Annotated in this window: 54 protein-coding genes and 1 pseudogene (2 of these 55 cut by a window edge); 30 read left to right on the top strand and 25 right to left on the bottom strand. The window is 62.7% G+C overall.

Annotated elements, in window-relative coordinates:
* The 3 genes from J2857_RS06370 to J2857_RS06360 form a co-directional block, all read left to right on the top strand.
* Positions 1-566, top strand: the 3' portion of a protein-coding gene (locus tag J2857_RS06370; RefSeq protein ID WP_210009151.1) for an amidohydrolase family protein. 514 nt of this gene lie to the left of the window's left edge; only the last 566 of its 1080 coding nucleotides appear in the window; its start codon lies off the left edge, out of view; the stop codon is at positions 564-566.
* Positions 567-569: 3 nt separating this feature from the next.
* Positions 570-1709 carry an amidohydrolase family protein gene (locus J2857_RS06365; protein ID WP_210009150.1) on the top strand — a complete coding sequence of 380 codons (1140 nt, stop codon included), beginning with the start codon at positions 570-572 and terminating at the stop codon, positions 1707-1709.
* A 61-nt stretch (positions 1710-1770) separates the two neighbouring features.
* Positions 1771-2184, top strand: a complete 414-nt coding sequence (locus J2857_RS06360) for a Rieske (2Fe-2S) protein (protein WP_210009149.1) — start codon at positions 1771-1773, stop codon at positions 2182-2184.
* 169 nt (positions 2185-2353) lie between these two features.
* Here the strand turns inward: J2857_RS06360 and J2857_RS06355 are convergent, their stop codons facing one another.
* Positions 2354-3532 (bottom strand): thiolase family protein, encoded by a 1179-nt coding sequence (locus J2857_RS06355; protein WP_210009148.1) that lies wholly within the window; start codon positions 3530-3532, stop codon positions 2354-2356.
* 11 nt (positions 3533-3543) lie between these two features.
* Positions 3544-4833 (bottom strand): beta-ketoacyl-ACP synthase II, encoded by a 1290-nt coding sequence (gene fabF, locus J2857_RS06350; RefSeq protein WP_210009147.1) that lies wholly within the window; start codon positions 4831-4833, stop codon positions 3544-3546.
* 89 nt (positions 4834-4922) lie between these two features.
* Here fabF and J2857_RS06345 point away from each other — a divergent pair, with 89 nt between their 5' ends.
* The 7 genes from J2857_RS06345 (at position 4923) to J2857_RS06315 (ending at position 11772) form a co-directional block, all read left to right on the top strand.
* Entirely contained in the window at positions 4923-5495 is a 573-nt protein-coding gene (locus J2857_RS06345; RefSeq protein ID WP_210009146.1) for a TetR/AcrR family transcriptional regulator, read from the top strand.
* Between the two features lie 147 nt (positions 5496-5642).
* A complete protein-coding gene (locus tag J2857_RS06340; protein ID WP_210009144.1) occupies positions 5643-7247 on the top strand; it encodes an ABC transporter substrate-binding protein in 1605 nt (534 codons plus the stop codon).
* A gap of 40 nt (positions 7248-7287) precedes the next feature.
* The gene (locus J2857_RS06335) at positions 7288-8277 is read left to right on the top strand and encodes an ABC transporter permease (protein ID WP_210009142.1); all 990 of its coding nucleotides are present in this window, start codon (positions 7288-7290) and stop codon (positions 8275-8277) included.
* Positions 8278-8287: 10 nt separating this feature from the next.
* On the top strand, positions 8288-9118 hold the full coding sequence (locus J2857_RS06330) for an ABC transporter permease (RefSeq protein WP_210009140.1): 831 nt from the start codon (positions 8288-8290) through the stop codon (positions 9116-9118).
* A complete protein-coding gene (locus J2857_RS06325) occupies positions 9115-9897 on the top strand; it encodes an ABC transporter ATP-binding protein (RefSeq protein ID WP_210009138.1) in 783 nt (260 codons plus the stop codon). Before J2857_RS06330 ends, J2857_RS06325 begins: the two co-directional genes overlap by 4 nt.
* A complete protein-coding gene (locus J2857_RS06320; RefSeq protein WP_210009136.1) occupies positions 9894-10691 on the top strand; it encodes an ABC transporter ATP-binding protein in 798 nt (265 codons plus the stop codon). Before J2857_RS06325 ends, J2857_RS06320 begins: the two co-directional genes overlap by 4 nt.
* The gene (locus J2857_RS06315; protein WP_210009134.1) at positions 10681-11772 is read left to right on the top strand and encodes a pyridoxal-phosphate-dependent aminotransferase family protein; all 1092 of its coding nucleotides are present in this window, start codon (positions 10681-10683) and stop codon (positions 11770-11772) included. The genes J2857_RS06320 and J2857_RS06315 overlap by 11 nt, the downstream gene beginning before the upstream one ends.
* Here J2857_RS06315 and J2857_RS06310 read toward each other — a convergent pair whose 3' ends face one another.
* Together J2857_RS06310 and J2857_RS06305 are read right to left on the bottom strand one after the other, a co-directional pair.
* Complete coding sequence (locus tag J2857_RS06310) at positions 11773-13329, bottom strand: VOC family protein (RefSeq protein WP_210009132.1); 1557 nt, start codon at positions 13327-13329, stop codon at positions 11773-11775.
* Positions 13326-13784, bottom strand: coding sequence for a hypothetical protein (locus tag J2857_RS06305; protein ID WP_210009130.1), 459 nt, complete (start codon positions 13782-13784; stop codon positions 13326-13328). Before J2857_RS06305 ends, J2857_RS06310 begins: the two co-directional genes overlap by 4 nt.
* A gap of 36 nt (positions 13785-13820) precedes the next feature.
* Here J2857_RS06305 and J2857_RS06300 point away from each other — a divergent pair, with 36 nt between their 5' ends.
* From J2857_RS06300 to J2857_RS06290, 3 genes are read left to right on the top strand one after another with little or no spacing between them, the layout of a single operon-like run.
* Positions 13821-14099: a hypothetical protein gene (locus tag J2857_RS06300; RefSeq protein WP_210009127.1), complete on the top strand. Its 279-nt coding sequence runs from the start codon at positions 13821-13823 to the stop codon at positions 14097-14099.
* A gap of 20 nt (positions 14100-14119) precedes the next feature.
* The gene (locus tag J2857_RS06295) at positions 14120-15973 is read left to right on the top strand and encodes an ABC transporter ATP-binding protein (protein ID WP_210009126.1); all 1854 of its coding nucleotides are present in this window, start codon (positions 14120-14122) and stop codon (positions 15971-15973) included.
* Positions 15974-15983: 10 nt separating this feature from the next.
* The gene (locus J2857_RS06290) at positions 15984-17882 is read left to right on the top strand and encodes an ABC transporter ATP-binding protein (protein ID WP_210009124.1); all 1899 of its coding nucleotides are present in this window, start codon (positions 15984-15986) and stop codon (positions 17880-17882) included.
* Between the two features lie 140 nt (positions 17883-18022).
* Here the strand turns inward: J2857_RS06290 and mmsB are convergent, their stop codons facing one another.
* The 6 genes from mmsB to araD1 all read right to left on the bottom strand — a co-directional run bounded on the left by mmsB (position 18023) and on the right by araD1 (position 25750).
* On the bottom strand, positions 18023-19213 hold the full coding sequence (mmsB, locus tag J2857_RS06285) for a multiple monosaccharide ABC transporter permease (protein WP_210009122.1): 1191 nt from the start codon (positions 19211-19213) through the stop codon (positions 18023-18025).
* Positions 19213-20772: a multiple monosaccharide ABC transporter ATP-binding protein gene (gene mmsA / locus J2857_RS06280; RefSeq protein ID WP_210009121.1), complete on the bottom strand. Its 1560-nt coding sequence runs from the start codon at positions 20770-20772 to the stop codon at positions 19213-19215. Before mmsA ends, mmsB begins: the two co-directional genes overlap by 1 nt.
* A 56-nt stretch (positions 20773-20828) precedes the next feature.
* A complete protein-coding gene (gene chvE / locus J2857_RS06275) occupies positions 20829-21860 on the bottom strand; it encodes a multiple monosaccharide ABC transporter substrate-binding protein (protein ID WP_245363145.1) in 1032 nt (343 codons plus the stop codon).
* Positions 21861-21976: 116 nt separating this feature from the next.
* Complete coding sequence (locus tag J2857_RS06270) at positions 21977-23821, bottom strand: IlvD/Edd family dehydratase (protein WP_245363143.1); 1845 nt, start codon at positions 23819-23821, stop codon at positions 21977-21979.
* A 2-nt stretch (positions 23822-23823) separates the two neighbouring features.
* On the bottom strand, positions 23824-24750 hold the full coding sequence (locus tag J2857_RS06265; RefSeq protein ID WP_210009120.1) for a Gfo/Idh/MocA family protein: 927 nt from the start codon (positions 24748-24750) through the stop codon (positions 23824-23826).
* A gap of 7 nt (positions 24751-24757) precedes the next feature.
* Positions 24758-25750, bottom strand: coding sequence for an AraD1 family protein (gene araD1, locus J2857_RS06260; RefSeq protein ID WP_210010059.1), 993 nt, complete (start codon positions 25748-25750; stop codon positions 24758-24760).
* Positions 25751-26078: 328 nt separating this feature from the next.
* Here araD1 and ytfQ point away from each other — a divergent pair, with 328 nt between their 5' ends.
* The 5 genes from ytfQ (at position 26079) to J2857_RS06235 (ending at position 31448) form a co-directional block, all read left to right on the top strand.
* A complete protein-coding gene (gene ytfQ, locus J2857_RS06255; RefSeq protein WP_210009119.1) occupies positions 26079-27038 on the top strand; it encodes a galactofuranose ABC transporter, galactofuranose-binding protein YtfQ in 960 nt (319 codons plus the stop codon).
* Between the two features lie 110 nt (positions 27039-27148).
* Positions 27149-28675: a sugar ABC transporter ATP-binding protein gene (locus J2857_RS06250; RefSeq protein WP_210009118.1), complete on the top strand. Its 1527-nt coding sequence runs from the start codon at positions 27149-27151 to the stop codon at positions 28673-28675.
* The gene (locus J2857_RS06245; RefSeq protein ID WP_210009117.1) at positions 28672-29721 is read left to right on the top strand and encodes an ABC transporter permease; all 1050 of its coding nucleotides are present in this window, start codon (positions 28672-28674) and stop codon (positions 29719-29721) included. Before J2857_RS06250 ends, J2857_RS06245 begins: the two co-directional genes overlap by 4 nt.
* Entirely contained in the window at positions 29718-30704 is a 987-nt protein-coding gene (gene yjfF / locus J2857_RS06240) for a galactofuranose ABC transporter, permease protein YjfF (RefSeq protein ID WP_210009116.1), read from the top strand. The genes J2857_RS06245 and yjfF overlap by 4 nt, the downstream gene beginning before the upstream one ends.
* Positions 30705-31448 (top strand): FadR/GntR family transcriptional regulator, encoded by a 744-nt coding sequence (locus J2857_RS06235; protein ID WP_210009115.1) that lies wholly within the window; start codon positions 30705-30707, stop codon positions 31446-31448. It begins immediately after the preceding gene.
* A 6-nt stretch (positions 31449-31454) separates the two neighbouring features.
* Here J2857_RS06235 and J2857_RS06230 read toward each other — a convergent pair whose 3' ends face one another.
* The 5 genes from J2857_RS06230 to J2857_RS06210 form a co-directional block, all read right to left on the bottom strand.
* Positions 31455-32603, bottom strand: a complete 1149-nt coding sequence (locus tag J2857_RS06230; protein ID WP_210009113.1) for a M20 family metallopeptidase — start codon at positions 32601-32603, stop codon at positions 31455-31457.
* Positions 32604-32815: 212 nt separating this feature from the next.
* Positions 32816-33676: a shikimate dehydrogenase gene (locus J2857_RS06225; protein WP_210009112.1), complete on the bottom strand. Its 861-nt coding sequence runs from the start codon at positions 33674-33676 to the stop codon at positions 32816-32818.
* A gap of 64 nt (positions 33677-33740) precedes the next feature.
* Positions 33741-34754 (bottom strand): TRAP transporter substrate-binding protein, encoded by a 1014-nt coding sequence (locus J2857_RS06220; RefSeq protein ID WP_210009110.1) that lies wholly within the window; start codon positions 34752-34754, stop codon positions 33741-33743.
* 70 nt (positions 34755-34824) lie between these two features.
* Positions 34825-36105, bottom strand: coding sequence for a TRAP transporter large permease (locus J2857_RS06215; RefSeq protein ID WP_210009108.1), 1281 nt, complete (start codon positions 36103-36105; stop codon positions 34825-34827).
* A gap of 10 nt (positions 36106-36115) precedes the next feature.
* A complete protein-coding gene (locus tag J2857_RS06210; RefSeq protein ID WP_210009106.1) occupies positions 36116-36679 on the bottom strand; it encodes a TRAP transporter small permease in 564 nt (187 codons plus the stop codon).
* Between the two features lie 296 nt (positions 36680-36975).
* Here J2857_RS06210 and J2857_RS06205 point away from each other — a divergent pair, with 296 nt between their 5' ends.
* A complete protein-coding gene (locus tag J2857_RS06205; protein WP_210009105.1) occupies positions 36976-37614 on the top strand; it encodes a TetR family transcriptional regulator in 639 nt (212 codons plus the stop codon).
* Here J2857_RS06205 and maiA read toward each other — a convergent pair.
* The 3 genes from maiA to hmgA all read right to left on the bottom strand — a co-directional run bounded on the left by maiA (position 37611) and on the right by hmgA (position 40728).
* On the bottom strand, positions 37611-38261 hold the full coding sequence (gene maiA, locus J2857_RS06200; protein ID WP_245363031.1) for a maleylacetoacetate isomerase: 651 nt from the start codon (positions 38259-38261) through the stop codon (positions 37611-37613). The genes J2857_RS06205 and maiA overlap by 4 nt on opposite strands.
* Complete coding sequence (locus J2857_RS06195) at positions 38261-39277, bottom strand: fumarylacetoacetate hydrolase family protein (RefSeq protein WP_210009104.1); 1017 nt, start codon at positions 39275-39277, stop codon at positions 38261-38263. Before J2857_RS06195 ends, maiA begins: the two co-directional genes overlap by 1 nt.
* 86 nt (positions 39278-39363) lie before the next feature.
* A complete protein-coding gene (hmgA, locus tag J2857_RS06190) occupies positions 39364-40728 on the bottom strand; it encodes a homogentisate 1,2-dioxygenase (protein ID WP_210009103.1) in 1365 nt (454 codons plus the stop codon).
* A 79-nt stretch (positions 40729-40807) separates the two neighbouring features.
* On the opposite strand from hmgA, the gene J2857_RS06185 reads away from it, so the two are divergent.
* Complete coding sequence (locus J2857_RS06185; RefSeq protein WP_210009102.1) at positions 40808-41284, top strand: MarR family winged helix-turn-helix transcriptional regulator; 477 nt, start codon at positions 40808-40810, stop codon at positions 41282-41284.
* Here J2857_RS06185 and J2857_RS06180 read toward each other — a convergent pair.
* Positions 41281-41760, bottom strand: a complete 480-nt coding sequence (locus tag J2857_RS06180) for an Lrp/AsnC family transcriptional regulator (RefSeq protein ID WP_046625897.1) — start codon at positions 41758-41760, stop codon at positions 41281-41283. The two genes, J2857_RS06185 and J2857_RS06180, sit on opposite strands and share 4 nt — an antisense overlap.
* Positions 41761-41884: 124 nt before the next feature.
* Between J2857_RS06180 and hppD the strand changes: the two genes are divergently transcribed.
* Positions 41885-43000: a 4-hydroxyphenylpyruvate dioxygenase gene (gene hppD / locus J2857_RS06175; protein WP_210009101.1), complete on the top strand. Its 1116-nt coding sequence runs from the start codon at positions 41885-41887 to the stop codon at positions 42998-43000.
* 73 nt (positions 43001-43073) lie between these two features.
* Here hppD and J2857_RS06170 read toward each other — a convergent pair whose 3' ends face one another.
* From J2857_RS06170 to J2857_RS06160, 3 genes are all read right to left on the bottom strand, one after another.
* Positions 43074-44024 carry an isoaspartyl peptidase/L-asparaginase family protein gene (locus J2857_RS06170; RefSeq protein ID WP_210009100.1) on the bottom strand — a complete coding sequence of 317 codons (951 nt, stop codon included), beginning with the start codon at positions 44022-44024 and terminating at the stop codon, positions 43074-43076.
* Positions 44025-44111: 87 nt separating this feature from the next.
* Complete coding sequence (locus J2857_RS06165) at positions 44112-45704, bottom strand: ABC transporter substrate-binding protein (RefSeq protein ID WP_210009099.1); 1593 nt, start codon at positions 45702-45704, stop codon at positions 44112-44114.
* Positions 45701-46267 (bottom strand): MarR family winged helix-turn-helix transcriptional regulator, encoded by a 567-nt coding sequence (locus J2857_RS06160; RefSeq protein WP_245363030.1) that lies wholly within the window; start codon positions 46265-46267, stop codon positions 45701-45703. The genes J2857_RS06165 and J2857_RS06160 overlap by 4 nt, the downstream gene beginning before the upstream one ends.
* Before the next feature lie 196 nt (positions 46268-46463).
* On the opposite strand from J2857_RS06160, the gene J2857_RS06155 reads away from it, so the two are divergent.
* The 5 genes from J2857_RS06155 to J2857_RS06135 all read left to right on the top strand — a co-directional run bounded on the left by J2857_RS06155 (position 46464) and on the right by J2857_RS06135 (position 51703).
* A complete protein-coding gene (locus tag J2857_RS06155) occupies positions 46464-47165 on the top strand; it encodes a creatininase family protein (protein ID WP_210009098.1) in 702 nt (233 codons plus the stop codon).
* 76 nt (positions 47166-47241) lie between these two features.
* The gene (locus J2857_RS06150; RefSeq protein ID WP_210009097.1) at positions 47242-48213 is read left to right on the top strand and encodes an ABC transporter permease; all 972 of its coding nucleotides are present in this window, start codon (positions 47242-47244) and stop codon (positions 48211-48213) included.
* The gene (locus J2857_RS06145) at positions 48213-49088 is read left to right on the top strand and encodes an ABC transporter permease (RefSeq protein ID WP_037083410.1); all 876 of its coding nucleotides are present in this window, start codon (positions 48213-48215) and stop codon (positions 49086-49088) included. Before J2857_RS06150 ends, J2857_RS06145 begins: the two co-directional genes overlap by 1 nt.
* Positions 49085-50800 carry a dipeptide ABC transporter ATP-binding protein gene (locus J2857_RS06140; protein WP_210009096.1) on the top strand — a complete coding sequence of 572 codons (1716 nt, stop codon included), beginning with the start codon at positions 49085-49087 and terminating at the stop codon, positions 50798-50800. Before J2857_RS06145 ends, J2857_RS06140 begins: the two co-directional genes overlap by 4 nt.
* Before the next feature lie 18 nt (positions 50801-50818).
* Positions 50819-51703, top strand: coding sequence for a polysaccharide deacetylase family protein (locus J2857_RS06135; protein ID WP_210009095.1), 885 nt, complete (start codon positions 50819-50821; stop codon positions 51701-51703).
* A 49-nt stretch (positions 51704-51752) separates the two neighbouring features.
* On the opposite strand, the gene J2857_RS06130 is transcribed toward J2857_RS06135, so the two are convergent.
* Positions 51753-52070, bottom strand: coding sequence for a hypothetical protein (locus J2857_RS06130; RefSeq protein WP_210009094.1), 318 nt, complete (start codon positions 52068-52070; stop codon positions 51753-51755).
* A 70-nt stretch (positions 52071-52140) separates the two neighbouring features.
* Positions 52141-53069: pseudogene (locus J2857_RS06125) on the bottom strand (LysR family transcriptional regulator).
* Between the two features lie 87 nt (positions 53070-53156).
* Between J2857_RS06125 and J2857_RS06120 the strand changes: the two are divergent.
* Positions 53157-54062 carry a DMT family transporter gene (locus J2857_RS06120; RefSeq protein ID WP_210009093.1) on the top strand — a complete coding sequence of 302 codons (906 nt, stop codon included), beginning with the start codon at positions 53157-53159 and terminating at the stop codon, positions 54060-54062.
* Between the two features lie 69 nt (positions 54063-54131).
* Here J2857_RS06120 and J2857_RS06115 read toward each other — a convergent pair whose 3' ends face one another.
* Positions 54132-54701 (bottom strand): DUF922 domain-containing Zn-dependent protease, encoded by a 570-nt coding sequence (locus J2857_RS06115; protein WP_210010056.1) that lies wholly within the window; start codon positions 54699-54701, stop codon positions 54132-54134.
* Between the two features lie 224 nt (positions 54702-54925).
* Here J2857_RS06115 and J2857_RS06110 point away from each other — a divergent pair, with 224 nt between their 5' ends.
* From J2857_RS06110 to J2857_RS06100, 3 genes are all read left to right on the top strand, one after another.
* Positions 54926-55243: a hypothetical protein gene (locus J2857_RS06110; RefSeq protein ID WP_210009092.1), complete on the top strand. Its 318-nt coding sequence runs from the start codon at positions 54926-54928 to the stop codon at positions 55241-55243.
* A 68-nt stretch (positions 55244-55311) separates the two neighbouring features.
* A complete protein-coding gene (locus J2857_RS06105; RefSeq protein WP_210009091.1) occupies positions 55312-55947 on the top strand; it encodes a TetR family transcriptional regulator in 636 nt (211 codons plus the stop codon).
* A gap of 95 nt (positions 55948-56042) precedes the next feature.
* Positions 56043-56293, top strand: partial view of a metallophosphoesterase family protein gene (locus tag J2857_RS06100; RefSeq protein ID WP_210009090.1) — the start only. Its footprint extends 592 nt past the window's final position; only the first 251 of its 843 coding nucleotides appear in the window; its start codon is at positions 56043-56045; its stop codon lies off the right edge, out of view.

Raw genomic sequence — 56293 nt, 5'->3', positions numbered from 1 at the left:
TCGGCCGCCGAATCTACTGGCCCGTCTACGAAGCCGCTCAGCGCCATGGCTTTGCGCTCGGCGTGCATGCCGGCAGCGCCTATCGCCACGCGCCGAGCCAGAGCGGTTTCCTCTCCTATCTCGCCGAGGACTACGTCCACCAGGTCCAGGGTTTTGCGGCCCAAGTCGGCAGTTTCGTCGCCGAGGGCGTGCTCGGCAAATTCCCGGACATGAAGATCGTGCTGATCGAATCCGGCGTTTCCTGGCTGCCCGGCCAGATGTGGCGGATGAGCAAGGACTGGCGCGGCGCCCGCATCGAGATTCCCTGGGTCAAGGAACCGCCGTCAGCGCTGGTCCGACGCCAGATCCGCATGACGACGCAGCCCTTTGACGCGCCGCGCGATCCGGCCGAACTGGAACGCATCATCGAGCATCTCGATTGCGACGACATGCTGCTGTTCTCGACCGACTATCCGCATGCGCAATTCGAGGGCGATGCCGCGATCCCGGCCGGTTTCCCGGAACGCCTGATCGACCGGCTGGTTCGGGACAATGCGCTCGCCACCTATCCGCGACTGGAGGACTAAGCCATGGACCATGCCGTTCTGGACAAGGACACCACTCCGGAAAAGGACCCCACTTTGGAAAAAGATAGGGGGGCAGACGCCAGGCTCGGGATCGTCGATTGCGATATCCACCCGGCCTTCGGTTCGCCCGCCGAACTTGCGAAATTCCTGCCCGTTCGCTGGCGTGATCATCTCGCCGACTATGGCCAGCGCAGCGCCAATCCGGTCGTCGGCACCCTGCCCTATCCGCGCATGACGCCCGGCAACGGCATGCGCCGCGACGCCTGGCCGCCGAACGGCGGACCGCCGGCCTCCGACCTTGCCTATCTGCAGGAGCAGCTGCTTGATCCGCTCGGCATCGAATACGGCATCCTGCAGCCCTTGGCGGCCGGTTCGTCGACATTGAACCAGGAACTCGGCGCCGCCATGTGCGCTGCCGTCAACGACTGGCAGCTCGACAAATGGACAGGCCCGGACCCGCGGCTGAAAGCCTCGATCTCCGTCACCCAGGAAGATGTCCCGGCGGCTCTCGCCGAAATCGAGGCGCGTATCGGCGACCGGAGTTTTGCCCAGATCGCCATTCCGCCGCGCACCATCGAGCCGGCGGGCCGCCGCCGCTACTGGCCGATCTACGAGGCCGCCGAACATTACGACATGCCGATCGGCATGCATTCCGCCGCCTACGGCCAGCACACCAATAGCGGCGCCGGTTGGCTGAACTTCTATATCGAGGAGCATTACGCCTTCTCGCACAGCCTGCAGAGCGTCGTCACCAGCATGGTTTTCGAAGGCGTCTTCGAACGATTTCCCAAGCTGAAGCTGGTGGTCGTCGAAGGCGGCTTTGCCTGGGCGGCACCGCTGATGTGGCGGCTCGACAAGCAGTGGGAGCGGATGCGCTCCGAAGTCCCGCATGTGAAGCGGCCGCCGTCCGACTATATCCGCGAGAACGTCTGGTTCACCACCCAGCCGATCGAGGAGCCGGAAAACAACCGCCACCTGCTCGACACGCTGCGGTGGGTCGGCACAGACCGGCTGATGTTCTCGACCGACTACCCGCACTGGGATTTCGACGATCCGCGCTACGCCTTCAAGGTGCCGCTGTCGCCGACCGAGCGCGCGCAGATCTTTCGCGACAACGCAAAGAACGTCTACCGCCTGCCGTGACCCGGAAGGCGAGCAGCAGCTCTTTCGGAAACGCAGTCAACATCGATGGATTGAACAGAGAATGGCCCGTCACGTCATCGCCAAGGTCGACGAAGTCGAAAACGGCAAATCTAAGCTGGTGAAGGTCGCAGGCCGCGACATTGCCCTCTTCAACGTCAAGGGCGAGTTCTTCGCCATCGCCAACCGCTGCCCGCACGAAGGTGCCGATCTCTGCCGCGGCCAGGTGGTCGGGCTTGCGGAAGCCGACGAGCCCGGCAAGGTCCGCATGACCCGGCACGGGGAACTGATCCGCTGCCCCTGGCACGGCTGGGAATTCGACATCCGCACCGGCAAATCCTGGTGCGACCCGGCCCGCACCCGCGTCAAGAGCTTCGACGTGTCCGTCGCCAAGGGCGGAACGCTGACGGAAGGCCCGTATCAGGCCGAAACCTTTCCGGTCTCCATCGATGAGGACTATGTCGTCGTCGAGATCTGAGGGCATCCTCGGGTCCACGCCGTCATCCTCGGGCTCGACCCGAGGATCCACCGACTGGCACTGCGGATGCTGGATCCTCGGGTAGAGCCCGAGGATGACGACCTACAGCGCGAGGCAGCATCAGCCGCCCCAGCCCAGCGGACAATCCCACCGGGCATTTCTGCACCAATCACAGCATTTCCAGCGCCAGCGCGATGCCCTGGCCGCCGCCGATGCAGAGCGTCACGACACCGCGCTTCAGGCCGTCGCGCTGCATCGAATGGAGAAGCCGCGTCGTGAGAATCGCGCCCGTCGCGCCGATCGGATGGCCGTGCGCCACCGCCCCGCCTTCGACATTGGCGATGTCCTCCGGCAGCCCGAGCCCCTTGAGCACTGCGAGCGGCACAGCGGCATAGGCCTCGTTGATCTCGATCCGCTCGATATCGCCGATCGTCCAGCCGGCCCGGTCGAGGGCCTGCTTAACGGCCGGGATGGGTCCGAGCGCGAACATGCCCGGTTCGACGGCCGCGACACCATAGGAGACAAGCCGCGCCATCGGGTGCAGGCCCTTCTCTTCGGCAAAGGCCCGGTCGGCGACGATCATCGCCGCGGCACCGCTGTTGAGGCCCGGCGCATTGCCGGCGGTGATCGTGCCGTCGTCGCGGAAGGCTGGTCTCAGTTTCGCAAGCGCTTCGACCGTCGTATCCGGTCTTGGCGTTTCGTCGGCGGAAAAGCTCTTCACGCCGCCCTTCACCGGAAGGTCGATGCCGACGATTTCGGCTGCGAACCTGCCTTCCGCCTGCGCGACGCTGAACCGCTGCTGCGAGCGCGCCGCCCAGCGATCCTGGTCCGCGCGGCTGATCTGCTGCGAGGTGATCATGTCCTCCGTGTGCCAGCCGGAGTGTTTGTCGGAGAATGCGTCATGCAGGCCGTCGAGCAGCATGCTGTCGAAGATTTCCGCGTGGCCCATGCGATAACCCCAACGGCCGCCGCTCATCAGGTAGGGCGCACGGTCCATGTTCTCCATGCCGCCGGCGATGGCGGCTCTGGCGTGGCCGAGCCAGATATCCTTCGCCGCACTGGCGACCGCCTCGGCACCCGAGCCGCAGACGCGGTTGACGGTAACGGCCGGCACCGAGACCGGCAGGCCGCCATGGATCGCCGCCTGCCGCGCCGGGTTCATCCTGTTGCCGGCCTGCACGACATTGCCCATGGTGACCGAAGCCACCTCGGTGCCGTCGAGGCCGGAGCGCGCGATCGTCTCGCGGATCACCACGGCGCCGAGATCGACGGCGGCAATGCCGGCGAGTGAACCGTTATATTTGCCGATCGCGGTGCGGACCGGCTGGACGATGACGACCTCGGACATGGTGGCTCTCCCTAGTTTGCGTTTTCGTCGAAGCGGCGCAGGATCACGCTGGCATTGACGCCACCGAAACCGAACCCGTTGGATAGCGCGTATTCGACCTTGGCGGGACGCGCCTGCGGACCGATCAGATCGAGCCCTTCGGCCAGCGGATCGGGATCTTCGAGATTGAGGGTCGGCGGCAGGATACCGTCGCGCAGGGCAAGCGCGGTGATGATCGCCTCGAGCCCACCCGCCGCACCGAGCAGATGGCCGGTTGCCGATTTGGTGGACGAGATCGCCGGACCACCCTCGGTGCCGAAAATCGCCTTGATGGCAGCCAGTTCACCCGCATCTCCGACCGGCGTCGATGTGGCATGCGCATTGAGATAACCGATCGCTTCCGGCGGAAGACCCGCCATCTGAAGCGCCCGCCGGATCGCTCTCTGGGCTCCCGAACCGTCGGCCGGACCGGCCGTCAGGTGATAGGCGTCGGCGCTGGTGCCGTAGCCAACCACTTCGACCAGCGGTGTCGCGCCGCGCGCCACCGCGTGTTCGAGCGTTTCGATGACGACGATGCCGGCCCCCTCGCCCATGACGAAACCGTCGCGTGCCGCGTCGAACGGCCGGGACGCCTTTTCCGGCGTATCGTTGAATGCAGTGGAAAGGCCGCGCGCCGCAGCAAAACCGCCAAGCGCCACGCGGTTGACGCAGGCCTCGGTGCCGCCGCAGAGCGCGACGTCGACTTCGCCGCTTCTAATCATCCGCACACCGTCGCCGATCGCCTGCACGCTTGCAGCGCAAGCCGTCACCGGCGCGCCGATCGGCCCCTTGAAACCGTAACGGATGGAGACATGCCCGGCCGCGAGATTGACCAGGAAGGATGGTATGGTGAAAGGTGATAGCCGGCCGGCGCCGCGCGCATCCACCGTGCGCACCGCCTCGGCGATCGTATGAAATCCACCGATGCCCGAGGCGATGATCGTCGCGGTGCGGTCCTGCTTGTCGTCCGTATCGGCCACCCAGCCGGACTGCTCCAGCGCCTGCCGCGAGGCTTCGAGCGCAAAGCCGATGAAACGGTCCATCTTCTTGCGCTCCTTGTGCGGCACCGCAAGGTCGATGTCGAAACCGAACTCATCCTCGTCGATACCCGGCACGACGCCGCCGACCTTGGCATCGATATCCGGCACCATCTCGTCGGACAGCCGGCGCAGGCCGGAACGGCCCTCGATCAGGCGTTTCCAGGTGGCTTCCACGCCGCTCGCAAGCGGCGAGACCATGCCCATGCCGGTGATCACTATTCTGTCGCTCGGTCTTCCCGGCATGTTTCACCTCGATTTAAATTTTGATCATCATTTATCTCCCTTAAATGACGATCAGAATATAAGAGTCAAGATGTTCGAAGGAGTTGACGATGAAGGTAAGCCGCCAGGAAGCCGAGGAGAACCGTGCCCGCGTGGTGTTGAAAGCCGGCGAATTGTTCCGCGAATACGGCTTTGACGGCATCGGCATTGCCGATCTGATGAAGGCGGCAGGCCTGACGCATGGCGGATTTTACGGCCAGTTCAAATCCAAGATGGATCTCGCGGCCGAGGCTTCACGCCAGGCGCTTGCGCTGAACGCCGCCCTCTGGCGGGAGACCATAGGCCGCACCCGTGACAAAGCCCTGAAGGCAATCACCGGCATGTATCTTTCCCGGCCGAACCTGCTCATCAGGGCCAGGGGCTGCACCTTCGCCTCGCTCTGCGCCGATGCCTCCCGACAGGGTGAAGCGGTGCAATCCGTCTTCGCCGAGGGCATCGAAAACCATTTGCAGTTGCTTCAGGAGATCGTCGATGGCAATGACGACGAGGATCGACGCCGCACGTCGATCGTCATTCTGTCCCAGATGGTCGGCGGGCTGACGCTCGCCCGCGCGGCCGGCGATGCGCCGCTGGCAGCGGAGATCCTCGCAGCCCTTCGCGACGAGCTGGAGACCCGGCACTAAACCTTTATGGCGCAATGGAAAATTCACCTACCACTCCTGCGCGTCCAAGAATTTGTTCCCGAATGCCCCGCAGAGGAATTTCCTGCCTGTGCGACCGCGCATTTCGCTGGCAATATGCTGGAAAATGGCTGGATGCAGGAGAGAGCAATGACGATCGCCACCCTATCCCGAAGGACCCTTTTGCAGGCGGGCGGCACCCTGCTCGCCTCGACAGCTTTGCCGACTTTCGCCATTGCTCAAGGTGCCGGCAACCGGCTGATCGCCGCCGCAGATTCCGAACCTAAAAACCTCAACCCGGCGATCGTCGCCTCCAACGGCGTGTTCTTCATCGCAAGCAAGGTGGTCGAGCCGCTCGCCGAAGCCTCGTTCGATGGCAAGGATGGTTTGGCGCCGCGCCTCGCCACCTCCTGGGAAGGTTCTGCCGACGGCAAGTCGGTCACCTTCAAGCTGCGCGAGGGCGTGAAATGGCATGACGGCAAGCCGTTCACCTCGGCCGACGTCGCCTATTCGGCGCTCAACATCTGGAAGCCGCTGCAGAACCTCGGCCGCCTGGTCTTCGCAAACCTCGAAGCCGTCGACACGCCGGACGCAACGACCGCCGTCTTCAAGTTCTCCAAGCCGACACCCTTGCAGCTCATCCGCAACGCCCTGCCGGTTGTCAGCAGTGTCGTGCCGAAACATCTCTATGAAGGCACCGACATCGCCACCAACCCGGCCAATGTGAAGCTGGTCGGCACCGGCCCGTTCAAGCTCACCGAATACAAGCCGGGCGAATATTACCGCCTGACCAGGAATGCAGATTATTGGGGCAAGGGCGAACCGAAGCTTGACGAGATCATCTTCCGCGTCCTGCCGGACCGCGCCGGCGCGGGCGCAGCGCTCGAAGCGGAAGAGATCCAGCTCGCGGCCTTCTCGGCCGTGCCGCTCACCGATCTTGCCCGCATCTCCAAGGTGCCCGGCATTAAAGTCATCTCGAAGGGCTACGAGGCGCTGACCTATCAGCTCGTCATCGAGATCAACCACCGCCGCAAGGAACTCGCCGACCTGAAGGTGCGACAGGCCATCGCCCATGCGATCGACAAAAAATTCGTCGTCGACACGATCTTCCTCGGCTACGCGACAGCCTCGACCGGCCCCGTGCCGAAGAACGCGCCGGAATTTTATGACGCCAGCGTGCCGACCTACGCTTTCGACACCGCCAAGGCGAATGCCCTGCTCGACGAGGCCGGTTACAAGAAGGGCGCCAACGGCACTCGTTTCTCGCTGAAACTGCGCCCGGCGCCCTATTTCAACGAAACGAAACAGTTCGGCGATTACCTGCGCCAGGCGCTTGCGGCAATCGGCATCGACGCGCAACTCATCAACGCCGATTCCGCCGCCCACCAGAAGGCGGTCTACACGGATCACGACTTCGATCTTGCCATCGGCCCGCCGGTTTTCCGTGGCGACCCGGCGATCTCGACGACCATCCTCGTCCGGTCCGGAATCCCGGCCGGTGTGCCCTTCTCCAACCAGGGCGGCTACGAGAACAAGGAGCTCGACGGCATCATCGCCAAGGCTGCGGAAACGGTCGATACCTCGGCCCGCACGGAACTCTACAAGCAGTTCCAGAAGATCGTCGCCACCGACCTGCCGTTGATCAACGTCGCCGAATGGGGCTTCATCACGGTGGCGCGCGACACGGTGCAGAACGTCTCCAACAATCCGCGCTGGGCCGTATCGAACTGGTCGGATACCGCGCTGAAATCGTGATAGGCTCGGCAGACCATCCGATAAAGAGGCGCTTTCCGGCGTGAACCGAGCCATTCGATTGATCCGACGTCGCGCGATCAGCAGCATCCCCGTGCTGCTGATCGTCGTCGTCCTGACCTTCCTCCTGCTCGAATCCGCCTCCGGCGATGCGGTGGATGCCTATCTCCTGTCGATCGGCGGCGGCGACGCGACGGTCGCCCAGTCGCTGCGCCAGGCCTATGGCCTCGACCAGTCGATGCTCGCCCGGCTATGGCTCTATTTTTCCTCGCTAGCAACATTCGATCTCGGTTGGTCGGTCGCCTTCGGAAGGCCGGTTCTCGATCTCATTCTTGAACGACTTCCGAACACGCTGCTCTTGATGGGCAGCGCTACGGCGATCTCCTTCGGCTTCGGTTCCGCGCTCGGGATCATCGCAGGTGCAAAGCCAGAAAGTATAAGAGACAGAGTACTTTCTACGGCTTCCCTCATTCTTTACGCGATCCCCAGCTTCTGGCTCGGCCTGGTGCTCAGCATCGTCTTTGCCGTCCAGCTCCGCTGGCTGCCGACCTCGGGCATCGAGACCATCGCCTCCGGCAAGGCGGGTATTGCCCGCGCCGCAGATATCGCCAGGCATCTCATCCTGCCGGTCGGTGCGCTGGCGCTGATCTATATGGCGCTGTTCCTGCGAGTGATGCGCTCCGGCATGGCAGAAGCCTGGACGCTGGATTTCGTGCTCTTCGCCCGCTCCAAGGGGCTGTCGCGGAGCCGTATCGTGCTGCGCCATGTGGCGCGCAACGCGCTTCTGCCGCTCGTCACCATGCTCGGCCTGCAATCGGCCGCCATGCTCGGCGGCAGCGTCGTCATCGAGAGCATCTTTGCCATTCCCGGTTTCGGACGGCTGGCGCAGGAGGCCGTCAGTGGTCGCGATGCGCCGCTGCTGATGGGCATCATCGTCGTCAGCGCCGTGCTGGTCGTCTGCGTCAATCTCGTCATCGACCTCGTTTATGCCGCACTCGACCCACGCGTCGGTGCCTCGGAGCCCAATTCATGAGAGGGCGTGCATGAGGCTCCTTCGAGATCTGCTCCGGACGCCGGAAGGCGCGATCGGGCTCGGCATTTTGGCGGCTCTGGCGCTCGTCGCGCTGTTTGCGCCTGTGCTGTCGCCGGGTGATCCGCTGCGCATCGCCGGCCGAGCGCTGCTGCCGCCCTTCACCGATCCCGCCTTTCCGCTCGGCACCGACCGGCTCGGCCGCGATGTGCTGGCTGGCATCCTCCATGGAACCCGTACCTCGCTGGCCGTCGGTCTTGCGGCAGCGTTGGCGGCAATTGCCATCGGCCTCTGCGTCGGCTTGACGGCCGGTTTTGCCGGCGGGCTGATCGACGAGGGGCTGATGCGTGTCGTCGATGCCTTCCAGATCGTCCCGAGCTTCCTGCTGGCGCTCGCCTTCGTCAGCGTCATCGGCGCTTCGGTGCCGGTCGTGGTTCTGGCAATCGCGCTCGGTGCCTGGGCCGATCCGGCGCGGCTGACGCGGGCGCAGGTGCTTTCCATCCGCGAGCGGGATTATGTCGCCTCCGCCCGGGTGATCGGCATGCATCCGGCCGAAATCGCCTTCCGGGAGATATTGCCGAACGCTCTGCCGCCGGTTCTGGCGCTCTCCGCCATCATCGTCGCAGCCGCGATCCTGACGGAAGCGGCACTTTCCTTCCTCGGCCTCGGAGATCCGAACGTGGTCACCTGGGGTTCGATGATCGCCGAGGGCCGCAACATCCTGCGCTCCTCGCCGTCGCTGTCGATCTTTCCGGGCATCGCCTTGGTCATCACGGTCATCGGTGTCTACCTGTTCAGCGAAGGCCTCACCAAGGCGTTCGCCGGCCGGAGGCTGGAGCCATGAGCACACTTTGCGAGATCCGTGACCTGACGGTCACCTATCGCGGGCAGAGGATACCGGCGCTGAACCGGATCGACCTCGATATCGTCGCCGGCGAGCGGTTGGCAATCATCGGCGAAAGCGGGTCCGGCAAAAGCACGCTGGCCCGTGCCGTCGCAGGCCTGCTCCCGCTCGGCGCCAAACTGGCAGGTGAAATGCGATGGTCCTCGGGCCAGCCGCCCCTGCCCGGCCGCGATCTTGGTTTCGTTTTCCAGGATCCGTCCTCCAGCCTCAACCCGGTGCTTGATATCGGCGAGCAGGTGGCCGAGGGCGCCCGACGGCATCTTGGTCTTTCATGGAAAACCGCCTATGTCCGCGCGTTAAAAATGCTGGAACGAGTCCGCATTGCGGAGCCGCAAAAGGCGATGCGAGCCTTTCCGCATCAGCTGTCCGGCGGCCAGCGGCAGCGCGTCGCGATTGCCGCAGCACTTGCCGCCAAGCCCGGCATCCTGATTGCCGACGAGGCGACCAGCGCGCTCGATATGGTCGTCCAGGCCGAGATCGTCTCGCTGCTCGACGAACTGGTCCGCGAGGCCGGCATGACGCTCATCTTCATCACCCACGACATCGCGCTGGCCTCGGGTTTTGCGGATCGGGTGGCAATCTTCAAGGATGGCAATCTGGTAGAATCGGGTCTGACCGGAAATGTCCTTGCATCTCCGAGTGAGGCCTACACGAGAACCCTGATCGCCAGCCATCGCGATCTTGCAACGCCACCGCTCATCCGGGAGGCCGCACCGTGACCCTGCTGGCCATCGAGAACCTCTCGAAGCGTTTTTCCTCCGGCGGCCGCGCCGTTGCAGCGGTCGGCGATGTCTCACTGACGCTTGAACCCGGTGAGACGCTCGGCCTCGTCGGCGCCTCGGGCAGCGGCAAATCCACCCTCGCCCGCATCCTGATGCGGCTGCTGCCGGCCGATGCCGGCTCGATCCGCTTCGAGGGCGAGGACTGGCTGTCGCTATCCGGCACCGACCTGCGCCGCCACCGGGCCAGGATGCAGATGGTGTTTCAGGATGTGCTCGGTGCCTTCAATCCGCGTGCGACTGTCGCCTCCGTCCTCGACGATCCGCTGCGCATCCACGACATCGTGCCGAAAGCCGGGCGCGCGCAAGAAATCGCAGCGCTTCTCGATCGCGTCGGCCTGCCCGCGAGTTATGCCGGACGTTCGATCCGCGAGGTTTCCGGCGGCCAGCGGCAGCGCATCGCCATCGCCCGCGCCATCGCCACCAAGCCGTCGCTGATCGTGCTCGATGAGGCGGTATCGGCGCTGGATGTCTCGATCCGCGGCAGGATTCTGGAACTGCTGGTCGAATTGCAGGAGGAACGCGGTATCAGCTATCTTTTCGTCTCGCACGATCTCGCCGTCCTGCGCGCCGTCTCCCACCGGATCGCCGTCATGGAGGCCGGGCGGCTGGTCGAGACCGGGCCGATGCGGCAGGTGATCGAAAACCCGCAATCGCCAGCGGCAAAGGCCCTGGTCAATGCCGTGCCGCGCCTCGTGACACAACCAACGGAAGGCCCATTCCATGACGTTTGACCGCTGGAACCCGCTGAACGACGTGCCATCCTTTCCCGCCGTGCGTTACGCCGCGATCGCCGACCGGATCGGCAGGATCCTGAAGACCCGCAACGATGTGCTGCTGATCCAGGCGGAAGCCGTCGTCGCGCTGGAGGCTGCAGCCCTCAGCCTCGCCCGGCCCGGCCTGAAGGCGATCAATATCGTCACCAGCATGTATGGCGGGTGGTTCGGCACCTGGCTGCGCCGCGGCGGCGCCGAGGTCGTCGATCTCTCGGCCGAAGCAGCCCGCCCGATTACGCTGGAAGCCGTGCAGGCGGCGCTCGATGCCCATCCGGACATCGAGGTCCTGTCGCTCGTCCATGCGGAATCGGCGAGCGGCATCCGCAATCCGCTGGAGGAGATCATTGCCTTCACTCGCTCTCGCGGCATCGTGACGGTGGTGGACGCGGTCGCCTCCATCGGGGGTCATGCGCTTAACATCGACGAGCTCGGCATCGACATCGCAGTCATCGGACCGCAGAAAGCACTTGCCGGACCCGCCGGGCTTTCGGCGCTCTCCGTCAGCCCTGCTGCCTGGAAACTGATCTCAAAACCGGGCGGTCCAAGGGATTCGATCCTCTCGCTTCTCGACCAGAAGGCCTGGTTGGACGCCGGCCGCGGTGCCCTTCCCGGCACCACCGCGCCGCTCGAATTTTTCGCACTCGAGGCAGCCCTCAATCGCGTCGAGGCGGAGGGCGTCGATGCGATCGTCGCCCGGCATGTGCGCGCCGCCCGCGCGACCCGCGCGGCACTCGCTGCCATGGGCGCAGAGCTCTGGATCGACGCCCTGCACGGCTCGAACCTGCTGACCACGGCCAGGCTTCCGAACGGCGCCGATCCGGCCGCCCTTCTGTCCGTTGCGCCGGGCAGCATCGAGCTTTCCGCCGGCGTCGGCCCCGGCGCCGAACGGCTGATCCGGCTCAACCACACCGGCCAGCGAGCCCGTTTCGACATCGTGCTCGGCAACCTGACGGCCTATGGCATGGCGCTTCGAAGGCGAGGGTTCAAGGCGGACATCTCCGCCGCCGTCGATGCGATCGCGCTGCATTACGGCGATTGATCAGAAGCCTTTTTCGATCAGCCAGCCACGGGAGATCATCTCATCCTCGATGCCGATGCCATGGTTGGCGTCGAGCTTTCTGGCGGTGAGTTCCGCGCCCGCGGTGCAAAGCCGCTCTTCGAGTTCCTCGGCCAGGGACCCGTAAAAATCGTCGGTGGCGCTGAGCGACAGGACGTGAGTACCTGAAAGATCGACGGCCGGCCGATCCTCCAGGCAGTTCATCGACCGCAGCAGGACCGCCCTGCGGATCAGGCCCGGATGAAGCTGCATCACCGCGCCGATCATGTTGCCACCGTTCGACCAGCCGGCAAAGGCCGTCCGCGCCGGATCGACTCCATAGGCCGGACCCAGCTCCTCCACGAAGGCGACGAAAGCCTCCGCTTCGGAAGCAATCTCCCTCTGGTCGAACGTCGTCTGCGTAAAGCGACGAAAATATCGCGGATGTCCCTCGTCGGTCGATCGCCCGCGTACCCCGATCAGCATGGCGTTTGGAGCCGCCTTGCGTCCGAAAGGCAGCATGGTCGTTTCATTGCCGCCCGTGCCATGCAGCAGCACCAGCGTCGAACCGTCCCATCTCTCCGGCATATGGATGCGATGCACGAAAGGCAGGTCGCGATAGATGATGCGCTCCTCGCCCGGCAGGCCGAACTGCGGCAGCATCACCCGCAGGACGTCGTGGTCTTCCTTGAAATGCGCCGGGATGAACAGTTTTGACCCCAGCGTTTCAAGTGACTCGTCGGCCGTGAAACCCGGCCCGTCCGTCGCAAGTTCGATCAGCGTGCCGGACGGTTCGCGGACATAGAGCGAATAGAAATAATGCCGGTCGTGCATATTCATCTCGCCGGCGTCCTCAGCCAGCAATCCCGCATGCACCGCCTCGACCTGGGGCCGGTCGACGGCGCGGAAGGCGATATGGTCGATCGTGCCGGTGCCAGGCGCTGCAGTCCAAAAACCGCCTGCGTCACGGACATCGACGATATCCTGCGCATCCGACACCAGCCGCTGGATATTGCCGTCCTTCGGCCCGAGCCGCAACCCCATATGGCGCGTCAGGAATTCAGCCGTCTTTTCCGGCTTTTCGGAAAGGATCGTCGCACCGTAGAGCCTGCGGATCGCATCGGCCTCGCTTATGCCACCACCGCTCCACCAGACCCAGGGCACCGTGCCCTCGACGCCGACCAGCTTGACGATGATGCCGTCCGGGTCGGTCAGCCGCAGCACTGGTTCGCCGAACTCCTGGGCCGGGCCGGAAAGCTTGACGTTGAACTGCAGCGCCCGCGTCAGCCAGAAACCGATTGCTTCCGGCGCAATCGCAAAGCTGATCTCGCTCGGCGCGCCATGCCCAACGCGCCCGAGCGAGCCGTCTTCCCAGGCCAAAAAGGTGACGAGCGAACCAGGCGTCGCCGCCCCGTCTCCGTAAAACAGATGAAGCTGACGGGCGTCCTCGAAACCGGCCGTCCGCTTGACGAGCCTGAGGCCGAGGAAGCCCGCATAGAAGTCGACATTCGCCTGAATCTTGCGAGTGATGGCGGTGATGTGATGCAGGCCGCTGGTCATGCGAGAGTCGAACCCTTTTCATGTCGAACAAGAACCGTCTTGAAACCGATCAGATAACGGTATTCATCGCGCGCCTGCATCTCGTCGAGCGTCTCGAGCGCCGGCGCATCGATGCTGCGGGAAAGATGCAGCACCCGCCCGTCGTCGACGCAGAGCCCCACATGCGCACCCCAGATCTTCGGCTGGTTGTGCACGAGCACGATGTCGAACGGCTGCATAGCCTCCGAAACCTTCGTGTGGACCGTGTCTTCCCAAAGCTCTCTCGAACGGAAATCCGGAATCTCGAAGCCGTGATGCCGGAGCAGCGAGAAGACGTATTGCTGGCAATTGGCGCCCCCCTCCACATCGCGAACGGCCGGCGCGCCGGGAAAATGGTCGGCATTGTAGCGCACGTCCCGGAAGCGCTTCGGGATCTCGATGGGCGAACGGGAAAGGTCGAGTCTGTCATCGGTCATGGCCGGACGATATCAGCCCGAACCCGAGCAAGCGATATGGACGAGGATAAAAAGAACCCGCTCCGTTTTGCGGATCATGTTTCGACATTCGCCGCGGGCATGCTTTCGCACCGCATCCGCCTTGCTCAGGCACTGAAATACCGCGAGGCTGCGTGCCAAAAATTCAGGCGCCACACAGCTCAAAAAATCACCACAAGGGGCTCGGTTTTTGGTCCAAATCGGTTGACTGATCAGCACCATTATGCAGGCTACATTCAGGTCCCGAATCTTCATCTCATAATGGCCGTCTTTCCGGATATTTTTCCGGCTCTGTAATTCATTTTTGGAATAAACCCGTGAGCAGCGATGCAACAGTTCGCGTCGCGAAGCCGTCGGCTTCGTTGGCGCTGGTGAATGCGGCAGGTTGGGGCAAAGGCTTCTCCATATTGACCCGCATTACCGTCATGGCCTTCCGTCATCCGTGGCAATCGAGCTTCGCGATCGGCGCGACCCTGATCGCCTCCGCGTTCCAGCTGATGATCCCGCGGCTGCTTGGGCAAGCGGTGGACCACACGCAGGTGGCGCTGACAGGCGGCGATGCCGGCCAGGCGGCCCAGGACGCGCTGTTGACGACCGCGCTTCTGCTGCTCGGCGCCAGCGTGCTGCGCGGCGTCTTCACCCTGTTCCAGAACTATTTCAGCGAGGCGGTCGGTCATCACATGGGCTATCGCCTGAGACTCGCCTGTTACGAGAAGATCCAGCGGCTGTCCTTCAGCTTCCACGACAGCATGCATTCGGGCGACCTGATCACCGTCGGGCTTCTCGATCTCGAAGGCGTGCGCATGTATTTCTCGACCGCGCTGGTGCGCATGGTCCTCCTGACGGTGCTGATCGGTTTCGGCGCCTATCTTCTTCTGTCGACCGACGTGGTCCTCGGCCTGCTCGCCTTGAGCTTCGTGCCCTTCGTCGGCTGGCGCTCGTCGGTGACGCAGCTGCGGCTGCGCGCCACCTGGCTCGACCTGCAGGAACGGCTTTCCGTGCTCACCCGCGTCATGGAAGAAAACCTCGGCGGCATCCGTGTCGTGCGCGCCTTCGCCGCCCAGGATCACGAGCTCGACAAGTTCGAGACCGCATCCAAAAGCGCAGTGTCGCTGGCGCATCAGCGCGTCGGCATCCGGGTCGCCAATACCAGCGCCATGACGCTGTCCTTCTTCGCCGCCATGGGTCTCGTACTCTGGGTCGGCGGCACCAAGGTGATGGCAGGCGAGATGACCGTCGGCACACTCACCTCCTTCCTCACCTTCATGACCATCCTGCAAATGCCGGTGCGGCAGCTCGGCCTGATGGTCAATGCCTTTGCACGCGCCTCCACCTGCGGCGCCCGCCTCTTCGAACTGCTCGACCTGGATATCTCCATCAAGGACGAGAAGGGCGCCAGGGAGCTGAAGGTCACCGACGGCACGCTGCGGTTCGAGAATGTCGGTTTCGCCTATCCGGCCGCCGAGAACCATCAGGTCCTGACCGGCGTTTCCTTCGAGGCCAAGCGCGGCGAGACGATCGGCATCGTCGGCCCGCCCGGCAGCGGTAAATCCACGATGGCCCACCTCATCCCGCGTTTCTACGATGTCACGGGCGGCAGGATCACCATCGACGGCCAGGATATCCGCCGCGCCACGCTACAATCGCTGCGCCGGTCGGTGGCCGTGGTCCAGCAGGACAGTTTCCTGTTCACGACGACGATCGAGAACAATATCGCCTATGGCGATCCGTGGGCGAAGGAAGGCCGCATCGAGCGCGCCAGCGAAAGCGCCCAGCTTCATAACTACGTGCTCGGCCTGCCGACCGGTTACGGCACGGTTGTCGGCGAACGCGGTGTTTCGCTGTCGGGCGGCCAGCGCCAGCGCCTGTCGATCGCCCGCGCGCTGATGCTGCGCCCGGCGGTGATGGTGTTCGACGATTCGACGGCGGCGATCGACGCCGGCACCGAACAGCGTATCCGCAGCGCCATGCGCAGATACGCAGCCGACCGGGTGACGATCATCGTCGCCCACCGGCTGAGCTCTCTGATGCATGCCGACCGGATTCTGTTCATGGAAGAAGGCCGCATCGTCGAAAGCGGAACGCACGACGAGCTGCTTGCGCTCGGCGGCCGCTACAAGGCGCTTTACGATCTGCAGGTACGTCCGGGCGACGACGCGCTCAGCGCCTGAGGGAGGATTTATGGCCGAGGAACTAGAAACCGAACGCTCCGACGTTCGCGAAGACGGCAGGCGCCCGCCCCGCGCGGTGGTAGGCTCCCACCGCATCGAAGAGGAAATCTTCGGCAAGGTCTTCGACAAAAATATCGTCAAGCGCATCTGGGCCTTCGTGCGCCCCTACCGCACCAAGATCTACTGGGCCGTGCTGGCCGTGCTCTGTTTCACGGCGATGCAGCTTCTCATCCCGCTGATCATTCGTTACGCGATCGACCACGGCATGCAGGCGGGCAGCGACAGCCAGTCGGTGCTGATCTGGTCGATCGTCGCCTTCCTCGTGGCGATCCTCATCAATTTCGGCGCAAGCTATGCGCAGGAGACGCTGGTCGGCGGCGTTGCCGAAGACGTGCTCTTCGATATCCGCAAGGCGATGTTCACGCATCTGCAGCGCGTCTCGCTTTCATGGATGGACAAGACGGAGGTTGGCCGCCTGATGTCGCGCCTGCAGGGCGACGTGAATTCGATGCAGGAATTCCTGGAAACCTCGGTTCTTTCGGTCGGCGATATCACGCTGCTATTCGGCATCGTCTTCGTCATGCTGACGCTCGATTTCAAGCTCGGCCTGCTGACGCTCTGCGCCCTGCCCGTCCTCTTCGTCGTCCGCCTCTTCTGGCTGCCGCGCGCGCGAAAGTCGTTCATGGCCGCGCATGAGACCAATTCGATCGCCAACGGTGCGCTTGCCGAAGCCATCCATGGCGTGCGCGCAGTCCAGAGCATGGACCGCCAGAGCGTCAACTTCATACTCTATGACGACAAGGCCCGCGCCAACCTCAACACGCATCTGAATGCCGCCAAATACGCTCAAGTGATGGTGCCGATCGTCGATTCGCTGACCGGCCTGGCGATGGCTCTCGTCGTCGTGGTCGGCGGTGCCCGCGTGCTGAACCAGGCGCTCGACGTCGGCGTCATGGTCGCCTTCCTCTTCTACATCCAGCGTTTCTTCGACCCGATCCGGTCACTGACGCTGCAATATTCGGTGATGCAACGCGCCATGGCATCGGGCCAGCGCCTGACCGAAGTGCTGGACGTGCCGGTCGACGTCCAAGACGCGCCGAACGCCAAGGTCCTCACTTCGGACATGGACGGCTCGGTCGAGTTCAAGGACGTGGTGTTCGGCTACAATCCCAAGCACCCGGTGTTGAAACATGTGAGCTTCAAGGTGAACCCGGGCGAAACGGTCGCACTGGTCGGCCCGACGGGTTCGGGCAAGTCGAGCTGCATGTCGCTGATCCATCGTTTCTACGACGTTCAGCAGGGCCAGGTTCTGGTCGGCGGCCACGACGTGCGCGACCTGACGCAGGAATCGCTCGGCCGGCAGATCGCCATGGTGCTCCAGGAACCCTTCCTGTTCACCGGCACGGTGTTCGAAAACATCCGCTACCACAAGACCGATGCGACACGCGAACAGGTGATCGAGGCGGCAAAGGCGGTTGGCGCCCATGACTTCATCATGCGTATGCCCGACGGTTACGAAAGCATCCTCGGCCAGCGCGGCGGCAATCTTTCGCTCGGCCAGCGACAACTCCTGAGCTTTGCCCGCGCATTGGTGGCCGACGCGAAAATCCTGGTGCTCGACGAAGCGACCGCTAATATCGACAGCTATACGGAAATGCTGATCCAGAAGGCGCTGGTAAAACTGCTCGAAGGCCGCACGGGGCTCGTCATCGCCCATCGCCTTGCTACCATCCGCGAGGCCGACCGGATCATCGTTCTGCAGAACGGCGAGCTGATCGAAAGCGGCAATCACCGCGAGCTGATGAAGAACGAAAAGCTCTATTCGAAGCTCTACAACCTCAACTACTCGTCCTTCGACGACATCCCGGAAGATGTCATCGAAGAGGCCGTGACCGAGTCTGCGACCTGAAGCGGGTTTCGACCGTCCCTCCCTCCTTCGCCCCCCGAAGCCAGCGCGGTAAAACAGGCCAGAACACAAAAAAGCCCGGAAGCGTCTGACGCATCCGGGCTTTCAAGTTTCATGGAACAATCTTGAAGGAAAGCGGCGCCTCAGCGCCGCTGGTTGTAGACGTCGACGCAGACGGCGCCGAGCAGGACGAGGCCCTTGATCACCTGCTGGTAGTCGATGCCGATGCCGAGGATCGACATGCCGTTGTTCATCACGCCCATCAGAAAGGCGCCGATGACCGCGCCCGTCACCTTGCCGACGCCGCCATAGGCGGATGCGCCGCCGATGAAGCAGGCCGCGATGACATCCAGCTCGAACCCGGTACCGGCCTTCGGCGTGGCGCTGTTCAGGCGTGCCGCGACGACGAGCCCGCCGAGAGCCGCAAGGACGCCCATGTTGACGAAGGTGAGGAACACCAGCCGGGTCGTCTTGATGCCGGAAAGCTCGGCTGCACGGGCATTGCCGCCGACCGCGTAGATCTGACGGCCGATCACGGTGCGGGTGGTCAGGAAGCTATAGGCGGCGATCAGCACCGCCATGATGATCAGCACGTTCGGCATGCCGCGATGCGACGAGATCAGGAAGGCGATATAGCCGACGCCTGCGAGGATCAGCAGGTTCTTGGCGACGAAGAAGCCGAACGGCTCCGTCTCGACGCCATGCGAAACGCGCCGCTTGCGGCTCGCGAAATTCTGCACGATGAGGATCACCGCAAGCACCAGCCCGAGCAGGAACGAGGTGATGTAGAGGCCGCTGGCCGACGAGATCAGCTCGACGACATAACCGGACGAAAGCTTCTGGAAAATCGTCGGGAACGGGCCGATTGCTTGACTGCCGAGGATGGCGATCATCAGGCCGCGGAAGACCAGCATGCCCGCGAGCGTCACGATGAAGGACGGTATCTTGAAATAGGCGACGAAATAGCCCTGGATCGCCCCGATCAGGCCGCCGACGGCAAGGCTGATAACGATAACGACAGCGAAATTGAGGCCCCACTGGACCATCAGCAACCCGGCAAAGCCGCCGATGAAGCCCGCAACCGAACCCACCGACAGGTCGATATGGCCGGTGACGATCACCATCAGCATGCCGAGCGCCATGATGACGATATAGGAGTTCTGCAGCACGATATTGGTGACGTTGAGCGGTTTCAGGAGAACGCCGTCCGTGGCGATCTGAAAGAACACCACGATAACTACGAGCGAAATCAGCATGCCGAAGTCGCGGAGATTGTCCTTCAGAAAACTGGTCACCTTCGGCGGTGCCGCAACTGCTTCCTGGGGCGTACTCATTATTCTCTCCCTTTGCGCCGCATGATGGCGCGCATGATATTTTCTTGCGTGGCCCCTTCGCCGGACACTTCACCGACGAACGCACCTTCGTGCATGACCATGATACGGTCGCAAATGCCGATCAGTTCGGGCATTTCCGACGAGATGACGATCACCGCCTTGCCGGCATCGGCAAGCTCGTTGATGATCGTATAGATCTCATATTTCGCACCGACATCGATGCCGCGCGTCGGCTCGTCGAGGATCAGCACCTCCGGCCCGGTGAACAGCCATTTGGAGAGGACGACCTTCTGCTGGTTGCCGCCCGAGAGTTTGCCGGTTTCCTGATAGACATTGTGGCTGCGGATGCGCATCCGACCGCGGAATTCCTGCGCGACCTTCATCTCGGCAATGTCATCGATGACGCCGCGCGAGGAAACGCCGCTCAGATGGGCGAGCGAGACGTTCTTGCGGATATCTTCCTGCAGGATGAGGCCGAGTTGCTTGCGGTCTTCCGTCACATAAGCGAGGCCGGCCTTGATCGCCTTGTGGACGTCGGAAAGGTCGAGTTCCTTGCCATGCAGCTTCGCAGTGCCGGTGACGTGGCGCCCCCAGGACCGGCCGAACAGGCTCATCGCGAATTCGGTGCGCCCGGCCCCCATCAATCCGGAGATGCCGACGATCTCGCCGGCCCGCACCTTCAGCGAGACGTTCTTCACGACCTGCCGGTCCGAGTGCATCGGATGATAGGCCGACCAGTTCTCGACTTCGAAAATGACGTCCCCGATTTTCGGGTCGCGCTTCGGATAGCGGCTTTCCAGATCGCGATCGACCATGCGCCGCACGATCTCGTCTTCGTCGACCGGGCCGGCATGGCAATCCATGGTGCCGACCGTGCGGCCGTCACGAAGCACCGTGATACGGTCGGCGACTTCGGTGATCTCGTTGAGCTTGTGGGAGATCATGATCGAGGTAATGCCGTTGCGGCGGAATTCCTTGAGCAGTTCCAAAAGCGCCGCACTGTCCGTCTCGTTGAGCGACGCGGTCGGCTCGTCGAGGATCAGTAGCCGCACGTCCTTGGACAGCGCCTTGGCGATTTCGACCAGCTGCTGCTTGCCGACGCCGATATTGGTGATCAGCGTGTCCGGCTGTTCGGTAAGCCCCACCTTTGCAAGCAATGCCTGGGTGCGCTTATGCCGTTCGCTTCGGTCGATCACCCCGCGGCTCGCCGGCGGATTGGTCAGGAAGATGTTTTCCGCGATCGACATCAGCGGAATGAGCGCCAGTTCCTGATGGATGATGATGATGCCGAGCTTTTCGGAATCGTTGATGTCGCGGAAGTGCCGCTCCTCGCCGCCGAAAAAGATGGAGCCCTCGTAGGAACCGTGCGGATAAACGCCGGAAAGCACTTTCATGAGGGTGGATTTGCCAGCGCCGTTTTCGCCGACGAGGGCATGGATCTCACCCTCCTGAACGGCAAAGCTGACATCGGAAAGCGCCTTTACGGCGCCAAAGCTCTTCGAAATCGCCCGCATCTCGAGGATGGGTGGCTTTTCGGCAAGCGGAACGGGATCGAGCATGATCACTCCGAAAAAAGGGTCCGCGCGGCAGAATACCACCGCGCGGATTAAAAGGCTTACTTAAGCTGCGATTCCTTGTAGTAACCGCCATCCACCAGAACCTGCTTCCAGTTGGTCTTGTCAACCACGACCGGCTTCAGGAGGTATGACGGAACGACCTTCTTGCCGTTGTCATAGGTCTTGGTGTCGTTGACAACAGGCTCCTTGCCGCTCATCGCAGCATCGACCATGTCGACGGTGACCTTGGCAAGATCGCGGGTGTCCTTGAAGATCGTCGAATACTGTTCGCCGGCAATGATCGACTTGACGGACGGAACTTCAGCATCCTGGCCGGTAACGATCGGCATCGCCTGACCGCCCGAACCGTAACCGACGCCCTTCAGCGACGACAGGATGCCGATCGAGATGCCGTCATAGGGAGACAGAACGCCGTCCAGCTTCTTGCCGGAATAGGTTGAGGAGAGGATCGCGTCCATGCGGGCCTGGGCGGTTGCCGGGTCCCAGCGCAGCGTTGCGACCTTGTCCATGCCGACCTGGCCGGAGCCGACCTTCAGCACGCCCTTGTCGATCAGCGGCTGAAGCACGCTCATTGCGCCGTTGTAGAAGAAGAAGGCGTTGTTGTCGTCCGGCGAGCCGCCGAAGAGCTCGATGTTGAACGGCCCCTTTTCGGTGTCGGCCTTGAGACCCTTCACCAGCGAAGTCGCCTGCTGGACGCCGACCTGGAAATTGTCGAAGGTGGCGTAGTAGCTGACGTTCGGGGTATCGCGGATCAGGCGGTCATAGGCGATGACCTTGATCTTCTGGTCGGCGGCCTGCTGCAACACGTCGGAAAGCGTCGTGCCGTCGATCGAGGCGATGACGAGAACCTTGGCGCCCTTGGTGATCATGTTTTCGATCTGCGCGAGCTGGTTCGGGATATCGTCTTCAGCGTACTGAAGATCGGTCTTGTAACCGCGCTCTTTCAGAACCTTGACCATGTTATCGCCGTCCGCGATCCAGCGGGCGGAAGACTTGGTCGGCATGGCGACGCCGACGAGGCCCTTTTCCTGGGCGCTGGCCGGAGCCGCGATGACCATACCAGCCAGCATGGCTGCGGTCGCGAGATATTTGAACATTCGCATGGATTACTCCTCCTTTGGAGCGGCTCCCTTCGAGCCGCCAATCTTGTATAAGGGCGGTCCCCGCCGCCCTGGGGACCGAAAGGTCAGTGATTGTCGCGCGGAATGCCGTTGGTCTGGGCAATCCGCTGGTATTTGACGGCCGGCTCCAGAACTGCGCCGGTTTCGAGCTGGCCGACATAGTTGCGCTGGATTTCCTGCCAGGGCGTCTGATGCTTCGGGTACTGGTAACCTCCGTCAGCCTCCAGGGCCTTGCGGCGCTCGGCCATCTCCTCGTCGGAGATCAGGATGTCCGCGGTGCCGCGACCGACATCGATGCGCACGCGGTCCCCGGTCCGCAGGATGGCAAGACCACCGCCAGCGGCAGCTTCCGGTGAAGCGTTGAGGATCGAGGGGCTGCCCGACGTTCCCGACTGGCGACCGTCGCCGATGCAGGCAAGCGACGAGATACCCTGCTTCAGGAGATAGTCCGGCGCGCGCATGTTGACGACTTCGGCCGCACCCGGATACCCGATCGGGCCGGCGCCGCGCATGAACAGGACCGTATGCGCGTCGATTTCAAGCGACGGATCGTCGATCCGGTGATGGTAATCCTCCGGCCCGTCGAACACGACCGCCCTGCCCTCGAAGGCCTCCGGATCGTTCGGGTTGGAAAGATAACGCTGGCGGAATTCCGGCGAGATGACGCTGGTCTTCATGATCGCCGACGAGAACAGGTTGCCGCGCAGCACCCGGAAGCCAGCATGGGCCTTCAAAGGTTCGTCATAGCGGCGGATGACCTTCTCGTCTTCGATGATCGCGCCACGGCAGTTCTCGCCGATGGTCTTGCCGTTGACCGTCATCGCGTCCTCATGGATGAGGCCCTGGGTCATCAGCTGGTTGACGACGGCCGGAACACCGCCTGCATGATAATAGTCCTCGCCGAGATATTCGCCGGCCGGCTGCAGATTGACGAGCAGCGGCACTTCCTCGCCGTAGGCCTGCCAGTCGTCGACCGTGAGCTCCACGCCGATGTGACGGGCGAGCGCGTTCAGATGGATCGGCGCATTGGTCGAACCGCCGATCGCCGAATTGACGCGGATGGCGTTGATGAAGGCTTCCTTGGTGAGAATATCGGAGGGCTTCAGGTCTTCCTTGACCATCTCGACGATGCGAAGGCCGGTCAGATAGGAGACTTCCTGCCGGTCGCGATAGGGCGCCGGGATCGCCGCCGAACCCGGAAGCTGCATGCCGAGCGCTTCGGCAAGCGAATTCATCGTGGTTGCCGTACCCATCGTGTTGCAATAGCCGGTGGACGGCGCCGAGGAGGCGACGAGCTTCACGAAGCCCGCATAGTCGATCTCGCCCTTGGCCAGCAGCTCGCGCGCCTTCCAGACGATGGTGCCGGAGCCGGTGCGCTCGCCGCGGAACCAGCCGTTCAGCATCGGACCGACCGACAGCGCGATCGCCGGAATGTTGACGGTGGCCGCCGCCATCAGACAGGCCGGCGTGGTCTTGTCGCAGCCGATCGTCAAAACGACGCCATCGAGCGGATAGCCGTAGAGCACTTCCACGAGGCCGAGATAGGCAAGGTTGCGGTCAAGGCCGGCGGTTGGACGCTTGCCCGTTTCCTGGATGGGGTGCACCGGGAATTCGATGGCGATGCCGCCTGCCTCGCGGATACCCTCGCGCAGACGATGTGCCAGTTCCAGGTGATGCCGATTGCACGGCGAAAGATCGGAACCCGTCTGGGCGATGCCGATGATCGGCCGGTCGGATTGCAGTTCGGCCTGGCTGAGACCGAAATTCATGTAGCGCTCGAGATAGAGCGCCGTCATGTCGACATTCGACGGGTTGTCGAACCATGCGCGAGAGCGGAGCTTTCTGGCCGCCTGGCGACCCTTGTCGGTTTCGGCGATCTCGTTCGAGGTTACGTTTTCGGAATTGGTCATCATCAGTCCTCAAATACGTCTGTTTGAATGCGCCGGCCCAGCATAAAGGCATCGGCGACATGCACCAGCGGCGAGAAATCGGTGTCACTGCGGCCTTCGGCCACAAGCGCCACGAAATCACGATAGAGATTGCGGTATTCCCTGTCTTCCTCGACGATCGCGCTTTTGCCATCGACGAAAAGGCGGCTGCCGCCATGGGTCAGAACGATCGGACCCTCGTCGGTCTCGACGCGGATATCCCAGGTCTGCGGCCCGGTCTGGCGCCAGTCGAATTCGGCAGAGACCGGAACGCCACCGTCGGTCTCGAACGAGAGGCTTGCCGCAATCGGCGCCGCCCGGTCGGCCGGGAAGGTCAATTCGGAACGGGTGAGGTGAAAGCTCTCCGGCAGGATGCGCGTGACGATCGACAGCGCGTTGATGCCGGGATCGAAGACGCCGAGGCCGCCCGGCTCCCAGATCCAGGCCTGGCCGGGATGCCAATGACGGACGTCTTCCTTCCATTCCACCGCGACGCTGCGAATCCTGCGTTTGGCAAGCAGCGCCCGCGCCGGCTCGACAGCAGCAGCCGCGCGCGAATGCCAGGTTGAAAACAGCGAGACGCCTTTTTCCTTGGCGAGCTTCTCCAGCGCGTAGACTTCCGAAAGCGTCGCACCCGGCGGCTTTTCGAGCATCACATGCTTGCCGGCTTCGAGTGCCGCCTTTGCCTGCTCGAAGCGCCCTACTGGCGGCGTACAGAGAGAGACCGCATCGAACGCGACGTCCGAGGCGAGCAGATCGCCGATCTCATGGAAACAGGCGATGTCCTCGAGCTTGGCGTGGCGGCTGGCGACTGCCACGAGTTCGATGCCGTCGGTCGCTTCGATCGCGCCGAGATGCTGATCCCTGGCGATCTTTCCAAGCCCGACGATGGCGATGCGGATGGGAGCCATGGCCGCCTCAGAGCTTCTTGATCGTCACGGGCGCATCCGCCGCGACAGTCAGCCGGTTGACGAGCGGCAGCTTGAAGGGGGCCGCGGAAATCTCGAAAACGTCGCCCGGCTCCGTCTTGATTCCCTCGGAGAACGACAGCGTCGCCGTTCCGAAGAAATGCACATGCAGATCGCCCGGCTGGCGGAAGATATCGTATTTGAAATTATGATGTTCGAGGTTGGCGATCGTGTGCGACATGTTCGCCTCGCCGGACAGGAACGGCTTTTCGAAGATCACCTCGTCGCCGCGCCGCACGCGCGATGTGCCTTCCACGTGGTCCGGCAGGTCGCCGACCAGAAGTTCCGCGCCGAGGGCGGCCTGGCGCAGCTTGGAATGGGCGAGCCAGAGATAGTTGCCCTTTTCCGTCACGTGGTCCGAAAATTCGTTGGCGAGACAGAAGCCCAGCCGGAAGGGCGTGCCGTCCGGACCAATCAGGTAGATCCCCGCCAGTTCCGGCTCCTCGCCGCCATCGAGCGCGAAGGCCGGCGACACGAGATCGCTGCCGGTGGCGCGAAGCTGAGAACCATTGCCCTTGTAGAACCATTCCGGCTGCACGCCGGCCTCGCCGGGTTTCGGCTTGCCGCCTTCGACGCCCATCAGGAACATACGCATCGAATCGGTCGGCTTTTCAGTCGCCTGCGCCGCCTTGTGCATCTTGTCGCGACCGTCGGCCGAGCCGAGATGCGTCAAACCGGTGCCCGCGACGATGAAATGTGCCGGGTCCGGATGGGTGATCGGCAGGCCAAGGCGCCCCTCGCTCGTGGCCTTTTCGAGGTCGACGACATCGCCGAGACCGGCCGCGTCGATCCGCTGAGCCAAGGTCTGGCCGGCGGCAATCGCCTGGCGGGCAAGCTCGTAGGTGGACGAAACGCCCTTGACAGCACGGGCAGCACCTTCGCCATCCCATGCGACAACAATAGACGCATCAGCGCCATCCAAGACCTGAAGAACCCGCAACATCGATTTCATCACCCAAATGCTTCCAATACCAACATGACGTCTCCTGCCGCCATGCCACTCCTCCCATCAGAACCATCTGGCCCGATGTAGTCATTAATACGACTATTGGATCGGCATCGGGCTTGTCAAGGAGAAGAAAACCCGCTTCCGGTAATCCTGATCTTTTTAAGAATGCCATTTATCCCGAGGATTCAATCGATTGTTCCCATCAAAAGCGGCGGTATATCGCCCTTCTCACAATTTGTTCGAAATTAGCGCTTGAAAAAGTAATATTATATGCCATTCCTTGACCCGTCAGTTCGCTTTCTCATCTCTGGGAGGATTTAAGATGAAAAGAGCTCTCGCGGCAGCTGTAGCCGCTCTTACCCTATCGTTGGCATCCGGCGTTTCCGCCGCGTCCCTGACAGTCGGTTTCTCGCAAATCGGATCCGAATCCGGCTGGCGTGCCGCTGAAACCACGGTCACCAAGCAGGAAGCCGAAAAACGCGGCGTTACCCTGAAATTTGCCGATGCACAGCAGAAGCAGGAAAACCAGATCAAGGCGATCCGCGGCTTCATCGCTCAGGGCGTCGATGCGATCTTCATCGCCCCGGTCGTCGCTACCGGCTGGGACGCAGTTCTGAAGGAAGCCAAGGAAGAAAAGATCCCGGTCATCCTGCTCGACCGCGAAATCGAATCGCCTAAGGACCTCTACCTGACCGCTGTCACCTCCGACCAGGTGTTCGAAGGCAAGGTCGCCGGCGACTGGCTGGTCAAGGAAATCGGTTCCAAGAACTGCAAGGTCGTGGAACTTCAGGGCACCACCGGTTCTTCGCCCGCCATCAACCGCAAGAAGGGTTTCGAACAGGCGATCGCCGGCCATTCCAACATCAAGATCGCCCGCTCGCAGACCGGTGACTTCACCCGCACCAAGGGCAAGGAAGTCATGGAAAGCTTCATCAAGGCGGAAGGCGGCGGCAAGGACATCTGCGCAGTCTATGCCCATAACGACGACATGGCGGTTGGCGCCATCCAGGCGATCAAGGAAGCCGGCCTGAAGCCCGGCACCGACATCAAGATCGTCTCGATCGACGCCGTACCGGACATCTTCCAGGCGATGGCCAAGGGCGAAGCCAATGCGACAGTGGAGCTGACACCGAACATGGCAGGCCCCGCCTTCGAAGCCCTCAATGCCTATCTCAAGGACAAGAAGGCTCCGCCGAAGTGGATCCAGACCGAATCGAAGCTCTATACCGCCAAGGATGACCCGATGAAGGTCTACGAAGCCAAGAAGGGCCTGGGTTACTGACCTCCCGCCGCCCGGCTCCACCTCCTACCCCCTTCGAGCCGGGCGACTCCAGCAACCGGAGCGGTGCACCCTCGCCGCTCCGGTTCTTCGATAGACGCGGGACTTTAGGCATGTCGGATACGAATTCACTTCTGGAAGCCCGGGGCATCGGCAAGGCCTTCCTCGGCATCACTGCGCTCGACAGCGTGGATTTCACGCTCGAACGCGGCGAGATTCATGCGTTGCTCGGCGAAAACGGCGCCGGCAAATCGACGCTGATCAAGATCCTCACCGGCGTTTACAGCCGCGACCACGGCACCATGCACCTCGACGGCGCAGAGGTGACACCATCCAGCGTCGCGGAAGCGCAGGACCTCGGCATCGGCACCGTCTACCAGGAGGTCAATCTCCTCGAAAACCTGACGGTCGCGGAGAACCTTTTCCTAGGCCGCCAGCCGCGCCGTTTCGGCCTGATCGACCGTCGCGAAATGCGCCGTCGCTCGAAGGCGCTTCTCGAACGCTACGGCCTCGACATCGACGTCGACGCCCTGCTCTCGTCCTATTCCGTTGCCGTCCGCCAGCTTGTCGCCATCGCCCGCGCCGTCGATCTGTCCGGCAAGGTCCTGGTGCTCGACGAGCCGACTGCCAGCCTCGACGCCCACGAGGTGGAGATGCTGTTTGCCGTCCTGCGTCGGCTGCGCCAGGAAGGCCTCGGCATCATCATCATCACCCATTTCCTCAACCAGGTTTATGCAGTCGCCGACCGCGTCACGGTCCTGCGCAACGGCCGGCTCGTCGGCACTCGCAAGCTCGCCGAACTGCCACGGCTGGAGCTGATCTCGATGATGCTCGGCCGCGAGCTGCAGCACATCACCCGCGAGCATCAGGCGCAGGAAGAAACCATCGCCTCGACCGCCGAAGCGCCTATCCGCTTTTCAGGCTACGGCAAGCGCGGCAGCGTCGCACCTTTCGATCTGGATATCCGCCCCGGCGAAGTGGTCGGCGTCGCGGGCCTGCTCGGCTCCGGCCGCACCGAGACCGCCTTCCTGCTCTTCGGCATCGACCGTGCCGACAGCGGCACCGCGACCGTCGACAACCAGCAAATCACCCTTTCATCCCCGGAAGCGGCGATTGCCAGCGGCTTCGGTTTCTGTCCCGAAGAACGTAAGACCGACGGCATTATCGGCGATTTTTCGGTCGCCGATAACATCGCTCTCGCCGTCCAGGCCCGTCAGGGCTGGGCAAAACCGATCTCCTCGCGGGAAAAGGCATCCCTTGCCGAAAGCTTCATCAAGTCGCTGGATATCCGGCCGGCCGATGCCAACAGGCAGATGAAATTCCTCTCCGGCGGCAACCAGCAGAAGGCGATCCTCGCCCGCTGGCTGGCGACCGGTCCTCGTCTGCTGATCCTCGACGAGCCTACCCGCGGCATCGATATCGGAGCGCATGCGGAAATTCTGAAAATGATCGAAAAACTCTGCGCCGACGGCATGTCGCTGGTCGTTATTTCCTCGGAACTGGAGGAACTGACCGCCATCGCCCACCGCGTCATCGTGCTGTCCGACCGCAAGCATATCGCCCAGCTCAAGGGCGACCAGGTAACGGCCGACAACATCATGCAGGCGATCGCGGCTCCTGCCCGCACGGAGGCCGCATGACGAACCGCCTCACCCGCCGGCTGAAACGACTGGCACCTCAGATCATCGCGCTCGCGGTCATCCTCGCTCTGATCACAGCGGTTGCGCCAGGCTTCCTCAACGTCTCGTTCCAGAACGGCCGCCTTTATGGCAGCCTGATCGACATCCTGGTGCGCGCCGCTCCCGTCGCGCTGCTGACGATCGGCATGACGCTGGTCATCGCCACCCGCGGCATCGACCTGTCGATCGGCGCGGTGATCGCCATCTGCGGTGCGGTTGCCGCAACGCTGATCAGCAAGGATTATCCGCTTCCTGCGGTCATTCTCATCTCGCTCGGCGTCGGCCTCGTCTGCGGCCTTTGGAATGGTGTCCTGGTCGCCCTCCTCGACATCCAGCCGATCATCGCCACGCTGATCCTGATGGTGGCAGGCCGTGGCATCGCCCAGCTTATCACCGAGGGCGTCATCCTCACCTTCAACAACGACAGCTTCGCGGCGCTCGGTTCCGGGTCCCTCGCCGGCATCCCGATCCCGATCCTCATCTGGGTCTGCGCCGCCCTGATCATCGGCCTGCTGGTGCGCCGTTCGGCACTCGGTTTCCTGATCGAAGCGACCGGCATCAACCGCCGCGCAGCGACGCTTGCCGGCGTGCGGGCCCGCTTCCTGCTGTTCTTCGTCTACGCGATCTCCGGCCTCTGCGCCGCCATCGCCGGCCTGATCGTCACCGCCGATATCCGCGGCGCCGATGCCAACAATGCCGGCCTCTGGCTGGAGCTCGATGCCATCCTCGCCGTCGTCATCGGCGGCACCTCGCTGAACGGCGGGCGTTTCTCGATCACCGCATCGCTGATCGGCGCGCTGATCATCCAGTCGATCAATACCGGCATCCTGGTGTCCGGCTTCCCGCCGGAATTCAACCTGATCATCAAGGCCGGCATCATCATCGTCGTCCTGACCCTGCAATCGCCGGCGATCATGGCGCTGTTCGGCTTCCTCAAGACCCCGCGGCGCAAGGCCGAGACGGTATCCCGCGACCCGTCCCATAAGGCGGAAGGAACGGTTCGATGATCCACACCCGCAACCTGCCCTTCGTCACCACGCTCGGCATCTTCGTCATCGCCTATGCGCTGTGCGTGCTGCAGTTTCCGAACATGATGTCGACGCGCGTCATCGGCAATCTTCTGACCGACAACGCCTTCCTCGGCATTGCCGCGGTCGGCATGACCTTCGTCATCCTCTCGGGCGGCATCGATCTGTCGATCGGTTCGGTGATTGCGTTCACCAGCGTTTTCGTGGCCGTCATGGTCGGCTCCCTCGGCGTCCATCCGCTGGTCGCCTTTGCCGCCGTCCTGGTCATCTCGACCCTTTTCGGCAGCCTGATGGGCGCGATGATCCGCTATCTCGGCATACCGCCCTTTGTCGTCACCCTGGCGGGCATGTTCCTGGCCCGCGGTGCCGCCTATCTGATCTCGACCGAATCGGTACCGATCTCGCACGAGATGATCGACGCGATCCAGGGTTTCTACTTCCGCGTCCCGGGCGGCGGCCGGCTGACGGCACTCGCCATACTGATGCTGCTGGTGTTCATCGTCGGCGCCTTCGTCGCGGCGCGAACCCGCTTCGGCGCCAATGTCTATGCGATCGGCGGCAGCCAGCAATCGGCCGAGCTGATGGGGGTCCCCGTCGGCTCCACGACGGTCGGCATCTATGCGCTGTCCGGCTTTCTCTCCGGCCTCGCCGGCATCGCCTACACGCTCTACACCTCTTCCGGTTATTCGCTGGCGACGGTCGGCGTCGAACTCGATGCGATCGCGGCGGTCGTGATCGGCGGCACGCTGCTCACCGGCGGCGTCGGCCTGGTCGCGGGAACGTTCATCGGGATTTTGATCCAGGGCTTGATTCAGACCTACATCGTCTTCGACGGCACGCTGTCGTCCTGGTGGACGAAAATCGTCATCGGCATCCTGCTCTTCGTCTTCATTGTATTGCAGCGCGGAATCATCTGGTATTCAAACCGACGACTGGCCGAAGGACGGCTGAAGGAGATCTGAGTGGGACTTCTGGAAACGACGATCAGTGGGCGAAAGCGCCGCAGCAACCACGCGCATGTGGTGGCGGAGCTCGGCCGGGGGATCGTTTCCGGCAAGATCCCGGAAGGCTCCCTGCTGCCCGGCGACACCGAGCTTTCCGCCCGTTTCGGCGTGTCCCGCACGGTGTTGCGCGAATCCATGAAGACGCTCGCCGCCAAGAGGCTGGTCGAAGCCAAGGCCAAGGTCGGCACCCGCGTGCTCGACAAGGCCAGCTGGAATTTCTTCGATTCGGACGTGCTCGGCTGGCGCTTCGAATCCGGACTGGATTTCGAATTCATCGAGCACCTCGCGGAGATGCGCATGGCGCTGGAACCGGCGGCCGCTGCCGCTGCAGCGCTGCGCGCCTCCAGCGACGACATCGTCGCACTCTACGCGATTGCCGCGAAATTCGACGACCTCTCCCATACGCCGGAAACCATCGCCAAGGTGGACCTCGAATTCCACCTTGCCATCGCTCGCATGTCGGGCAATCCGTTCATGCGCTCGGCGAGCGCGCTGATCGAGGCGGCTCTCGCCATCTCCTTCCAGCTCTCCTCTCCGGCTGCCTCGCCGGAAAAGATCGACGAGGTCGCCACCAACCACCTGAGGATCGCCCACGCGGTCGCCTCGCGCGACCCCGACAGGGCAATCGCCGCCATGCGGCACGTCATCGAGGTCGGCAAGAGCCGCATCGCCAACTCTTTCGAAGTGACCCTGCCGGCCTGAGACGGGTTATCTCGCTTTGAGCGAGATCATCAGGTTGGCGAGCAGGGCGGTACGCGGCGCAACGCTGCTGACGAAGATATGCTCGTTGAACGTATGCGCGCCGGCACCGTCTGCACCGAGCCCATCGAGTGTCGGTACGCCGAGCGCTGCCGTGAAATTGCCGTCAGAGCCGCCGCCCGTCGTCATTCCGTCCAGCGCGATGCCGAGACCGTCGGCGATCTCTGCCGCCACGTCGAAAAGGCGCCTGCCTTCATCCGACTGAGCGAAGGGCGGACGGTTCATCCGACCGTCGATTTCGAAGGTGATATCCGGATCGGCCGGCTTCATCGCCTCGATCTTGCCGGTGATCTCCTTGGCGATCACATCGTCGGGGACACGCACGTCCACCTGCAGACGGCATTCCGCCGGCACGGTGTTGCGGCCCGTGCCGCCCGCGATCGTCCCGACCGTAACGGTAACGCCGCGTTCGGTATCGTTGAGCGCTTCGAGTTCCAGAACCAGCCGGGCAGCCGCGCGAATGGCACTACGGCCATCCTGCGGCCTTGTACCGGCGTGCGCGGCACGCCCCCGCACCGCGACATCGTACATGGCGACCCCCTTGCGGGCGACGACGATCTTGCCACCCTCGCGGGCGGGTTCCACCACCAGTGCATAACCCGCATTCTTCGCCGCCTCTTCCATGAAGGCGCGAGACGACAGGCTTCCCATCTCCTCGTCGGGCACGAAAATCAGGTCGATCGGCATCCTGCTGCCGTGCCTGACTGCGAGCTTCATCGCCTCGAGCGCCATCAGCGCGCCGGACTTCATGTCGTAGATGCCGGGGCCATAGAGTTTGTCCCCCTCCTGCCGCAGCGGCAGCTGGTTGTCGATCACGCCGACCGCATGCACGGTGTCGAGATGCGCCAGGATCAAGACGGTCTTCTCGTTGCTGCCGGCCGGGCGCGGCGAACGGATCGCCAGGATATCGCCGAAACCGAGCGTGCCCGTGAGCCGCTCCGTCTCCAGACCAGCCGCCTTGCCGATCGCCTCGACCCGATCCGCCAATATATTGACGGCAGCGGCATCAAGCGTCGGCGTCTCGATCTCGACCCAGCGTTTCAGCTCGTCGATGAGCGCGTTGTCGTCAACATCTTTGGCGGAAATGGCAAGTGTCATGGGAATACCTTGGGCGTTATTCGGCGAGCAGAGGATGATGCCGCAGAAGGCGCGGCCCGGCCACTATAGTAGGCCGAGCCAGGATCGCCAGACCCGTTGCCCAGATAACCGCCGCGTCCTGAACCGGGTTTGCAGGACCGGCCTGACTTTCGCCATGTCGGCCGTTTCGCCGAGGCGCCGCCATGTGGCGCGCAAGGCGTAAAAATCTTCCTTCAGACTGTCAGTGCCGCGAAATGCCGGAGCATGCGAGCGGCATCCGGCTCCCGGCCGGTGAACAGCTGAAATGCGCCGACTGCCTGGAAGACGGCCATGCCGCCGCCGTTCAGCACCTGGCAGCCGCGCTTTCTGGCAACGCTTAGCAGCTCGGTTTCAAGCGGGAAATAGACGATCTCCGCCACCCAGTGATGCGGCTGGAGAAGTTCGGGCCGCAACGGCAGGCCCGGATACTTTGCCATGCCGGTCGGCGTTGCATGGATGATGCCCGCGACGTCCTGCATTGCCGAAACGATATCCGATGACGCTTGTATCGAGGCGTCCGGAAAGAGCGCCGACATCGCTTGGGCAAGCTGCTCGGCCCGATCAGGCTCGCGATCGAACACCGTGAGTGCCTTGAGACCGAGGGACAGGATCGCGTAGGCCGTCGCAACGCCTGCGCCACCGGCGCCGATCTGGACCGCCGCGCTCAGATCGGCGCCCGGCAGACCGCGGCGGAAACTTTCGGCAAAACCCCACCAGTCGGTATTGTGGCCAAAACGCTTGCCGTCCTTCAACACCACCGTGTTGACGGCGCCGAGCGCCCTCGCCTCGTCGGAGAGTTCGTCGAGATAGGGAATGACCAGCTGCTTGCAGGGGTGTGTGATGTTGAGGCCGATCAGCCCGCGTGCTTCCGCATCGCTCAGGAGTTCGGGCAGGCTGCCGGGCGTCAGGCCGAGCAGATTGAGATCGATCAGCTCGTATTCGTAGCGAAAGCCTTGAGCTGCGCCTTCCTTCATATGCATGGCCGGCGTCAGCGAGGCCTGGATGCCGGCGCCGATCAGCCCGGCCTTCAAGGGTTTCAGCAATGTCTCGGCCATGGGTATCGCGCCTCGTTTCAGTGGAAGAGCCGGCCCGCCTGGAAGACGGACCGGCGCGGGGATGTTACTTCTTGCGGACGGCGTCCAGTTCCTTGAAGAGCAGCGAAACGGTATCGGCACCCACATCGGCGCTGAACTTGTCGATCAGCGGCTTCACGGCATCGCGGATCTTCTGGGTCTCCGCCGGGCTGAGTTCGGTGACCTGCATGCCGGTCTTCTTGATCTCGTCGAGCGCCTTGGCGTCCGCTTCTCGGGAAACCTTGCGCTGGAAGTCGCGGGCTTCGGTCGCAGCCGACTGGAGAATGCCCTTTTCCTCGTCGTTGAGGCCGTCCCAGAACTTCTTGCTGATCAGCACGATCTGCGGATTGTACTGGTGACGGGTGACCGTCAGGTACTTCTGCACTTCGTAGAACTTGGCGTTGATGATGTTGGCGAACGGATTTTCCTGGCCGTCGACCGTACCGGTTTCAAGCGCGGTGTAGAGTTCTGTATAGGGGAGCGGCACGGCATTGGCGCCGAGGCTGTTGAACAGCTCGATCGGGATCGGCGACTGCAGCGTGCGGATCTTCAGGCCCTTGATGTCTTCGAGCTTGGTGACCGCGCGGCGATTATTGGTGAGGTTGCGGAAGCCGAGCTCCCAATAGGCGAGACCGACGAGGCCGGTTGTGGGCAGCTTGTCGGCAAGGCTCTTGCCGAACGGGCCGTCCATGACCTTGTCGGCTTCCTCGCCGCTGTTGAACAGGAACGGCAGGTCGACCGCGCCGAAAGCCTTGACGTTACTGGAGAGGATGCCGGCATTCAGCACCAGCATCTCGACCACGCCGCCCTGAAGAGCGGACACGGTCTGCACGTCGCCGCCGAGCACGCCGCCTGGAAACAGCTTGATCTCGATCTTGCCGCCGCTCTTTGCCTTGACGATCTCGGCGAATTTTTCCATGCCGGTGACCTGCGGATGGCCCTTGTTGTTGGCGGCCGCGAATTTCAGCGTATGCGCGCGGACTTCGGCGGATGCCGTGCCGGCAAACAGCATCACCGGCAGGGCGATCCCGAGCGCCAGTTTCATCATCTTATTGAACATGCTTTCCTCCCACAGAATGGCCGGGCTCCCCACGGCCGGTTGATATGCGTTTGGCAGAAGCTCCCCGGCCTCAGCGCCCGAACCAGGCGACCGGCACGGTCACCAGTTGCGGGAAGAGGACGAGAAGGAAGAGAACGATCAGTTCGGCGATCATGAAAGGCATGACGCCCTTCATCAGGTCTTCCATCGACAGCTTGGAAACGCCGCAGATGACGTTGAGAACCGTGCCGACCGGCGGCGTGATCAGGCCGATCGAGTTGTTGATGATAAAAAGCACACCGAAATAGACCGGATCGATGCCCGCCTGCTTGATGATCGGCATCAGCACCGGCGTCATCACCAGGATGGTGGGCGTCATGTCCATCGCCGTGCCGACCACGACGATCAGCGCCATGATCGCGAGCAGCAGCAGCGTCTGGTTGTCCATCAGCGGCTCGATCAGCTTGACGAGATCGCCGGGAACGTCGGCAACCGTGATCAGCCAGGCGGAGACGGCAGCGCAGGCGACCAGGAACATCACCACCGCCGTGATCTTCGCCGCCGCGACGAAAACATTGAAGAGTTCGGACGGAGCCAGTTCGCGGTAAACGACCATCGAGACAAAAAGCGAATAGACGGCGGCCACGACGCCCGCTTCGGTCGGCGTGAACACGCCGAACTTGAGGCCGACGATGATGATGACAGGCAGCATCAGCGCCCAGATGCTGTCGACGAAGGCCTTGATGCGAACCTCGCGGCTCTGGCGCTTCGGCAGTTCGAACTGCTCCTTGCGGGCGACGATCAGCCAGGTGATGCAGAGTGCCAGCGCGATCAGCAGGCCCGGAACGATGCCGGCAAGGAAGAGCTTGGTGATCGAGACGCCGCCGATGACGCCATAGAGGATGAAGCCGATCGACGGAGGGATGATCGGTCCGATGACCGAGGCAGATGCCAGCAGGCCGCCGGTGCGCGCCGGGTCATGACCGGACTTGATCATCATCGGATAAAGAAGCGCGCCGAGCGCCGCCGCATCCGCCACCGCCGAACCGGAGAGGCTCGATAGCACGCAGGCGGCGAAGATCGCGACGAAACCAAGGCCGCCGCGCACGTGGCCGACCAGGGCCATGGCGAGATTGACGATGCGCTTAGACAGGCCGCCGGTATTCATCACCTCGCCGGCCAGCAGGAAAAAGGGCACGGCCATCAGCGGAAAGCTGTCGGCGCCGTTCAGCACGTTCTGCGCGACGATCTGGGCGTCGAAGATGTCCATGTACATCATCAGCGCTACGCCGCTGAGGATCAGCGCAAACGCGATCGGCACGCCGAGCGCCATGGGACCGAGAAGGGCGCCGAGGAAAATGGTGAGCGTCATCGGTCTCTCCTCAGGCCTTGGTGACGCCGGCGGCGACCGCGGCGTCCGGATGGTTGTCGAGAGCCACTTCCTCCTCGCTGTCGCGCACCAGTTGGGCAGTCGCGATATCGATGCGGCCGGTTGCCACCTGGAAAGCGTCCCAGAGGATGATGAGGAAAGTCGGGACTCCGAAGGCGAGGCCGGCGCCATAGAACCAGCCCATCGAGATACCCGTGGCAGGCATGGTGGCGGGCAGGTTGATCAGGGTCTGCGTCCAGCTTCCGCTGATCATCAGCCAGGTGGCGACGAGCATCAGCCCCTGCCCCATCAGCACTGCAATCCTGGCGGCGGTCGGTGGCAGCCGCTTCAGAAGCGAATCGACGCCTAGGTGCCCATGTTCGCGCATCGCGACGACGCCGCCCAGAAAAGTCAGCCAGATGAAGAAGACGCGCGACAGCTCTTCAGAAACGGTGATCCCCTGGTTGAAGGCATAACGCAGCACGACATTGCCGAAGACCAGCACCACCATGCCTGCCAGAAGCAGGGCGATGACGACCTTTAGCGCCAAGAAATAGAAATCGATGATTCGTGTCACTTCCAGTCCTCCCAAGGCGCCCGTCATCGGATGTCGTCAACGGCAACCGATGAGACGGCTACCCACTCGATCCTTTGACAAGATAACCTCCGCCGGGACCGCCTCCTCAGGGATCGACCGGCAATTCGGATAAAATGTACGAACTAGTGCGTATGTCAAGCGCCATCTATTGAAAGGGCAACACACGCCGATTATGACTTTGGAACAAATGCGAAAATTCGATGTGGACAATCGGTTGTCCACAAGGCGTGTTTCTGTGAGCATGACGGGATGAAACGGTGAAGGCGGATTCGAGGATGGCGGCGAAACGCGAAAACGGCAGGAAAAACGATCCGCAACGCACCCAGGAAGACATCCTGGATGTGGCGACGGAGGAGTTCACGACCCATGGCCTCGCCGGTGGCCGTGTCGACGCGATCGCGGAGAAGACCCGCACCTCAAAACGGATGATCTACTATTATTTCGGAAGCAAGGAAGGTCTCTATCTCGCCGTTCTCGAACGCGCCTACCGTAAGATCCGCACGTTGGAAGAGGACCTGCAGCTTTCCAATCTGCCCCCGGAACAGGCGCTGCGGGTGCTGATCTCGACGACATTCGAACATGACGAGGCCAATCCGGAATTCGTCCGGCTGGTCAGCATCGAGAACATCCACCACGCCGCCCATATGCTGCGCTCCGAGGCGATCCGCGACCTGAACGTCTCGGTCATCGAAACCATTGCTGCGATCCTGGCACGCGGCGTCGCGGCGGGCGTATTTGCCCGGAAAGCCGACCCGATCGATATTCACATGCTGATCAGCGCCTTCTGTTTCTTCCGTGTCTCCAACCGCTATACATTCGGCACGATCTTCCGCCGTGACCTTTCGGAACCGGCGACCATGGAGCGCCACAAGGGCATGATCGCCGACGCGGTGATCAGCTACCTGAAGACTTAGCGAACCGCCTTGTCGGGATGGGCGTTGTCGGGATGGGCGTTGGCAAACGGTTTCAATTCGGCGCAGCGGTCGGCGATCCCGACAAGTTTCGGGCAGGCCGAGAGATCGACGCTCCATCGCCTCGCATTGTAGACCTGCGGTACGAGGCAGATATCCGCCATGCTCGGGCGGTCGCCATGGCAGAAACTGCCGGTCGAAGGTGAATCCAGGAGCGTCTCGAAGGCAGCAAGCCCTTCCCCGATGAACTTCTGCATCCAAGCCAGCCGGGCAGCGTCGCCGCCGCCGGTCAGCGATACGACATGGCCGGCAACGTGCGTATTGCAGACCGGATGGATTTCCATGGCGATGACATAGGAGAGCGCCCTCACCCGCTGCCGGCCGACGGAATCGCCCGGCAGGAAGGCGCCCCCGCGCGTCTCGTCGAGATATTCGATCACTGCGAGCGACTGGGTGAAGCTATGCCCATCGATCTCCAGAACCGGTACCAGCCCTTGCGGATTGCGGGCCAGATGTTCCTTGGATCGATGCTCTTTGGCAAGAATGTCGACCGGAACCGTGCGGAACGTTTCGGCGACCATGTTGAGGGCAATCCTCACACGAAAGCTCGCCGAGGACCGCCAGTAGTCGTAGAGCACCGTGTCGCTCATCACGCCTTCTCGTATTTCGTCACGGTCTGCTCGATCGCGCCGAAGATGGAATGACCCTTGTCGTCCTTCATCTCGATCCGCACGACATCCCCGAAATGCAGGAAGGGCGTTTTCGGCACGCCGAGATTGATCGTCTCGATGGTGCGGATCTCGGCGATGCAGGAATAACCGGCTCCGCCATCGGCGACCGGCTTGCCGGGACCACCGTCGAGCTTGTTGGAGACCGTACCCGAACCGATGATCGTGCCGGCGACCAGCGGCCGCGTCTTCGCCGCATGGGCGATCAGTTGCGGGAAATCGAAGGTCATGTCGACGCCGGCATTGGCCCGGCCGAAAGGCTTGCCGTTCAGATCGACCTTGAGCGGAAGGGAAAGCTTGCCGCCGTCCCAGGCCGAACCCAATTCATCGGGCGTGACCGCCACCGGAGAAAAAGCGGAGGACGGTTTCGACTGGAAGAAGCCGAAACCCTTGGCGAGTTCGGATGGGATCAGCCCACGCAAGGACACGTCGTTGACGAGAAGCACGAGCCGGATCGCCTCGCGTGCCTCATCCACCGAGGCTCCCATCGGCACGTCGCCGAGGATCACTGCCACCTCTCCCTCCATGTCGGCGCCCCAGGCTTCGTCGCCAAGCAGGATCGGATCGCGCGGCCCGAGGAAACTGTCGGAACCACCCTGATAGATGAGCGGATCGGTCCAGAAGCTTTCCGGCATCTCCGCATTGCGCGCCCGGCGCACCAGCTCGACGTGATTGACGTAAGCCGACCCATCCGCCCACTGGTAGGCGCGCGGCAGCGGCGATGCGGCATCATGTTCGTGGAAACGGATGGTCGGCTGCGAACCGGTCTCGATACCCTCCGCGACCCGTTCGAGCCGCGGACCGACATAGGCCCAGTCATCGAGCGCGGCCTGGAGCGTGCGGGCGATATGGCCGACCTCCGAGCATTCGGTCAGGTCCTTCGAGACGACGACCAGGCGGCCGTCGCGGGTGGAATCCTTCAGTGTCGCGAGCTTCATGAATGAGTGTTTCCCGTTTTATCGTTGGTATTGCCCCCAGAATGTGTGGAGATCGCGCAAGAAGGCAACCGGAATGTAGCGCGGCCTCACTTGATCCCCGGCGTACCGTCGAACTTTCGCTCCAGCCCGGACCAGCAATCCACGTAATCGTCCTGCAGGGTCTCCAGTTCGGCCGCGAATTTGGTGAGCTGCTGGGGGAAACGCGTCTCGAACATGAAGGCCATGGTGTTGTCGAACTTGACGGGTTTAAGCTCGCCGTTCGAGGCTTTTTCGAAGCCGGTGAAATCCGGCCCGTGAGGCAGCATCATGTTATGCAGGCTCATGCCGCCCGGCACGAAGCCCTCCTCCTTGGCGTCGTAGCGGCCGCAGATCAGGCCCATGAATTCGCTCATGATGTTGCGATGGTACCAGGGCGGTCGGAACGTGTGCTCGGCCACCAGCCAGCGCGGCGGGAAGATCACGAAATCGACGTTGGCGGTCCCCTCCTCTCCGGAGGGCGCGGTGAGAACCGTGAAGATAGACGGATCTGGGTGGTCGAAGAGAATGGCGCCGACCGGGGAGAAGGTGCGCAGGTCGTATTTGTAGGGCGCGTAATTGCCGTGCCAGGCGACCACGTCGAGCGGCGAATGGCCGATCTCGGTCACATGGAAGGAGCCGCACCATTTTACATGCACCCGGCAGGGTGTCTCCTTGTCCTCGTAGGCCGCCACCGGCGTCTTGAAATCGCGTGGATTGGCAAGGCAGTTGGCGCCGATCGGCCCGCGATCCGGCAGCGTGAACTTGGCGCCATAATTCTCGCAGATATACCCGCGCCAGACCTTTTCCTCGCCGAGCCGGGTCACCTTGAACATGGTCCCGCGCGGGATGACGCAGATTTCCGAGGGCTCCAGATCCATCTTGCCGAGCTCGGTGAAGACGCGGATCGAACCGGTCTCCGGCACGATCATCATCTCGCCGTCGGCATTGAAGAAATAGTCGTCCACCATGTCGGTGTTGAAGACATAGACATGCGCCGCCATGCCCGACTGGGAGAGCGCATCGCCCGCCGTCGTCATCGTGCGGATGCCTTCGAGGAAGTTCAGCTGCTCGTCAGGTGACGGCAGCGGGCTCCAGCGGAGCTGGCCGAGCGCCAGTGAATGTTCGGCGACATGCGGTGCCGTCTTCCACAAAGGATAATCGATCTTCTTGAACCGGCCCGTGTGCCGCACGCTCGGACGGATTCTGTAGAGCCAGGAACGCTCGTTGGTGCCGCGCGGGGCGGTGAACGGCGAACCGGAAAGCTGCTCGGCATAAAGTCCGTAATTGCATTTTTGCGGGCTGTTCTGGCCCTGCGGCAGGGCGCCGGGCAGGCTCTCGGTTTCGAAATCATTGCCGAAGCCCGGCATATAGGCGAGCGTCTCGGCATTCGCCCCGGTAAACTGCGCGGCGTTCGGATCGACCTTGTCCAGCATGGCTTGTTTCCTCCCATGGCGACGATATGGTTGCAAATGTAACCATCAATTTTGTAACCATCAACGCACCATCAATGATATGACGACCGATAGTTTCGAACTCGAACAGTTCCTCCCCTACAGGCTCAACCGCGCCGCCGAATTCGTCGGTCTGCGCTTTGCCGCGCATTACAAGGCGAAATACGGTCTGACTCGGCCGGAATGGCGCACGCTTGCCGCGCTCGGCAGTTCGGGCCGCATGACCTCGAAGGCGGTCGGCATTCATTCCAGCATGCACAAGACCAAGGTCAGCCGTGCCGTCTTCGCGCTCGAACAGCGCCGCTGGCTGAAGCGCAGCCAGGACGAGGCGGACCGGCGTCTCGAACACCTGGAACTCACCGCTGCCGGGCAGCAAGCCTACCGGGAACTGATCGAACTCGCCCGCCGCTACCAGACCGAACTGGAGCTGGAAATCGGCGAAAGCGGCATCGAGGCGTTGTCGACCGGTCTGACGGCAATCGAGCAGGTCATCCGCCGCTCAGGCAAGGGAAAGCGACCGGAGCCGGACGATCTCTAAGCCTTGGCAGGCTTTTGAATCGGAATCCCACCAAAATCCTTCAACACGCTGAGAACGATCGATGTTTTGACGTGCTGCACGCTCTCGTGCGGCAGCAGTATGTCATTGACGAAATGGGAGAGGCCCGCCAGATCCCGCGTCACCACTTTCAGGTGATAATCCATCTCGCCCGTCAGCGAGAAACATTCGAGCACTTCCGGAAGGTCCTCGACGAGGCGCGCGAACCGCTTGGCATTGTCGCGGTTATGCGTTGCGAGCGTCACGGCGATCACCACCAGCAAGTCGAGGCCGAGTTTCTGGCGGTTGAGATGCGCGCGGTAGGTCTGGATAAACCCCTCGCCTTCGAGCCGCGCCCGCCGGCGCGAACATTGCGATGGGGACAGCGCGATGAGCTCGGACAATTCGTTATTGGTCAGCCGCCCGTCGATCTGCAGGTGGCTCAAGATCTTCAGGTCATATCCGTCCAGCGCGTCCATCGTGCATACAGCTCCTGAAATTCGCACACTTCATGCACAAATCCAGCAGAACATGGCAAAGATTGCAAGCACAATGCGCCTCTCCTGCATCATCATGATCAGCGAATGACAGGAGGAATTTGCCATGGGTCCTTTCCCGCACGACGCACCGGTTTCGCAGATCACCGCCGACAACCCGGCCGGGACCGACGGTTTCGAATTCGTCGAATTCGCCCATCCGGAACCGCAGAAGCTGGAAGAGCTGTTCACCCGCATGGGCTACAAGCCGGTCGCGAAGCACAGGACGAAGAACATCACCGTCTGGCGCCAGGGCGACATCAACTATATCCTCAACGCCGAGCCGGGCAGCCATGCCATGCGCTTCGTCGATGAACACGGCCCCTGCGCGCCGGCCATGGCCTGGCGCGTCGTCGACGCCAAGCACGCTTTCGACCACGCGGTCGCCAAGGGCGCGACGCCCTATGAAGGCAAGGACAAGACGCTCGACGTGCCGGCCATCGTCGGCATAGGCGGTTCGCTCCTCTATTTCATCGAAACTTATGGCGAGAAAGGCTCAGCCTACGAGACTGAATTTGAATGGCTCGGTGAAAGGAACCCGAAGCCGGAAGGCGTCGGTTTCTATTATCTCGACCACCTGACCCACAACGTCTATCGCGGCAACATGGACAAGTGGTGGGATTTCTACCGCGAACTCTTCAACTTCAAGCAGATCCACTTCTTCAACATCGACGGCCGCATCACCGGTCTGGTGAGCAGGGCGATCACCTCGCCCTGCGGCAAGATCCGCATCCCGCTGAACGAGTCCAAGGACGAGACCAGCCAGATCGAGGAATTCCTGAAGAAGTACAAGGGCGAAGGCATCCAGCACATCGCGGTCGGCACAGACGGCATTTACGAAGCGACCGACAAGCTCGCCGACAATGGCCTGAAATTCATGCCCGGCCCCCCGGATACCTATTACGAAATGTCCGGCACCCGCGTGCACGACCACGACGAACCGATCGACCGCATGAAGAAACACGGCATCCTCATCGACGGCGAAGGCGTGGTCGATGGCGGCATGACCAAGATCCTGCTGCAGATCTTCTCGAAGACTGTGATCGGCCCGATCTTCTTCGAGTTCATCCAGCGCAAGGGCGACGAAGGATTTGGCGAGGGCAATTTCCGCGCCCTCTTCGAGTCCATCGAGGAAGACCAGATCCGCCGCGGCGTGCTGAAGCCGCAGCAAGCCGCCGAATAACAAGAGCAGCTCCGGAGGGGTGCAGGCCCGGCGGTCATTCCGCCGGGTTTTTCGCGTCGAAAGCTCTGCCGGTTCAGGGCTTGATCGGGAAAACCTCGCCATGAGTGGCCACGTAGAATTCGCCCTCCGGGGTCACCCAGCCACGGAACATGCCGTCGGTGTTATAAGGTGCCGTAATCGAACCGTCGGCGCCGACCGCCACGAGGCCAGCCCCGATATTGTGCTGCTTCAGATCCTCCTGGATGACTTTGGTGGCCGCCTTTTCAAGGCTCTCGCCGAGATAGGAGACACGGGCCGCCACTTCGTGGCCGACCGCATACCGCATGAAATATTCGCCCTTGCCGGTGCCCGAGACTGCGCAGGCGCCATCGCGCGCATAGGTGCCCGCGCCGATGATCGGCGTATCGCCGATACGGCCTTCCGGCTTGTTGTTATAGCCGCCCGTCGAGGTCGCGGCCGCCAGATGCCCGGCGCTGTCGAGCGCCACGGCGCCGACCGTGCCGTGTTTTTCCGCCTCGCTCGCCTTCGCCGCCGTGCCGGCTGCCGCATGGGCCTTCATCGCCGCCAGCGCCTTGATGCGGCGTTCGGTGGTGAAATAGTCCGGCTCGACCATATCGAGCCCGGCCTCGCGGGCGAAATCGTCGGCCGCGTCGCCGCCGAGCAGGATCGCATCGCCTTTTTCCATGATCTTGCGGGCCGCCTTGATCGGATTGCGGATGCGCCGAACCAGCGTCACCGCGCCCGCTTCAAGCGTGCGGCCATCCATGATCGACGCGTCGAGTTCATGCTTGCCGTTGGTATTGAGCGCCGCCCCGTGACCGGCGTTAAAATGCGGCGAATCCTCCATGACAACCACGGCCGCCTGCACCGCGTCGAGCGCCGCACCGCCTGTGGTCAGCACGTCCCAGCCGGCCTTCAGCGCCCGGCCGAGATCGACACGGGCGGCCGCCCATTCCTCGTCGCTCAGGTCGAGCTTTGCCATGACGCCGCAGCCGCCATGGATCGCCAGTGCAATCTTTCCCATCGATGGTTCTCCCGGTCTGAATTTGAGGTCTTTTCAGAAAAAAGGCCGGGCAAGGTGCCCGGCCGGTTGCTCACGTGGTGGGAGGCCCTATTTCGCCGGGCGAATGTTCATCGCCAGCGTGTCCTCGTCGGAACGCGGCACGATGGTGATGCCCTTCTTCATGCCCCAGGCGGAGACGGTCGAAGCGATCGCCAGGTAGGGTCGATCGGTCGAAACCAGCGCATTGGCGTCCATCAGGAACTTTTCGCGCTTCTTGGTATCCATCTCGACGGCGGCGTCCTCGATCAGCTTGTCCATCGTCTTGTTGACATAGCCGCGCAGGTTAAAGGCGCCGAGCTTGGTCGCCGGGTCGTTGCTGTGGGCGAGCGACGACAGCGTGTAGTTCGATTCACCCGTCAGCGTGCCCCAGCCCGACATGGTCATCGAGTAGTCGCCCCGCGTATTGGCCGGGAAGAACACAGCACCTGGCTGCGCGTTTGCCTCGGCCTGGATGCCGACTGCCGTCAGCATCTGGGCGATCGTCGTGCCGACATCCTTGTCGCCCGGCAGGCGGTCGTTGGTGAAGGAGAAAGTCACCTTGAAGCCGTTCGGATAACCGGCCTCCGCAAGCAGCTTCTTGGCCTTCGCCGGATCGGCCTTGGTGGGCTTCACGGCCGGGTTCCAGCCGAAGATGTTCGGCGTCACGAGCTGTGACTGAACGCTGCCCATGCCCTCCATGGCGATCTCGGTGATCGTTTCGCGGTCGATCGCCAGATCGAAGGCTTCGCGCACCTTGGGATCCTGGAAGGGATTCTTCGGCAGCGGCGAACCGTCTTTGGCACTGACCTGCGGCGGCTTATCGCGGAAATCGAAGGCGATGTTGAAGAGGTAGACGCTGTCCTGGCGCACGACGGTCAGCTTGGAATCCTTCTCGAGCGTGGGCACGTCGGAGGCAGGAATGCGCGAGATCAGGTCGACCTGGCCGGCCTTCAGCTGTGCGACGCGGGCCGCATCGTTGGGGATTTCCTTGCGGGTCACCTTGTCCCAGGGTTCCTTCTCGCCCCAGTAGCCATCGAACTTCTGCAGCACGAGCTGTTCCTTCGGCGTCCAGGAGACGAACTTGTAGGGGCCGGTGCCGATTGCCGCCTTGCCGGAATTGAAGCCTTCCGACGCCTTGTCGGCATTGGCGGAAAAATCCTTGGCCGCCGTATGCGACACGACGAACAGACGGATGAAATCGTTGGGCAGGTTCGGTGCCGGACCATCGGTCTTGATACGGATCGTCAGCGGATCAACGATCTCGATGCCCCGCACCCGACGGACGTAGATGGTGGTCGGGTTGGGGCCGGTGACGGCCGGGATGCGCTCGATCGAGAACTTCACGTCCTCGGCGGTGAAATCGGAACCGTCGTGGAATTTGACGCCCGGACGGAGCTTGAATTCCCAGGTCGTGTTGTCGATGGCCGTCCAGCTGGTCGCAAGGCCAGGCTCGAGCTCGAGGTTGTTGCCGGATTTCACCAGCGAGTCATAGATATGCTTGACCGCCTCGGCATGGGTGCCGGCGGCGGTGAAATGCGGATCGACCGACAGCGGGCCGGCGCGCACGCCGATCATCAGGTCTGCAGCAAGGGCAGCACCCGAAACGCCGCCGAGCAGGACGGCGGCGAGAGCCGCGGTGCCGAATGTCTTCAAAATCGTCATTCTTCGTTCTCCTCTATATTTATCATTGGAGGCCAGTTGGGTGAATCCACGACGACTTTCGCCAGCAGTTCGGAGAGCATCAGCTTTTCGGCAGGGGTCAGCCCCGACAGCATGACCTTTTCGCGCTCCACCATCGGTTGCATGGCTTGATCGACGATGCGCTTTCCTTCGTCCGTGATGAAAAGGACGAAGCTTCGAAGATCCGCCGCGTCGATCTCGCGGCGGATGATGTTCTTGTCGATCAGCTTCTGGATCGCCCGGCTCATCGTATTCTTCGGGAAACCCGAGGAGCTGCTGATGGCGCTCGCCGTCAGGCCGTTCGAAAGGCCGAGCGAATAGAGAACGACGAATTCAGGCCGGGCGAGCCCGTACTCCTTCTCGATCCAGCGATAGATCGGTTCGTTGAACTGCAGCGCCAAGAAGTTGATGCGGAAGGAAAGCCAGCAGGGATTCTGCCACAGCTTCACGGACACCAGATCGTCGACGCCATGACTGCCGGCCGCGGCCTTGCCGCCCTGCCTGAGAAGCGCATCGAAGGATGAGATTTCCAATTGCAACGCCATCAGCTCCCGCAGAAATCCCGCCTGGATTTTGTTCCGTATGGAACTTGACGGTAGGTTATTTGGCTGTCAATCTCTTTTTTTAGTTCCGTATGGAACCTTGCACTTGATCGGCGCAGCGCCTGTCAAGGCACATTTTTTGTGCGCAAGCGTGAGATTTTGATCAATTTTTGCGCGGCGCGGATGCAGGTGGGAATTTATGAAGATCGCGGACATGAACTGGATGCAGGTGGAGGAACGGGCGGAGAAGGATGACCGCTGCATATTGCCGATCGGCAGCGTCGAGCAGCACGCCTATCTCAGCCTGGCGACCGACATGATCCTTGCCGAGAAGGTCTCGCTCGATGCGGCGGAGCCGCTCGGCATTCCGGTCTTCCCGGTCGTGCCCTACGGCCTCGCCTCGTCGTTTGCGACCTTTCCAGGCACGCTGACGCTGACGCTGTCCACCTATATCGGCGTGATCCGCGACCTGATGGACAGCATCCACCGTTCCGGCTTCCGCCGCATCCTGATCGTCAACGGCCATGGCGGCAACACACCGGCGACTGCCGTCATTTCCGAATGGCTGAATGCCCATCCGGACGCCTCGGTGAAATTCCACGACTGGTGGCGGGCGCCCAAAACCTGGGCGAAGGTGCAGGAAACCGATCCCGCGGCCTCGCACGCCTCCTGGATGGAAAACTTCCCCTGGACCCGCACGACCGACCAGCGCCAGCCGACGACATCCAAGCCGAAGGTGGATTTCGCGGGCCTTGCCCGTGTCGATGCGGCCCGCAAGCGCGCACTGCTCGGCGACGGAAACTATCACGGCCTCTATGAGCGGCCCGACGAGGACATGCTGGCGATCTGGGCGGTGGCCGTCGCGGAAACCCGCGACCTTCTCGAAAACGACTGGCACTGACGGCGAGGCATCCTTCAGGAAGCCTCACCCTCCGAACCCGCAGAAGACGGGCCTGGGGACAAGAACAGGGGAATACATGTTAGGTTTCGTCTTGCAACGCCTGTGGCAGGCGGCCATCGTGGTCATCGCGATGTCGGCGCTGGTCTTCTGCGGTGTCTATGCCGTGGGCAATCCCATCGACGTGCTGATCTCTCCGGATGCGACGCAGGACATCCGCGCCGCGGTGATTGCCCAATACGGGCTCGACCAGCCGCTCTGGAGGCAATATTTCGCCTTTCTCGGCCGGATCGTCGAAGGCGATTTCGGTCGCTCCCTCGTCTATAGCATCCCGGTCAGCGAGTTGATCCTCACCCGCCTGCCCGCGACATTGGAGCTGACACTGGCCGCCGTTCTATTTGCCAGCCTCGTCGGCATCCCGATCGGCATGTATGCCGGCTACCGGCCGCACAGCCTGGTTTCCCGCGCGATCATGGCGATCTCGATCCTCGGCTTCTCGGTGCCGACCTTCTGGTTCGGCCTGATGCTGATCATGGTGTTTGCCGTCCAATGCGGCTGCATGCCGGCCGGTGGACGCGGTGAGACGGTGAACCTGTTCGGCGTCGATTTCAGCTTCCTCACCGGCGACGGATTCGCACATCTCGTGCTGCCGGCGCTGAACCTCGCACTCTTCAAATTCTCGCTGATGATCCGGCTCGCCCGCGCCGGCACCCGCGAACTGATGCTGAGTGACACGGTGAAATTCGCACGCGCCGCCGGCCTTTCGGAGTTCACCGTGCTGAGCCGGCATGTTCTGCGGCTGATCTCAATCCCGCTCGTTACCGTCTTCGGCCTGGAGCTTGGCTCCACGCTCGCCTTTGCGGTCGTCACCGAAACCATCTTTTCCTGGCCCGGTCTCGGCAAGCTGATCATCGACAGCATCACCTCGCTCGACCGGCCGGTCATGGTCGCCTACCTGATGCTCGTCGCCTTCCTGTTCATCGTCATCAACCTGATCGTCGATTTAACCTACGCGCTGCTCGATCCGCGCCTGCGAAAGGGACGTGCCTGATGCGCGATACTCTGCTTGGCCGTTTCCTCGAGGAATTCTTCCGCAACAAGGTCGCGACGGGTGCGGCAATCGTCGTCTTCCTGATCGTGCTGACCGCGATCATCGCGCCGCTGGTCACCCCGCAGGATCCGTATGACCTGACCAGCCTGGTACTGCGCGATGCGCGACGCGCGCCGGGTTATGTCGGCACCGGCGGCTACACCCATTGGCTCGGCACGGACTCGCAAGGCCGCGACCTGCTGTCCGCGATCATCTACGGCCTGCGCATCTCGTTGCAGATGGGCGTGATTGCCGGCGGCATCGCCTTCGTCATCGGCGCGGTGGTCGGCTGCTCGGCAGCCTATATCGGCGGCCGCTTCGAAAGCCTCGCCATGCGCATCGTCGACCTACAGCTGTCCTTCCCGGCAATCCTGCTCGCCTTCGTCATCGCAGCCCTGCTCGGCCAGGGCCGCTACCAGCTGATCATGGCGCTCATCTTCGCCCAATACGCCTATTTCGCCCGCACCGCCCATGGCGCGGCGTCGGCCGAGCGGCAGAAGGATTATGTCGAGGCGGCGCTCTCCATCCCGCTGTCGCCCTGGCGCGTGGTGCTGAAGCACATCCTGCCGAACTCCCTGCCGCCGCTGATCGTCGTCGCCACGGTGCAGGTGGCGAGCGCCATTTCGCTCGAAGCCACCCTCTCCTTCCTCGGCGTCGGCTTGCCGCCGACCGAACCGTCGCTCGGCATGCTGATCGCCAACGGCTTCCAATATCTGCTCTCCGGTCGCTATTGGATCTCGATCTATCCCGGCGTCGCGCTGATCCTGTTCATCGTCTCGCTCAACCTCGTCGGCGACCAGATCCGTGACCAGCTCAATCCGAGGCTCCGCCGATGACCGGAACGATGACTGGGCCGCTTCTCGAAGTCACCAACCTCAAGACCTGGTTTCAGAGCGGCCGCGGCGAGATCAAGGCGGTCGATGGCGTCTCGTTTTCTCTGGCGCCGGGCGAAGTGCTCGGCCTCGTCGGCGAATCCGGTTCCGGCAAGTCGATCACCGGCTTCTCGATCATCGGCCTGATCGATGAACCCGGCCGCATCGTCGAGGGTTCGATCAGGCTCGAAGGCCGCGAACTGATCGGCCTGCCGCCTCACGAATTGCGCACCATCCGCGGCAAGACCATTTCCATGGTCTTCCAGGACCCGATGATGACGCTGAACCCGGTCCTGAGCATCGGCACCCAGATCAAGCTGGCGCTCGAAGCGCATGAGAAGATCAGCGCGGCCGACGCCCGCGAAAGAGCGATCAAGGCGCTGGCGCAGGTCCGCATCAGCGAGCCGGAACGCAAGGTGGATTTCTTCCCGCATCAATTCTCCGGCGGCATGCGCCAGCGCGTCGCGATCGCGATCGCCCTGCTGCACCGGCCGAAGCTGATCATCTGCGACGAACCGACGACGGCGCTCGACGTGTCGATCCAGGCGGAAATCCTTGCCGAGATGAAGGAGCTGGTGGCCGAGCTCGGGACCGCGCTGATCTGGATCAGCCATGACCTCGCGGTCGTATCGTCCCTGGCCGATCGGGTCGCGGTGATGCGGTCCGGCAATATCGTCGAGATCGGCCCGGCGCTCGGCGTGCTCACCCGCCCGCAGCACGACTACACCAAGGCGCTGCTCGACGCGCTGCCCTCGCGCGCCAAGCCCGGCCAGTTGCTGCTGCGCGGCAGCGGCATCGCCGATGCGGCACCGCCGCCGCGCAAGTCCGCGACATTGAACCTGCCGCCGCTCGGCAGCCCGTATCTCGTCATCGACGATGCGATGAAGCGCTTCGAAAAGCCGGCGAGCCTGTTCAGGAGCCTGGCGATCAAATCCGGCATTGCCCAGCCGCTGCCGGTCGTGCAAGCGGTCGACGGAGTCTCGATCACGCTGAAGCGCGGCGAGGTACTCGGCCTTGTGGGTGAATCCGGCTCCGGAAAATCGACGCTCGGTCGCATGGCGGCCGGCATCACGGTCCCAACCTCGGGTACGATCCGTCTCAATGGCAAACCGGTGATGAGCGACGGCCGCAATGCGCGAAAAATCACCACACGCATCCAGACGATCTTCCAGGATCCGTTCGCCTCGCTCAACGGCCGCATGCGGATCGGTGACATCATCGCCGAAGGTCCGCTCGCCCACAAGTTGGTGACCCGAGCCGAAGCCCCCATCTATGTCAAGGAATGGCTGGCGGCAGTCGGGCTTGACCCCACCTTCGCCAACCGTTTCCCGCACCAGTTCTCCGGCGGCCAGCGCCAGCGCATCGCGATTGCCCGCGCGCTCGCCATGCAGCCGGATGTGATTGTCTGCGACGAGCCGGTCGCCTCGCTCGACGTCTCGATCCAGGCGCAGATCATCAATCTGCTGATCCGCCTGCGCGCCGAACTCGACCTGTCGCTGATCTTCATCAGCCACGACCTGTCGGTCGTCCGGCATCTCTGCGACCGCGTCGCGATCATGTATCGCGGCAAGATCGTCGAGGAAGGCGTGGCATCGACGATCTACGCCGACCCGCAGCATGATTATACCAGGCGGCTGCTCGCGGCCGTGCCTGTGCTGCCCGAGGCGGCGGAATAACAAAAGGGAGAACAGGACATGGAACCCTGGGAATGGGACGAGGCCACTTGGCGCGGCAAGGTCAACAAGGTGCGCGCCGGCCGCTCGCTGAAGCCGAAAGCCTGGAAAAACGGCGCGCGCTGCGCGGTTGCCCTTTCCTTCGACAGCGACCATGAGACCAACGAACTACGCGACGGCGGCGAATCGATCGGCCGCATGTCCCAGGGGCAATACGGCAACCGCATGGGCGTGCCGCGCATCCTAGAAACGCTGAAGAATGCCGATGTCCCGGCGACCTTCTTCGTGCCGGCGGTCGCAGCCCTGCTTTATCCGGACGAACAGCGGCGCGTCATCGCCGAAGGCCACGAGATCGGCCTACACGGCTGGATCCACGAAGTGAACACGAAAGTGCCTCCAGACAAGGAGCGCGAACTGCATTTCCGCGCCGCCGATACGCTCGAAAAGATCACCGGCATCCGCCCGGTCGGCATGCGCACGCCGTCCTGGGATTTTTCTTACGAAACCCTGAAGATCGAGCGCGAACTCGGGCTGATCTACGATTCCTCGCTGATGGCCGATGACGATCCTTACGAACTGGTCGAGGACGGCGAGCCGACAGGCATGGTCGAACTGCCGGTCGAATGGATCCGCGACGACGCGGTCTATTTCAACATGAACCGTTTTACCGCACTCCGCCCCTACACCCCGCCGACCTCAGTGCTCGATATCTTTAAGCGCGAATTCGACCGCGCCTATCTCGAAGGCGGGCTGTTCCTGCTCACCATGCATCCGCATGTCTCGGGTTACCGCTCGCGCATCTTCGTGCTGGAGGAGCTGATCAGGCATATCCAGAGCCACGAAGGCGTCTGGTTCGGAAGCCATGCCGACATTGCACGCTTCGCCAGGGACAATGGCGGTGCGTGAGGCCTCCACTGATCACCGGCGATCGTGGGATCGGGCGCGGTAGGGACGACTAACTCCGGTCGGCCAGGATTTTCATGATCGCCACCCGCTCGGGCAGTTCAACGAGGTAATGCGGGTCGCGGTCGAGATGATGCACCTTGTTCGGATCGCCGCCGGTAAACGCCGCCATCGACTCGAAGTCGGGCCAGTAGGAAGTGGTCACGAACTCCGTTTCGTCGCCGAGATCTTCCCGGAAAAGCTGGACGGCAAGCGCGGTTTTGACGAGCGGTGGAATGCCCGCCTCCAGCAGATAGGCCTCGTATTCGTCAGCAATTGTGGTGCGCGTACGCCCCCGCCAAATCCTTGCTATCGTCGCCTTTGTGCTCATGGAATGCTCCTCAGATCCTGTTTTTCCGGAGCAACTAGAGCCGACAGAACGATTGCCAATAGGAAAGGTGCTAACCCTTGCCCCGTCCCGGCGCGGTGAAGGCGGCGATAGCCGCCTCGTCGAGCCCCGCCTCCTGCAGGAAACGCCGCGCGAACTCGGCACCGGACGCCTTCATCGCGTCGTTCGGGCGGATCAGGTGGAAGGCGACATGGTGATCGATGGTCCTTGCCGATACGGCGACGACACGGCCGGAGGCAAGCGCCGCGTCCGCAAGCGGCGGCCGGGCGAGCGCGATGCCGAGCCCTTGCGCGCAGGCATCGATCACCAGGTTATAGTCCTCGAACCGCCGGTCCTGCCCACGGGGTACGTATTCGACGCCCTCGACTGCCAGCCAGCGCCGCCAGGCCTCGACATTGGAATCGTGCAGAATAGGGAGTTCCAGCAGGGATTTGGCCTCCGACCGCCCGGCCAGACGTTCGGCGATGGCAGGTGCTGCGATCGGCACGAGCTTCTCCTGCCACAGCGGCAGGCTGCGCACGCCGGCCCAAGGTCCCTTGCCACAGCGGATCGCGAGGTCAATGCCCTCGCTGAAATCCGCCAACCGATGTTCCAGGATCAGTTCCAGATGAATGTCAGTGGCCTCCAGCTTCGACACGCGGGAGAACAGCCAGAGCGAGGCGACCGATGGCGTCACCGAAAGCCGGACGACCGTCTTGTTGCGGCGCGGCAGCCACCGCTCGTCCGTATCGACGAGCAGTGCCAAGGCTTCTTCCGCGCGAGCAAAAACCGTATGCCTTCCGGCGTCAGCGTTACACCGCGGGCCTCACGCGCAAAAAGCCGCACACCCATCCAGCGCTCCAGCCGGGATATCTGCCGGGAGACCGCGCCATGGGTGACGCCGCCCTCTTCCGCCGCTGCGGAAAACGATCCGAGACGCGCCGCGCGAGCAAAAGTCTCGAGCGTGTCGAGCGGTGGTAAAGTCTGCGAGCTGTGAACCATAGACACATATGATCATCGATTGCGGTGCTTTTCAAGCACGGATGCGTGGGGCTAAATCCTGGCTTCCACGCGTCGAGGGAGAAAGAGATGAGCACGGTCGCCATGAGTACTGCAACAGACGAGAGACAGGGATTTGATGTGATCGCCTTCCTGGCGATCCTGGTGACCATCGTTTTCTGGGCCTCGTCCTTCGCCGTGATCCGCATCGCGCTCGGGCCGCTGACGCCGATCGAGCTTGCCACGGCACGCTATGTTCCGGCCGCCTTGATCGCGGTCGTCTATCTGGCCGCTGTCCGGCCAGCCCTTCCGGCCAGGGGCGATGTCCTTCGCCTCGTCGTCGCGGCCGTGCTCTTCATCGCGGCCTATGCCGTTCTCCTCAACATGGGCGAGCGAACCGTCGCGGCCGGCCCGGCGAGCTTCATCATCAACAGCATGCCCGTCTTCACCGCCCTTATCGCCACCTTCGCGCTCGGCGAACGCTTCGGCCGCTGGGGGTGGCTCGGAACGGCAATCTCCTTTGCCGGCGTAGCGCTGATCGCAGCCTCGGGGGAAGACGGCTTCGATCTCGACCCCAACGCGATCCTCATCCTCGGTGCCGCTCTCTGCTCGGCGACCGCAAGCGTACTGCAGAAGCCGATCCTCGGCCGCATGCCTGCATTGGCCGTCACGGCCTGGCTGATGCTGATCGGCTCCATTCCGCTGCTGCCGGCCGTACCGTCCGCCCTGCAGGCGGTCGCCGCCGCCCCGGCCGAGGTGAACTGGGGCCTCGCCTACCTGGTGCTCTTCCCGACCACGATCGGGTACGTCACCTGGGCGATCGCGCTGAAGCGGCTGTCTGCCGCTCGGGCCGCCAATTTCCTCTACGGCGTTCCTCCGACCGCCACCCTGATCGGCTTCCTCTGGCTCGGCGAAGTGCCGACCCTGATCGGCGCAATCGGCGGTGTCATGGCGATCGTCGGCGTGCTCGTCGTCAACGTGATGCGCAAGAGATAGTGCAGCCGTGGAATTCATCAGGAAAAGCAAAAGCTTCCAGCCAACTGATGAATCAATCTGTGCGGCGGCCTATCTACCGGGGCCGTTCACCAGCTGCAGGATGAGCTGGTGGACATTGCCACCCTCGCCCATCTCCATCCGGTCGTAGTCGCTGCTGCGTTTTTGCTGGGCCTTCGAAATCTCGCCGAGTTTGGCGGTCAGTTCGGTCCTGATCTTTACGCATTTCGGATCGTCGGCAACGCTGAGCCCCACGCTCACCCGCTCGATCTCCTTCACCATATCGGTGATGATGACGCCGTGGACCAGTTCGTGCTTATGGACGCCGGTAAAGAAGGCATCCCATTTCCTCTTGAGCTCGGGGGAAAGCGCTGAGGCCGGCTTGGGAAGCGTATAGGTGATGATCAGCTTCGGCCGCGCCGAAACCAGCGTGCAGGCACCGTCGGGCTGCGGCCGATAATCGCGCGTCCAGGTCAGCTTGAAATTGGTATGGGCAATGGCGCGGACCTCCTTGCCTATCTTCGGGCCGCGCTCGCCGATGGAAGCGTAGAGATCGACCCCGGAATCACCCGTGATAGAATAGGTCTGGATCTGCTCGACCGGCTGCCACTGGCTCTGCGCCGACGCCTCCAGCGGCACCATCCCAAAGAGGAGCCCCGCCCCGAGAATTTCTGCACCTATCTTCACTCTTTTCCTCCCAACCCGTTGCCGCGAAACTAGAGATGCCGCAGCGCCGTTTCAATTCCTCAAGCGTGTCAGTGAACGCTGTCCATCACAACTTTGGTTCCAGGCTCTTGCCATATTTCCCTCAAAATGGATGATGACAGTTATGTGACAAAGCATTCTGATTTGGCGTGGGGAACTCAATGGGAGAAAAGCGCAGGGTTTACGAGGCGTTGGTCGACGGCGCGATGGATGGCCTCACGGACGACGCCTTGTTCAAATTCGTCAACAAACGCTGCCCGAAAACATCAAGCAGGAAGATCGTCCGGGCCGCGCTCCTCGGCCTCACCGATCCTCACCTGCGTGACCGGAACATCCTCGATACGATCTATGCGCTGGCCATCAAGCACCGTATGGACGAGTTTCGCGATGGCGAGGATGGCGATGATGACAGGGATGCCTGGCCGGCACCTTTCGCCCGCCCGCTCGACAAGGAAACGGCCCGCGCCGATGTGGCCTAGGCATTTTCCCGCTTTGTCATCCACCCTACACAGAAGCGGTCTAGGCTGTCCTCATCGAGGGTGAGTTCATGCACGGCCGCACCAATCTCACAGCCATGAGGCTCATGGATGCCTGCGAGCATCTGCTTTGCGAAGCCGAGGCTCTGGAGGATTTGACCGCCCGGCGGATCGCCATCGAAGCGCATGCGACGCCGTCGGCCATCAGCTACCATTTCGGCTCTCAGGAAGAACTGGTCGCAGCGGTTGCGGAGCGGGTCTACCGGCGCCTCAATGCCGAACGGCTCAGCCTGCTGCGCAAAGCTGTCGATCGCCGGGCGCCCGAACCACCGGATCTCGACGAAGTCATCGCAGCCCTGGTTGGTCCGTCGATCCGCTGGAGCCTCGATCCGACCTCCAGCTATCCGGTCCTGTCGCATTTCACCTCGATGGCAAAGACCCACCGGGAGCGCGCGCCGCATTACCGCCGCATCATCGATAATGTCCAACATCATCGGGCTTTTGTCCCGCATTTGAAGCGGATAGCGCCCTGGCTCGACGACGTCGATATCGGCTGGCGGCTCAATTGTGCGCTCGGCATCCGCTCGCAGGTCACCCGCTCGCGGTCACGTACGGAAGTGCTGACCAATTACAGCATCGACCTCGACGATCCGGACATCGTCATCGCCCGCATGGTCGAGGTGATCGCGCCGATGTTCCGCCGCTGAACCGGTTTCGAACGGCATTCGAAATCCGTCACTACCCCGAAACAAACCCCTTCTAACGGTCCTCCCGACGAAACCGTCATCCATGGAGGCATCCGGTGCGACGCGAAACCACATTCATCCATCTGACCGACCTGCACATCGGCACCGCCGACGACAGCCATCTGCACAGCGACACGACCGAGACGCTGCATCAGGTCCTCGATCTCGTCGCGACCGTGACGCCGAGGCCGCAATTCGTCGTCGCCAGCGGCGACCTCACCAATCGCGGCGATGCGGAAAGTTTTCGCCGGCTGAAGGAGATCATCGACGCCAGGATCGATGTTCCTGTCATCTACGCGCTCGGCAA

This window comes from Neorhizobium galegae (assembly GCF_017877055.1).
GTDB lineage: Bacteria > Pseudomonadota > Alphaproteobacteria > Rhizobiales > Rhizobiaceae > Neorhizobium > Neorhizobium galegae_D.
The sequence above is the reverse complement of the archived record's forward strand: the minus strand, read 5'-3'. Positions and strand labels throughout refer to the sequence as shown.

Bases quoted from the DNA above. Each gene is read 5' to 3' on its own strand.
- J2857_RS06145 (WP_037083410.1), top strand. From the start codon at position 48,213: ATGCGCGATACTCTGCTTGGCCGTTTCCTCGAGGAATTCTTCCGCAAC.
- J2857_RS06140 (WP_210009096.1), top strand. From the start codon at position 49,085: ATGACCGGAACGATGACTGGGCCGCTTCTCGAAGTCACCAACCTCAAG.
- J2857_RS06195 (WP_210009104.1), bottom strand. From the start codon at position 39,277: ATGAAGCTCGCGACACTGAAGGATTCCACCCGCGACGGCCGCCTGGTC.
- J2857_RS06230 (WP_210009113.1), bottom strand. From the start codon at position 32,603: ATGACACTTGCCATTTCCGCCAAAGATGTTGACGACAACGCGCTCATC.
- J2857_RS06150 (WP_210009097.1), top strand. From the start codon at position 47,242: ATGTTAGGTTTCGTCTTGCAACGCCTGTGGCAGGCGGCCATCGTGGTC.
- J2857_RS06265 (WP_210009120.1), bottom strand. From the start codon at position 24,750: ATGGCTCCCATCCGCATCGCCATCGTCGGGCTTGGAAAGATCGCCAGG.
- yjfF (WP_210009116.1), top strand. From the start codon at position 29,718: ATGATCCACACCCGCAACCTGCCCTTCGTCACCACGCTCGGCATCTTC.
- J2857_RS06250 (WP_210009118.1), top strand. From the start codon at position 27,149: ATGTCGGATACGAATTCACTTCTGGAAGCCCGGGGCATCGGCAAGGCC.
- J2857_RS06165 (WP_210009099.1), bottom strand. From the start codon at position 45,704: ATGACGATTTTGAAGACATTCGGCACCGCGGCTCTCGCCGCCGTCCTG.
- J2857_RS06345 (WP_210009146.1), top strand. From the start codon at position 4,923: ATGAAGGTAAGCCGCCAGGAAGCCGAGGAGAACCGTGCCCGCGTGGTG.
- J2857_RS06270 (WP_245363143.1), bottom strand. From the start codon at position 23,821: ATGACCAATTCCGAAAACGTAACCTCGAACGAGATCGCCGAAACCGAC.
- J2857_RS06305 (WP_210009130.1), bottom strand. From the start codon at position 13,784: ATGACCGATGACAGACTCGACCTTTCCCGTTCGCCCATCGAGATCCCG.
- J2857_RS06300 (WP_210009127.1), top strand. From the start codon at position 13,821: ATGGACGAGGATAAAAAGAACCCGCTCCGTTTTGCGGATCATGTTTCG.
- fabF (WP_210009147.1), bottom strand. From the start codon at position 4,833: ATGCCGGGAAGACCGAGCGACAGAATAGTGATCACCGGCATGGGCATG.
- J2857_RS06360 (WP_210009149.1), top strand. From the start codon at position 1,771: ATGGCCCGTCACGTCATCGCCAAGGTCGACGAAGTCGAAAACGGCAAA.
- J2857_RS06290 (WP_210009124.1), top strand. From the start codon at position 15,984: ATGGCCGAGGAACTAGAAACCGAACGCTCCGACGTTCGCGAAGACGGC.
- J2857_RS06130 (WP_210009094.1), bottom strand. From the start codon at position 52,070: ATGAGCACAAAGGCGACGATAGCAAGGATTTGGCGGGGGCGTACGCGC.
- J2857_RS06180 (WP_046625897.1), bottom strand. From the start codon at position 41,760: ATGGACGCGCTGGACGGATATGACCTGAAGATCTTGAGCCACCTGCAG.
- chvE (WP_245363145.1), bottom strand. From the start codon at position 21,860: ATGCTGGCTGGTATGGTCATCGCGGCTCCGGCCAGCGCCCAGGAAAAG.
- maiA (WP_245363031.1), bottom strand. From the start codon at position 38,261: ATGAGCGACACGGTGCTCTACGACTACTGGCGGTCCTCGGCGAGCTTT.
- J2857_RS06205 (WP_210009105.1), top strand. From the start codon at position 36,976: ATGGCGGCGAAACGCGAAAACGGCAGGAAAAACGATCCGCAACGCACC.
- hppD (WP_210009101.1), top strand. From the start codon at position 41,885: ATGGGTCCTTTCCCGCACGACGCACCGGTTTCGCAGATCACCGCCGAC.
- ytfQ (WP_210009119.1), top strand. From the start codon at position 26,079: ATGAAAAGAGCTCTCGCGGCAGCTGTAGCCGCTCTTACCCTATCGTTG.
- J2857_RS06365 (WP_210009150.1), top strand. From the start codon at position 570: ATGGACCATGCCGTTCTGGACAAGGACACCACTCCGGAAAAGGACCCC.
- J2857_RS06170 (WP_210009100.1), bottom strand. From the start codon at position 44,024: ATGGGAAAGATTGCACTGGCGATCCATGGCGGCTGCGGCGTCATGGCA.
- hmgA (WP_210009103.1), bottom strand. From the start codon at position 40,728: ATGCTGGACAAGGTCGATCCGAACGCCGCGCAGTTTACCGGGGCGAAT.
- J2857_RS06155 (WP_210009098.1), top strand. From the start codon at position 46,464: ATGAAGATCGCGGACATGAACTGGATGCAGGTGGAGGAACGGGCGGAG.
- araD1 (WP_210010059.1), bottom strand. From the start codon at position 25,750: ATGTTGCGGGTTCTTCAGGTCTTGGATGGCGCTGATGCGTCTATTGTT.
- J2857_RS06160 (WP_245363030.1), bottom strand. From the start codon at position 46,267: ATGGCGTTGCAATTGGAAATCTCATCCTTCGATGCGCTTCTCAGGCAG.
- J2857_RS06185 (WP_210009102.1), top strand. From the start codon at position 40,808: ATGACGACCGATAGTTTCGAACTCGAACAGTTCCTCCCCTACAGGCTC.
- J2857_RS06120 (WP_210009093.1), top strand. From the start codon at position 53,157: ATGAGCACGGTCGCCATGAGTACTGCAACAGACGAGAGACAGGGATTT.
- J2857_RS06225 (WP_210009112.1), bottom strand. From the start codon at position 33,676: ATGGCCGAGACATTGCTGAAACCCTTGAAGGCCGGGCTGATCGGCGCC.
- J2857_RS06105 (WP_210009091.1), top strand. From the start codon at position 55,312: ATGCACGGCCGCACCAATCTCACAGCCATGAGGCTCATGGATGCCTGC.
- J2857_RS06310 (WP_210009132.1), bottom strand. From the start codon at position 13,329: ATGACCAGCGGCCTGCATCACATCACCGCCATCACTCGCAAGATTCAG.
- J2857_RS06135 (WP_210009095.1), top strand. From the start codon at position 50,819: ATGGAACCCTGGGAATGGGACGAGGCCACTTGGCGCGGCAAGGTCAAC.
- J2857_RS06215 (WP_210009108.1), bottom strand. From the start codon at position 36,105: ATGACGCTCACCATTTTCCTCGGCGCCCTTCTCGGTCCCATGGCGCTC.
- J2857_RS06245 (WP_210009117.1), top strand. From the start codon at position 28,672: ATGACGAACCGCCTCACCCGCCGGCTGAAACGACTGGCACCTCAGATC.
- J2857_RS06115 (WP_210010056.1), bottom strand. From the start codon at position 54,701: ATGGTGCCGCTGGAGGCGTCGGCGCAGAGCCAGTGGCAGCCGGTCGAG.
- J2857_RS06220 (WP_210009110.1), bottom strand. From the start codon at position 34,754: ATGTTCAATAAGATGATGAAACTGGCGCTCGGGATCGCCCTGCCGGTG.
- J2857_RS06315 (WP_210009134.1), top strand. From the start codon at position 10,681: ATGACGTTTGACCGCTGGAACCCGCTGAACGACGTGCCATCCTTTCCC.
- mmsA (WP_210009121.1), bottom strand. From the start codon at position 20,772: ATGCTCGATCCCGTTCCGCTTGCCGAAAAGCCACCCATCCTCGAGATG.
- J2857_RS06325 (WP_210009138.1), top strand. From the start codon at position 9,115: ATGAGCACACTTTGCGAGATCCGTGACCTGACGGTCACCTATCGCGGG.
- J2857_RS06110 (WP_210009092.1), top strand. From the start codon at position 54,926: ATGGGAGAAAAGCGCAGGGTTTACGAGGCGTTGGTCGACGGCGCGATG.
- J2857_RS06340 (WP_210009144.1), top strand. From the start codon at position 5,643: ATGACGATCGCCACCCTATCCCGAAGGACCCTTTTGCAGGCGGGCGGC.
- mmsB (WP_210009122.1), bottom strand. From the start codon at position 19,213: ATGAGTACGCCCCAGGAAGCAGTTGCGGCACCGCCGAAGGTGACCAGT.
- J2857_RS06355 (WP_210009148.1), bottom strand. From the start codon at position 3,532: ATGTCCGAGGTCGTCATCGTCCAGCCGGTCCGCACCGCGATCGGCAAA.
- J2857_RS06330 (WP_210009140.1), top strand. From the start codon at position 8,288: ATGAGGCTCCTTCGAGATCTGCTCCGGACGCCGGAAGGCGCGATCGGG.